At 64.6% G+C, this 56,689-nt stretch carries 53 protein-coding genes; 32 read left to right on the plus strand and 21 right to left on the minus strand.

The window, feature by feature from the left end; genetic code table 11:
• Positions 1 to 86: 86 nt before the first annotated feature.
• From QM588_RS02220 to QM588_RS02230, 3 genes are all read right to left on the minus strand, one after another.
• A complete protein-coding gene (locus QM588_RS02220; protein WP_027495231.1) occupies positions 87 to 1,082 on the minus strand; it encodes an ABC transporter substrate-binding protein in 996 nt (331 codons plus the stop codon).
• Between the two features lie 83 nt (positions 1,083 to 1,165).
• On the minus strand, positions 1,166 to 2,380 hold the full coding sequence (locus tag QM588_RS02225) for a lipase family protein (RefSeq protein ID WP_283311164.1): 1,215 nt from the start codon (positions 2,378 to 2,380) through the stop codon (positions 1,166 to 1,168).
• A gap of 231 nt (positions 2,381 to 2,611) precedes the next feature.
• A complete protein-coding gene (locus tag QM588_RS02230) occupies positions 2,612 to 4,927 on the minus strand; it encodes an ATP-dependent DNA ligase (protein WP_283311166.1) in 2,316 nt (771 codons plus the stop codon).
• Positions 4,928 to 4,986: 59 nt separating this feature from the next.
• Between QM588_RS02230 and QM588_RS02235 the strand changes: the two genes are divergently transcribed.
• Complete coding sequence (locus tag QM588_RS02235) at positions 4,987 to 5,415, plus strand: type II toxin-antitoxin system Rv0910 family toxin (RefSeq protein ID WP_283311168.1); 429 nt, start codon at positions 4,987 to 4,989, stop codon at positions 5,413 to 5,415.
• A gap of 112 nt (positions 5,416 to 5,527) precedes the next feature.
• Here QM588_RS02235 and QM588_RS02240 read toward each other — a convergent pair whose 3' ends face one another.
• Positions 5,528 to 6,895 (minus strand): HNH endonuclease signature motif containing protein, encoded by a 1,368-nt coding sequence (locus QM588_RS02240; protein WP_283311169.1) that lies wholly within the window; start codon positions 6,893 to 6,895, stop codon positions 5,528 to 5,530.
• Positions 6,896 to 7,201: 306 nt separating this feature from the next.
• On the opposite strand from QM588_RS02240, the gene QM588_RS02245 reads away from it, so the two are divergent.
• A complete protein-coding gene (locus QM588_RS02245) occupies positions 7,202 to 7,390 on the plus strand; it encodes a hypothetical protein (RefSeq protein WP_283311170.1) in 189 nt (62 codons plus the stop codon).
• Between the two features lie 18 nt (positions 7,391 to 7,408).
• Here the strand turns inward: QM588_RS02245 and QM588_RS02250 are convergent, their stop codons facing one another.
• Together QM588_RS02250 and QM588_RS02255 are read right to left on the minus strand one after the other, a co-directional pair.
• Positions 7,409 to 7,813: a hypothetical protein gene (locus QM588_RS02250; protein WP_027495236.1), complete on the minus strand. Its 405-nt coding sequence runs from the start codon at positions 7,811 to 7,813 to the stop codon at positions 7,409 to 7,411.
• Positions 7,806 to 8,201: a hypothetical protein gene (locus QM588_RS02255; protein WP_230074147.1), complete on the minus strand. Its 396-nt coding sequence runs from the start codon at positions 8,199 to 8,201 to the stop codon at positions 7,806 to 7,808. The genes QM588_RS02250 and QM588_RS02255 overlap by 8 nt, the downstream gene beginning before the upstream one ends.
• Positions 8,202 to 8,433: 232 nt before the next feature.
• Between QM588_RS02255 and QM588_RS02260 the strand changes: the two genes are divergently transcribed.
• From QM588_RS02260 to QM588_RS02295, 8 genes are read left to right on the plus strand one after another with little or no spacing between them, the layout of a single operon-like run.
• On the plus strand, positions 8,434 to 8,958 hold the full coding sequence (locus tag QM588_RS02260; protein WP_283311172.1) for an MSMEG_0572/Sll0783 family nitrogen starvation response protein: 525 nt from the start codon (positions 8,434 to 8,436) through the stop codon (positions 8,956 to 8,958).
• A gap of 9 nt (positions 8,959 to 8,967) precedes the next feature.
• Entirely contained in the window at positions 8,968 to 10,023 is a 1,056-nt protein-coding gene (locus QM588_RS02265) for an MSMEG_0568 family radical SAM protein (protein ID WP_283311174.1), read from the plus strand.
• Position 10,024: 1 nt separating this feature from the next.
• Positions 10,025 to 11,440, plus strand: coding sequence for an MSMEG_0567/sll0787 family protein (locus QM588_RS02270; protein ID WP_283311176.1), 1,416 nt, complete (start codon positions 10,025 to 10,027; stop codon positions 11,438 to 11,440).
• Positions 11,437 to 12,318 carry a carbon-nitrogen hydrolase family protein gene (locus QM588_RS02275; RefSeq protein WP_283311178.1) on the plus strand — a complete coding sequence of 294 codons (882 nt, stop codon included), beginning with the start codon at positions 11,437 to 11,439 and terminating at the stop codon, positions 12,316 to 12,318. Before QM588_RS02270 ends, QM588_RS02275 begins: the two co-directional genes overlap by 4 nt.
• Positions 12,311 to 12,601, plus strand: coding sequence for an MSMEG_0570 family nitrogen starvation response protein (locus tag QM588_RS02280; protein ID WP_027495242.1), 291 nt, complete (start codon positions 12,311 to 12,313; stop codon positions 12,599 to 12,601). The genes QM588_RS02275 and QM588_RS02280 overlap by 8 nt, the downstream gene beginning before the upstream one ends.
• Positions 12,598 to 13,944 (plus strand): MSMEG_0569 family flavin-dependent oxidoreductase, encoded by a 1,347-nt coding sequence (locus QM588_RS02285; protein WP_283311181.1) that lies wholly within the window; start codon positions 12,598 to 12,600, stop codon positions 13,942 to 13,944. The genes QM588_RS02280 and QM588_RS02285 overlap by 4 nt, the downstream gene beginning before the upstream one ends.
• A gap of 7 nt (positions 13,945 to 13,951) precedes the next feature.
• Positions 13,952 to 14,803: a carbon-nitrogen hydrolase family protein gene (locus QM588_RS02290; protein WP_027495243.1), complete on the plus strand. Its 852-nt coding sequence runs from the start codon at positions 13,952 to 13,954 to the stop codon at positions 14,801 to 14,803.
• Entirely contained in the window at positions 14,800 to 15,861 is a 1,062-nt protein-coding gene (locus tag QM588_RS02295; RefSeq protein ID WP_283311184.1) for an MSMEG_0565 family glycosyltransferase, read from the plus strand. Before QM588_RS02290 ends, QM588_RS02295 begins: the two co-directional genes overlap by 4 nt.
• On the opposite strand, the gene QM588_RS02300 is transcribed toward QM588_RS02295, so the two are convergent.
• Genes QM588_RS02300 through QM588_RS02310 form a run of 3 tightly spaced genes read right to left on the minus strand, consistent with a single transcriptional unit; the run spans position 15,843 to position 20,588 of the window.
• Positions 15,843 to 16,874 (minus strand): adenylate/guanylate cyclase domain-containing protein, encoded by a 1,032-nt coding sequence (locus tag QM588_RS02300; protein ID WP_027495245.1) that lies wholly within the window; start codon positions 16,872 to 16,874, stop codon positions 15,843 to 15,845. The genes QM588_RS02295 and QM588_RS02300 overlap by 19 nt on opposite strands.
• On the minus strand, positions 16,867 to 18,294 hold the full coding sequence (locus QM588_RS02305; protein ID WP_283311185.1) for an HAD-IB family hydrolase: 1,428 nt from the start codon (positions 18,292 to 18,294) through the stop codon (positions 16,867 to 16,869). The genes QM588_RS02300 and QM588_RS02305 overlap by 8 nt, the downstream gene beginning before the upstream one ends.
• Positions 18,291 to 20,588 (minus strand): glycerol-3-phosphate 1-O-acyltransferase, encoded by a 2,298-nt coding sequence (locus QM588_RS02310; protein ID WP_283311187.1) that lies wholly within the window; start codon positions 20,586 to 20,588, stop codon positions 18,291 to 18,293. Before QM588_RS02310 ends, QM588_RS02305 begins: the two co-directional genes overlap by 4 nt.
• Before the next feature lie 326 nt (positions 20,589 to 20,914).
• Here QM588_RS02310 and QM588_RS02315 point away from each other — a divergent pair, with 326 nt between their 5' ends.
• Complete coding sequence (locus tag QM588_RS02315; RefSeq protein ID WP_283311189.1) at positions 20,915 to 21,649, plus strand: DUF6319 family protein; 735 nt, start codon at positions 20,915 to 20,917, stop codon at positions 21,647 to 21,649.
• 66 nt (positions 21,650 to 21,715) lie between these two features.
• Positions 21,716 to 22,372 carry a serine protease gene (locus tag QM588_RS02320; RefSeq protein WP_283311190.1) on the plus strand — a complete coding sequence of 219 codons (657 nt, stop codon included), beginning with the start codon at positions 21,716 to 21,718 and terminating at the stop codon, positions 22,370 to 22,372.
• A 64-nt stretch (positions 22,373 to 22,436) separates the two neighbouring features.
• Here QM588_RS02320 and QM588_RS02325 read toward each other — a convergent pair whose 3' ends face one another.
• A complete protein-coding gene (locus tag QM588_RS02325; RefSeq protein ID WP_283311191.1) occupies positions 22,437 to 23,057 on the minus strand; it encodes a TetR/AcrR family transcriptional regulator in 621 nt (206 codons plus the stop codon).
• A 183-nt stretch (positions 23,058 to 23,240) separates the two neighbouring features.
• Between QM588_RS02325 and QM588_RS02330 the strand changes: the two genes are divergently transcribed.
• A complete protein-coding gene (locus QM588_RS02330) occupies positions 23,241 to 25,214 on the plus strand; it encodes an MFS transporter (protein WP_442972850.1) in 1,974 nt (657 codons plus the stop codon).
• Between the two features lie 176 nt (positions 25,215 to 25,390).
• Here the strand turns inward: QM588_RS02330 and ilvD are convergent, their stop codons facing one another.
• Positions 25,391 to 27,103, minus strand: coding sequence for a dihydroxy-acid dehydratase (ilvD, locus tag QM588_RS02335; RefSeq protein ID WP_283311196.1), 1,713 nt, complete (start codon positions 27,101 to 27,103; stop codon positions 25,391 to 25,393).
• Between the two features lie 220 nt (positions 27,104 to 27,323).
• Between ilvD and QM588_RS02340 the strand changes: the two genes are divergently transcribed.
• The 6 genes from QM588_RS02340 to QM588_RS02365 all read left to right on the plus strand — a co-directional run bounded on the left by QM588_RS02340 (position 27,324) and on the right by QM588_RS02365 (position 31,424).
• Positions 27,324 to 28,325, plus strand: a complete 1,002-nt coding sequence (locus QM588_RS02340) for an Acg family FMN-binding oxidoreductase (RefSeq protein WP_283311197.1) — start codon at positions 27,324 to 27,326, stop codon at positions 28,323 to 28,325.
• Positions 28,322 to 29,203 carry a universal stress protein gene (locus tag QM588_RS02345; protein WP_283311198.1) on the plus strand — a complete coding sequence of 294 codons (882 nt, stop codon included), beginning with the start codon at positions 28,322 to 28,324 and terminating at the stop codon, positions 29,201 to 29,203. Before QM588_RS02340 ends, QM588_RS02345 begins: the two co-directional genes overlap by 4 nt.
• Complete coding sequence (locus QM588_RS02350) at positions 29,200 to 29,667, plus strand: pyridoxamine 5'-phosphate oxidase family protein (RefSeq protein ID WP_283311199.1); 468 nt, start codon at positions 29,200 to 29,202, stop codon at positions 29,665 to 29,667. The genes QM588_RS02345 and QM588_RS02350 overlap by 4 nt, the downstream gene beginning before the upstream one ends.
• Positions 29,668 to 29,772: 105 nt before the next feature.
• Positions 29,773 to 30,045: a hypothetical protein gene (locus QM588_RS02355; protein ID WP_283311200.1), complete on the plus strand. Its 273-nt coding sequence runs from the start codon at positions 29,773 to 29,775 to the stop codon at positions 30,043 to 30,045.
• A 38-nt stretch (positions 30,046 to 30,083) separates the two neighbouring features.
• Entirely contained in the window at positions 30,084 to 30,449 is a 366-nt protein-coding gene (locus QM588_RS02360; protein WP_283311202.1) for a hypothetical protein, read from the plus strand.
• A gap of 96 nt (positions 30,450 to 30,545) precedes the next feature.
• Entirely contained in the window at positions 30,546 to 31,424 is an 879-nt protein-coding gene (locus tag QM588_RS02365; RefSeq protein WP_283311204.1) for a universal stress protein, read from the plus strand.
• Positions 31,425 to 31,428: 4 nt separating this feature from the next.
• On the opposite strand, the gene QM588_RS02370 is transcribed toward QM588_RS02365, so the two are convergent.
• Both QM588_RS02370 and lppU read right to left on the minus strand, forming a co-directional pair.
• Positions 31,429 to 32,883, minus strand: coding sequence for an MFS transporter (locus QM588_RS02370; RefSeq protein WP_283311205.1), 1,455 nt, complete (start codon positions 32,881 to 32,883; stop codon positions 31,429 to 31,431).
• Positions 32,880 to 33,482 (minus strand): LppU family putative lipoprotein, encoded by a 603-nt coding sequence (gene lppU / locus QM588_RS02375; RefSeq protein ID WP_283311206.1) that lies wholly within the window; start codon positions 33,480 to 33,482, stop codon positions 32,880 to 32,882. Before lppU ends, QM588_RS02370 begins: the two co-directional genes overlap by 4 nt.
• Positions 33,483 to 33,586: 104 nt before the next feature.
• Between lppU and QM588_RS02380 the strand changes: the two genes are divergently transcribed.
• Both QM588_RS02380 and QM588_RS02385 read left to right on the plus strand, forming a co-directional pair.
• Positions 33,587 to 34,636: an ATP-dependent DNA ligase gene (locus QM588_RS02380; protein ID WP_283311207.1), complete on the plus strand. Its 1,050-nt coding sequence runs from the start codon at positions 33,587 to 33,589 to the stop codon at positions 34,634 to 34,636.
• A 2-nt stretch (positions 34,637 to 34,638) separates the two neighbouring features.
• Positions 34,639 to 35,724, plus strand: coding sequence for a DNA polymerase domain-containing protein (locus QM588_RS02385; RefSeq protein WP_283311209.1), 1,086 nt, complete (start codon positions 34,639 to 34,641; stop codon positions 35,722 to 35,724).
• Positions 35,725 to 35,809: 85 nt separating this feature from the next.
• On the opposite strand, the gene nhaA is transcribed toward QM588_RS02385, so the two are convergent.
• Entirely contained in the window at positions 35,810 to 37,666 is a 1,857-nt protein-coding gene (gene nhaA / locus QM588_RS02390; RefSeq protein WP_283311210.1) for a Na+/H+ antiporter NhaA, read from the minus strand.
• A gap of 212 nt (positions 37,667 to 37,878) precedes the next feature.
• Between nhaA and QM588_RS02395 the strand changes: the two genes are divergently transcribed.
• On the plus strand, positions 37,879 to 38,901 hold the full coding sequence (locus tag QM588_RS02395; protein WP_283311212.1) for a zinc-binding metallopeptidase family protein: 1,023 nt from the start codon (positions 37,879 to 37,881) through the stop codon (positions 38,899 to 38,901).
• 132 nt (positions 38,902 to 39,033) lie between these two features.
• Positions 39,034 to 39,774 (plus strand): GAF and ANTAR domain-containing protein, encoded by a 741-nt coding sequence (locus tag QM588_RS02400; protein WP_135047844.1) that lies wholly within the window; start codon positions 39,034 to 39,036, stop codon positions 39,772 to 39,774.
• Positions 39,775 to 39,793: 19 nt separating this feature from the next.
• Here the strand turns inward: QM588_RS02400 and QM588_RS02405 are convergent, their stop codons facing one another.
• Genes QM588_RS02405 through QM588_RS02420 form a run of 4 tightly spaced genes read right to left on the minus strand, consistent with a single transcriptional unit; the run spans position 39,794 to position 42,888 of the window.
• Positions 39,794 to 40,423 (minus strand): class I SAM-dependent DNA methyltransferase, encoded by a 630-nt coding sequence (locus QM588_RS02405; RefSeq protein ID WP_283311213.1) that lies wholly within the window; start codon positions 40,421 to 40,423, stop codon positions 39,794 to 39,796.
• A gap of 13 nt (positions 40,424 to 40,436) precedes the next feature.
• On the minus strand, positions 40,437 to 41,186 hold the full coding sequence (locus tag QM588_RS02410; protein ID WP_283311214.1) for a PIG-L deacetylase family protein: 750 nt from the start codon (positions 41,184 to 41,186) through the stop codon (positions 40,437 to 40,439).
• On the minus strand, positions 41,180 to 42,178 hold the full coding sequence (locus QM588_RS02415) for an acyl-CoA dehydrogenase family protein (protein WP_283311215.1): 999 nt from the start codon (positions 42,176 to 42,178) through the stop codon (positions 41,180 to 41,182). Before QM588_RS02415 ends, QM588_RS02410 begins: the two co-directional genes overlap by 7 nt.
• Positions 42,175 to 42,888, minus strand: a complete 714-nt coding sequence (locus QM588_RS02420) for a glycosyltransferase (protein ID WP_283311791.1) — start codon at positions 42,886 to 42,888, stop codon at positions 42,175 to 42,177. Before QM588_RS02420 ends, QM588_RS02415 begins: the two co-directional genes overlap by 4 nt.
• 286 nt (positions 42,889 to 43,174) lie before the next feature.
• Between QM588_RS02420 and QM588_RS02425 the strand changes: the two genes are divergently transcribed.
• The 5 genes from QM588_RS02425 (at position 43,175) to QM588_RS02445 (ending at position 48,478) form a co-directional block, all read left to right on the plus strand.
• Complete coding sequence (locus QM588_RS02425; RefSeq protein WP_283311217.1) at positions 43,175 to 44,089, plus strand: L,D-transpeptidase; 915 nt, start codon at positions 43,175 to 43,177, stop codon at positions 44,087 to 44,089.
• Between the two features lie 133 nt (positions 44,090 to 44,222).
• Positions 44,223 to 45,155 carry a carbohydrate ABC transporter permease gene (locus QM588_RS02430; protein WP_176458489.1) on the plus strand — a complete coding sequence of 311 codons (933 nt, stop codon included), beginning with the start codon at positions 44,223 to 44,225 and terminating at the stop codon, positions 45,153 to 45,155.
• Positions 45,152 to 46,042 (plus strand): carbohydrate ABC transporter permease, encoded by an 891-nt coding sequence (locus QM588_RS02435; RefSeq protein ID WP_283311220.1) that lies wholly within the window; start codon positions 45,152 to 45,154, stop codon positions 46,040 to 46,042. The genes QM588_RS02430 and QM588_RS02435 overlap by 4 nt, the downstream gene beginning before the upstream one ends.
• 28 nt (positions 46,043 to 46,070) lie before the next feature.
• Complete coding sequence (locus tag QM588_RS02440; RefSeq protein ID WP_283311221.1) at positions 46,071 to 47,396, plus strand: ABC transporter substrate-binding protein; 1,326 nt, start codon at positions 46,071 to 46,073, stop codon at positions 47,394 to 47,396.
• The gene (locus tag QM588_RS02445; RefSeq protein WP_283311222.1) at positions 47,396 to 48,478 is read left to right on the plus strand and encodes an ABC transporter ATP-binding protein; all 1,083 of its coding nucleotides are present in this window, start codon (positions 47,396 to 47,398) and stop codon (positions 48,476 to 48,478) included. Before QM588_RS02440 ends, QM588_RS02445 begins: the two co-directional genes overlap by 1 nt.
• Here QM588_RS02445 and QM588_RS02450 read toward each other — a convergent pair.
• On the minus strand, positions 48,456 to 49,766 hold the full coding sequence (locus tag QM588_RS02450) for a cytochrome P450 (RefSeq protein WP_283311223.1): 1,311 nt from the start codon (positions 49,764 to 49,766) through the stop codon (positions 48,456 to 48,458). The genes QM588_RS02445 and QM588_RS02450 overlap by 23 nt on opposite strands.
• 73 nt (positions 49,767 to 49,839) lie before the next feature.
• The gene (locus tag QM588_RS02455) at positions 49,840 to 51,798 is read right to left on the minus strand and encodes a M13 family metallopeptidase (protein ID WP_283311224.1); all 1,959 of its coding nucleotides are present in this window, start codon (positions 51,796 to 51,798) and stop codon (positions 49,840 to 49,842) included.
• A gap of 54 nt (positions 51,799 to 51,852) precedes the next feature.
• On the opposite strand from QM588_RS02455, the gene QM588_RS02460 reads away from it, so the two are divergent.
• The 4 genes from QM588_RS02460 to QM588_RS02475 all read left to right on the plus strand — a co-directional run bounded on the left by QM588_RS02460 (position 51,853) and on the right by QM588_RS02475 (position 56,127).
• Positions 51,853 to 52,467: a TetR/AcrR family transcriptional regulator gene (locus QM588_RS02460; RefSeq protein WP_283311226.1), complete on the plus strand. Its 615-nt coding sequence runs from the start codon at positions 51,853 to 51,855 to the stop codon at positions 52,465 to 52,467.
• Complete coding sequence (locus QM588_RS02465) at positions 52,464 to 53,342, plus strand: ABC transporter ATP-binding protein (RefSeq protein ID WP_283311228.1); 879 nt, start codon at positions 52,464 to 52,466, stop codon at positions 53,340 to 53,342. The genes QM588_RS02460 and QM588_RS02465 overlap by 4 nt, the downstream gene beginning before the upstream one ends.
• Positions 53,339 to 54,922, plus strand: a complete 1,584-nt coding sequence (locus QM588_RS02470) for an ABC transporter permease (RefSeq protein ID WP_283311230.1) — start codon at positions 53,339 to 53,341, stop codon at positions 54,920 to 54,922. The genes QM588_RS02465 and QM588_RS02470 overlap by 4 nt, the downstream gene beginning before the upstream one ends.
• 101 nt (positions 54,923 to 55,023) lie before the next feature.
• Positions 55,024 to 56,127 (plus strand): GGDEF domain-containing protein, encoded by a 1,104-nt coding sequence (locus QM588_RS02475; protein ID WP_283311231.1) that lies wholly within the window; start codon positions 55,024 to 55,026, stop codon positions 56,125 to 56,127.
• Positions 56,128 to 56,158: 31 nt separating this feature from the next.
• Here QM588_RS02475 and QM588_RS02480 read toward each other — a convergent pair whose 3' ends face one another.
• Positions 56,159 to 56,632: a DUF4190 domain-containing protein gene (locus QM588_RS02480; RefSeq protein ID WP_283311232.1), complete on the minus strand. Its 474-nt coding sequence runs from the start codon at positions 56,630 to 56,632 to the stop codon at positions 56,159 to 56,161.
• Positions 56,633 to 56,689: the final 57 nt, after the last annotated feature.

Here is a 56,689-nt window from a genome sequence, read left to right on the forward strand (position 1 = left end):
CGCAGCCTGCGGAGTGACCTAGGAAAGCCGGGAGCGCAGCCTGCGGAGTGACCTAGGAAAGCCGGGAGCGCAGCCTGCGGAGTGACCTATGAAACTGGATCTGGGACCACGGTGGCCGGGTCGTTGTCGGTTGCGGCGGCCAGCATCGGGGTGAATCCGTCGATTGCGTAGTCCAGTGACAGTGGGCTCGAGTAGCCGAGAGCCGACGGTAGGTCGGTGCTGAACGAGCCGATGTAGACGGTGCGGTCCTGCTTCACGACGTCGAGTGCGGCGATCAGCGGGTTTGCCTGCAGTTGTTCACGGCTCTGCCCGGCGATGACGAGGACGTCGGTGTCGAGTCGACTGAGGTTTTCGGGACTGACCGTTTCGCTGGCGTCGGGGATCTCGAAGCCGAGGTCGGTGAAGAACAGTGCTCGGATGTCGTCCTTGCCGAGGACGAAGTAGCTGCCGTCGTCCATGACGAACGCGAGTGTCAGTGCCTTGCCGGCGAACTGAGGGTTGTCGGTCTGGGTGGTCTCGAACTTCTTCTCGAGCTCGGCGGTTCGCTCGTCGGATTCCTGCTTCTTGCCCAGTGCCTCGCCGACCACAGCGAATTCCTGCTGCCACGTGGCCGCGGGGACGTCGTCGTATCCACCGATGTCTGCGATCGTCGGGGCCATCGCCGAAAGTTGGTCGTATTGGCCTTGATCGATGAACGAGTACGGTCCCAGGATCAGATCGGGTGACTGCGCAGCAATCTGCTCGAGGTTCAGGTCGGTGCTGCCGACCTCGGGGATCTCGGTGCCGCCCAATGCTTCCTGGGCCCATGGACGCTGGCGGTAGTCGTAGCTGAGATTTCCGCGAGTGGCGACTGGCTTGACTCCGAGCGCCAGCGCAAAGTCCTGCTCGTTGAATCCGATGGTCACGACCCGGGAGGGAGCGGCGTCGATGACCGTCTCGCCGAAGTGGTGCTCGATGGTGACGGGAAAGTTGGCACTGTTCTCGGAGTTACCGGAGGCAGTGGATTCGTCGCTGGACGAACAGCCGACCGCCAGTGCCATGACTGCGGCACCGGCGGCGACTACGTGGACGGTCTTCTTCATGGGGACTCCTCGCGCGTGTATTTGCGAGGTTAGCCTAACCGACCCATATGGTTATCCAGCGCGCACCGGGTCGGACAATACGGTCAGCAGTTGGAAACGGCAGGCACTCCGGCGAACCGCTGATCGATCCACTCCAGAGCCTGCGGCAGGCCGAGTACGGCAGCGGTCAGGTGATCGTTGCTGGGTACCTGGACCTCGGTGACGTTGACTCCGGCACGGCAGTAGCGGGCGATCGTGTTGTCGATCGAGCTGACCGGGATGAGCGCATCGGTGGGACTGTGCCACTCGAAGTACGGTGCCTTCGGCACACCGGGGTACATCTCGACGCTGTTCTCGTTGACGGCCGCGATCATCTCCGGGCTGTTCATCAAGTCCAACGTGCCTGCGACCTCCATCGCGCTCTTACCGGCACCGGCGGCGATGATGTCGTTGGTGCACCCGTTCTGAATTTCACTCTCGATCTGCTTGCCCAACGGGTTCAACTGGGAACTGATCGGAATGCGAGTGGGGTACTCACGCTCGAGGCCGAGCGCAGCGGCGAAGGCGAGACCGAACACCGGGTGGGGTGCGAAACCGAGATCGCGAGCCATGCGCTCGAGGTTCATCGGAGCACCGCCCGCGGCGCTGCCGACGATGTTCAGCTCGGGCGCGTAGTCGTTCTGCAACGCTGCTGCCCAGGCGGTCGCCATGCCGCCACCGGAGTAACCGGCCAGCGCGACCGGACTCTGTTGCAGCTGAAGCGGACCGAAACGCTGGGTGGCGCGGATGCTGTCGAGCACGATCTGTCCGCCGAGCTTGGCAGCACCGTAGGCACTGTTGGGGCCGAGGTGATCGGCGATGACAACCGTCCAGCCACGCTGCAGAACGGCGTTCAGTGCGGGTGCCTCGCGGATCGCCAGATTGGGATCGTTGGACCAGAGCGCTTGTGACGGTGCACATTCGAGACCGAGTGCATTGATGATGTGTTGGTAAGACAGCACCGGTCCGTTGGGGGCTTTGTTGCGGGGAACGAGCACCGTGTTGATCGCAGCAATGGGATTGCCCGCCGAATTCGTGGAGCGGAACTTCAGCTGCCACACGTCGACGTCGAAGAAGCCGGGAGGTGGCGGCATCGGACGGCTGGCGATCACGTCCCCCGGTGCCAAGGCGGCGAGGTCGGCCGGCGGAGCGTAGAAGCCGTCCGATATGGGCGTCGGAAACAAGGGCGCCGCAGCGGCCTGACCTGGGCCGACAAGCGTCGAACAGAGAACGGCGACCGCCGTTATGCTGACAGCGCCTGCCAATTTGAGAACCCGCATCTGGTAAACCCCTCCATGCCTGAATCGAAACGGCGCGCGTCTCGACGATTCGGCAAGCCCCCGTAGAGCTGGCCCGCAACTCGATATAGCTATTGATCTGTGACTCGTTACGCCCCCCGGGCGACGATGAGCGCAACGGTACGCACCCGGCGATTCTATGGCAACCGAGGAACGGTCTTTCTGCCGGTTTCGGTGACTCGGCCAAATCCGCTGCTGGGCAGTTGGCGTCGTCTACTCGGGAACGACGTCCGTCGGCGTCTTGTCCGGGCGCAGTCCGCGCCAGCTCGGGTGACGCAGATGGCCGGATTCGGTCGCCTCGTAGAACCGCACTTCTCCGACGAGCACCGGATCCACCCACACGGAACCGCGTCTGTCGGCAGTGGGAAGCGTCGAGGAGAAAGGACTGTCCGACGTTTCCAACGGAGCCAGCAGGCCGGCCAGTGAATCGAGCGTGCGATCGTCGAAACCGGTACCGACGCGACCGACGTAGCGAAGGCCGTCGCCGTCGGGGATCCCCATCAACAGTGATCCGAATCCGCCGGAACGACGCCCCTGGCCGCGTCGCCAACCGCCGATCACGACTTCTTGCGTGCGCCAGTTCTTGTACTTGATCCATGTGTGGGCGCGCTTGCCCGGCTGGTAGATCGAATCGGTGCGCTTGGCGACGACTCCCTCCCATCCCCGTTCTCGGCTCTCGGCGACGGCGTCGGCAGCCGAACCCGTCAGCAACGGCGGCACCAGAACCGAGTCGAGGCCGGTGGTGAGCAATTCCAACAATCGTCTCCGGTCGGAGTACTTCTTGCGCACGAGGGACGTGCCGTCGAGATGGAGCAGGTCGAAGGCGATGAACCGGATGTCGTCGCGGGCGGCGTTCTGCAGCTTCTCGAAACTGCTGATTCCGTTGCCGTCGAAGACGACCACTTCACCATCGATGACGGCGTCGTGATCTGCCAGGTCCTCGGCGAGAGAACCGATGGCTCCGAACTTCTCGGTGTAGTCGTTTCCGCTGCGGGTGCGCAGGGTCATCGAACCGTGAGTCAGTTCGGCGACGATACGAAAGCCGTCCCATTTACCCTCGAACGACCACTCGTCCTCGGGTAGCTCGAGTATGTCGCCCGCGGTCGCCAGCATCGGTGAGATGTTCTTCGGCACCGGCTTTTCCGTCGACGGGCTCTCCTGACTTTCGGTAGGTGCGCTGTCTCCTCCGGGTTGGTCCTTCATCAAGTGCATGAGCCACTGGTTGCCCTTGGTACGGATGAGGGCGAACCTTCCGCGTGCTTTGGCTCCGTGCAGAACGACGATGACTTCGTCGTCTCTCCACTTCTCGAGTTCGTAGGTTCCGCTGTCCCAGATCGAGACGTCACCGCCGCCGTACTCGCCCTTGGGGATTCGTCCGGCGAACGTCGCATATTCCAGTGGGTGGTCCTCGGTGTGGACTGCGAGACGGTTCTGGCCGGTCTCGATCGGGATGTTCTTGGGGACGGCCCACGACACCAGGACACCGTCGTGTTCGAGCCTGAAGTCGTAGTGCAGGCGTCGCGCATGGTGTTCCTGAATCACGAACGTGTCGTCGTCACCCTGGGGCTCGGCGGTTTTCGGGATGGGCTCCGGAGTTCGGTCCGCGCTACGCATGCTGCGGTACTTGCCGAGCTTGTCCGTGTCGGAGGTGTCGTGTTCTTCCGCTGCCGGTTTCGGGTCGAGATCGGCGAGTAGGTCGCCGGTGTCGTGGAATCGTTCCAGAACCTCCTCGAATCGAAGTTGTTGCAGTCGTGGCGATTCGAGCTCCTCCCAGGTTCGGGGGGCCGCGACGGTGGGTAGGGAACGGCCCCGAAGTGAGTACGGCGCAACGGTTGTCTTCTTGCCGTTGTTCTGACTCCAGTCGACGAACACTCGACCCGTGCGTTTCGCTTTCGCCATCGTGGCGGTCACCCGATCCGGTGACCGTTCTTCCAGCAGCGTGGCCACGCGTTTGGCGACGGTGGACGCGCCGGACGTCGACAGCGGTTTGTCCAGCGGTACGTACAGGTGAATTCCCTTGCTGCCGCTGGTGACCGGGTATGCGGTCATGCCGATGTCTGCGATGAGGTCACGTATCTCGCAGGCCACCTCAGCGCATCGGGCGAGGTCGACGTCGTCGCCGGGATCGAGGTCGAAGACCATGCGTGTGGCGGGCCCGGGTTCGGTGCCGTCGAAACGCCATTGCGGCACGTGCGCTTCGATGGCCGCCTGCTGCCCGAGCCACACCAGATCCGCTGCGGTGGAGAACAACGGGTAGGTGACGACTCGGTCGGAGTGCTGCATGGATCGGCGGTCGAGCCAGTCGGGTGCGGATGCGGCCAGATTCTTCTCGAAGAACGAGGATTGTTCGACGCCGTTCGGCCACCGCTTGCGGGTCACGGCGCGTCCTGCGACGTGCGGCAGCATCGCCGGGGCGATGGCGGCGTAGTACTCGATGATGTCGCTTTTGGTGGTGCTGGTTTCGGGGAACAGCACCTTGTCGAGGTTGGTGACGGAGACCTTTCGGCCTTCGATCTCGAGCGTGGCCATCGTCTCAGGTTAGTGCTCGCCGTCTGAACCTGCGAGCAAGTTGTGACAGGCTCGAATGCATGGCAACGATCAGTGTCTCGGTACAGATGCCCGAGAACCCTCAGGGCGCGTGGGACAAGGCATCCGCGCTCGACCGGTTCGACGAGTGGATGACCATCCACGGTGGTTGGTGCAGTCCGCCGCCGAAGAAGGTCGGCAAGGGCACGAAGGTCGAGTCGCTGGTGAAGGTGAAGGGTTTCAAGAACACGATCAACTGGGAGTTCACCGAGTACGAGGAGCCGAAGCTGATCGAGATGTCGGGCCGCGGCAAGGGTGGAGTGAGGATCTCGCTGACCGTTCACGTCCGTGAGGCCGAGGGCGGTTCGGAGTTGACACTCGACGCGAAATTCGGTGGGGGCGTGTTGTTCGGCCCGGTGGGTTCGGTGGTCGCCCGTGCACTCGATACCGATGTGAAGCAGTCGGTGGCGAACCTGGCTGCATTGAAGTGACGGCATCTCGAGATTCCTGAAGCAGCTGTCGGACAATCTCTTCCAGCCCCGCACCGTGTTCTCGGTGCGGGGCTGGTGTGTTTGTGTGGGGCTGGTGTGCGTTTGCGCGGGCCTATGCGATGTGGGGGCCTGCTCGGGCGTGGGATTGTCGGGGTTGTCGGTAGGGGTCGACGGATGCCGGCGGGACGAACCACGGGTGGTTGTCGGTGTCGATGAACACTTCCCAGTCACTGTGGTGGATCAGTCGGTGGTGGAACCCGCACAGGAGGACGAGGTTGTCCATGTCGGTGGGTCCGCCGTCGGCCCAGTGCCAGATGTGGTGGCCTTCGGTCCAGGCGGCGGGTTTGCCGCAGCCGGGGAACGCGCAGCCGTGATCGCGGGCGGTCAATGCTCGTTTTTGTTTGGCGGTGACGGTGCGTGCGGTGCGGGCGAGGTTGAGTGGGTTGCCGTTCTCGTCCATGACGATGGCGGTGAGGAGGCAATCGCAGGCGAGTTGGCGAGAGGTGTTGCGGGAGAGCGGGCCCATCCACGGCAGCCAGCCGACGGTGGTGCCGTCGCCGAACAGGTCCCGATATGCGCTACGATCCGCAGTCACTGAACCGGCCTCGTTGTTGGTTTCTGCTGTGGTGTCGATGTCGACCGGGTCGACCAGGTCTGAGTCGAATTCTGTTGCAGCGCGCGTGGTTTCGTCATCGGTGATGTCGTCACTGCTCTGGCCGGCCAGGCTCTGGAGGTCCTGCAACCGGATGTGCAGGTTGACGTGCGGTTTCTCACCGCCCTCGGTGGGGCGGTCACTGGAGGCGAGGTAGCGGTCGAGGATGTGTCCGAAGGCGTCGGCGCGTCGCCGTGCGGGACTGCGTTCGTCTTGGGTGCCGTCGGCGGCAGGGCGGGGTTCGGTCAACGGCGAAAGCGCGGTGAGCAGCTTTTCTCCGGTGATCGCATCGAAATCCATCTTCGCCACGAGACGTCCGTTGAGGGTTTTCGAGGCGAAGAGTTCGTTGCGGTCGGTGTCTTCCGGTGGTGGCTTGTTGCCGCCGTAGGTGTCCTCGAGTTTGGTGATCGCTTCGCGGATGTTGTCGGTGCGTGCCCCGGGCCCGGTGGCGGCGGTGATCATCGCGGAGCGGGCGATATCGCGACCCTCTTGGGGGAGGTTCTTCGGTGGTGCTTCGGCGAAGGTGAGAATCAGGGCGGCGTGGTCGACGGACATGACGCCGGTGTTGACGGCGTCGGCGATGTCGGGGAAGTTTTTGAGTCCGCGGGCGAGGGCGACGATCTTGTTGGCCTTGGACGGTGAGAGAAGGGTGGTGGAGGTGAGCCAGCCTGCGGGTCCGGGGAAGCCGAGCTTCTCCCGGCTCACGCGGGCGTCGATGTCGGCGACCAGAGCAATCCGCCGGGCCTCCAACAACTGGATCCGGTGGGAGACATCAGCAGCGTCGGCGAGATGTTCACTCTCGCTCAGCTGCCAGATCTCGGTGGTCATGGAAGCAAGTGTATCGAACGGGTGTTCGATGCGCAATGATGGTGCAATCGAAAACTATTGCTGTGCATAAAGATTCGCGAACAGGAACCTGTCGGTGGCCCGTGCTAGGGGGCTACGTCACCCGTTTCCAGATGGCAATCGCCGCAGCGATTCCGATCGCCAGTAGCGCGGCCACTATCCCGATTTTCCACAAGACGAGCAGGTGGTGCATCAACTCCTCCCCGGTGGACATCGGCCTCATCACGAACGGTCGCCGTCGTGGTTGATCAGCCGCGCGGCCGCCTTTGCGGTACGGGCGGTCCGTGATTGGCGACCAACGCGTCGCGCGTACAGGTCCGCCGCGCGCACGGCTACCGGCCCTATGCGGCCTTCTGTCTCACTCCACTCGCCGCGTCGTTTCTGTCGCACCGCAATGGCAAAAAGTATGACGGCGGCGATGGTCACGACAGCGGCGACGACCGCGAATGGAATGAGGATGAAAGTCTGACGCGATGATTCATGAACTCGCGACCTCTACTGCTGTCGTGTCTTTCGCAACCACCACAGTCCTGCGATGGGTAGCACCACCGGGATGAAGACGTAACCGGATCCGAAGTGCGACCACACCGTCGGCTCCGGGAAGTCCTGGGGCTGGATGTAGCTGAGGGTGCCGATGCCGAGGACTCCGACGAGTTCGATGATGCAGGAGACCGTCACCACTCGTCGTGATGCCTCGGTTGCTCGTGCCAGGCCGACCGTCGCGATGATGTAGACCACCGCTGCGAATGCCGAGAGAAGGTAGGCGACCGGGGCGTTGTCGAATCGGGTCGTGAGTTGCACGATCGATCGCGATGTCGCGGCGACGGCGAACACGGCGTAGACGGCGATGAGGAAGCGCCCGAATCCGGTGCGCGTGGCTTGCTGGAGTTTGTCAGGCATATCCGGCCCAAATCTGGCTCAGTCGCAACACCATGGCTGCGAGGGTGAGGACGGCTACGAGGAGTACCGCGGTACCGCCGCGGGAACGGTCGCCCAGAGACCACCACGTTCCGAGTGGGAGCAGGAACAGCAGTCCGACGAGGTACGACCCGAACGTGAGCCGGTGAATGTCGCGATCGGAGGCGAACATCATCACGAACCCGATCACGGCCTGCAGTGCAACGACGCCCTCGGTAGCCGCGATCGTCCAGAACAACGCGCGGTCGGCCTTGTTCTTCAGCAGAACGGGCCTGTTGGTGGCGAGCTTCACGAGCACCCAGATCCCCACTACCAGGGACAACACGTACAACAAGCCGGTGACGGCGCCGATCATCGAGTTCCTCGTCATGCTGCGGTGGGTGGATGGACTTTCCTTCACAGTAACCGCGTAACACCACGTCAACACTGTGAGGCCCTCGAAACACGACGTTGTTCCGAGCGTGACCAATCGGAAATCGACGAGGCCTGTACTTGTTCCATGGCCGCAGAGGATCTGCCCTCTCGCCGGACATGACGGTTTTCTCGGGTGGACATCGGTGTCCACCGCATCCAGCCCGCTCTGCGAACCTCAGGAGACGCACGTGTCAGATCACGACCAGTCCATCGCCGAGAACATCAAGAAGTCCCTCGAGGAGATTCCGCATCCCTCACTTCCCAAGGGCAGCAACATCTACGGGTCAACCAAGATCTTCCCCGACTACAAGGCGGAGAACGGCGAAAGCTACTTCACGCTGGTGCACGGCATCGCCCACGAGTCGTCGGTATCGTTCGTCGCGGTGCTGCAGGCCACCCGCGCTCTGCGGAAGGGCTTCGAGTCGGCGATGTACTTCTATGGGCCAGGCGCTATCAATTGCCTTGCCACGCGCGGCTTCCCGACCACGGGAGACTCGGGGTTCCCGGGTGAGCAGAACATCAACGACTCCCTCGCGACGTTCATCGCCGAGGGTGGCACCGTGTTCTGCTGCCGCTTCGGGCTGGCCCTGCACGGGGGTCGCGAAGAAGACCTCATCGAGGGTGTCATCCCGGCCCACCCCTTGGACGTGCAGGACGCATTGATCCACTACGCGCGCAAGGGTGCCATCATCAATTCGACCTACATGGTCTAGGGGACGACTATGTCCATCTCTACACGTGTGGATCTGGCGTTGCTCGGGATTCGAGGAGCAACGCCGGTGTCCAGAACTGCCGGCGCCGGCCCGAGTGACGATGGACATGTCCGCATCGATGGTCTCGGCGCAGCAATCCCGCGCAACCCGCTCAGTCCGTACGTACTCGAAGAAGGGCGAGTTCTGTTCGACGGCAACGATATCGGCCTCGATGTTGAGGCCGTCGCCCGCCCGAAGTTCTACGACCTCTCCACGGCCGACGGTATCGCCTACGAGAAAATCGCCAAGCTGCACGGCACCAGTGTTCTGGCCACGACCGTGGTCCAGACGTGCATTCGCTACGACGCCGATCAGCGGTGCCGCTTCTGTTCCATCGAAGCGTCTCTGGACGCGGGCGACACCATAGCCGTCAAGACGCCCGCGCAACTTGCCGAGGTGGCGGAGGCGGCGGTTCGGCTGGACGGGGTGACCCAGATGGTCATGACGACGGGCACCTCGGCCGCAAAGGATCGCGGTGCCCGTCACCTGGCCCGGTGTGTGCGCGCCATCAAGGCGGTGGTTCCGCAGTTGCCGATCCAGGTGCAGTGCGAACCTCCCGGCGACCTGCAGACCATTCAGGATCTGTACGACGCCGGGGCCGAATCCATCGGCATCCACGTCGAATCTCTCGACGACGACGTTCGACGCAGGTGGATGCCGGGCAAGGCCGCGGTCTCGATGGACGAGTACCGCGCGGCATGGAGAGAAGCGGTCCGGGTCTTCGGGCGCAACCAGGTTTCGACGTACATACTGGTCGGTCTCGGCGAGGACCCAGACGAATTGGTCTCGGGTGCAGCGGAACTGATCGAGATGGGTGTGTATCCCTTCGTCGTTCCGTTCAGGCCGCTCGCCGGCACGTTGGCGGTGGATGTCGACCGGGCGACGGCTCCTGCTGCCGACGTCCTCGAAAGCGTCACCCGACGCGTCGCCAAGGAACTTCAGGCAGCGGCGATGCTCGGGTCCGATCAGAAGGCAGGCTGCGCGGCGTGCGGTGCGTGCAGCGTTCTGCAGAACGCGGGAGGGTGACATGGACGGCGTCGTGGAGGGTAACGATCTCGCCGGATTGTCCGGTGCTGCAATCACTGTCGTGCAACCCGAGTTCATCGTCCAGCCGTGCGGCGGCACAGTACAATTGAATGCGTACCGAGCACTGCGCAGAGAGACGTTCGTCGCCGAGCAGGGTTTGTTCGCCGGTACCGATCACGACGACGTCGACGACGATCCCCGCTCCGTCGTTCTCGTGGCCACCGACCGAGACGGCACCGTGCTCGGCGGGGTGCGACTGGCACCCTGCACGGCAACGGATCTGGGGTGGTGGGCCGGCAGTCGCCTGGTGGTTGCCGCCACTGCGCGGACATCCGGTGTGGGCCCAGCGCTGGTTCGTGCGGCCTGTGCTCATGCCGAGAGTCGCGGCGTGCTGCGCTTCGATGCGACGGTGCAGAAGCGCAACGAGACACTGTTCACCCGTCTCGGCTGGATCAGGCGCGGAGACGTCGAGGTGGCAAATACTCCACACGTGGCGATGTATTGGCCGATCGACAGGATCGAACGGCTGGTGTCGTCGACCAAGGCGATGCTCGCCGGCGTCCTCGCGCCGCTGAAGGCGCAGCCACTCGGGCTCGGTGCCAAAGGATTTCGAGGTGACGACGGTGTCCCGGTTCCCGGGAGCGACATGATCGCCGCCTGCGATGCGATCATTCCCTCGATGGTCGACCGCGACCCGGAGTGGGCCGGCTGGTGCGCGGCCCTGGTCAACCTCAACGACCTCTCGGCGATGGGTGCCTACGCAGTCGGCATGCTCGACTCCGTCGGTGCACCCACGCAATCTCGACTGACCCGCATCATCCGCGGCCTCGCCAATGCGTCTGCGGCCTGGCAGGTTCCGGTACTCGGTGGCCACACCCAGGCCGGGGTGCCGTCGTCGCTGTCGGTCACTGCGCTGGGGCGCACAGCGAACCCGGTACGGGCCGGCGGCGGAAGCGTCGGCGATCGATTGACGCTGACGGCGGACGTCGAGGGTGGCTGGCGTCGTGGATATCAGGGCCAGCAATGGGATTCGACGTCACGGCGCAACTCCGCCGAACTGACGACCATGGCATCGTTCGTCGCCCGCACCGCGCCCAAGGCCGCCAAGGACGTCTCGATGGCCGGCCTGGCGGGCACTACCGGGATGCTGGCCGAGGCAAGCGGAACCGGTGCCGTATTGGACATCTCCTCGATTCCGAAGCCCGACTCGGCGTCGATGGGCGAATGGATCACGTGTTTTCCCGGGTTCGCGATGATCACCGCGGACCGTCCCGGTGCACCGACTGCACCGTCCGGACCTGCACTGTCCGCAGAATGCGGAGAGCTCACCGACATTCCGGGCGTCGCCTTGCGATGGCCCGACGGAATCACCACGCGCGCGGTCACTTCGACGGTGACCGGATTGGGAGAAGCATGAACGACATCACGATCTCCGTGGCCGCAGCCGAATTCGGCCGCGACATGGAACAGGGTTACGCCACCATCGCCGCCCTGCTCGAGGAATCGCGTAATCGCGGTAGCCAACTGCTGGTGCTACCGGAAGCGTGCCTGGGTGGGTACCTGCCCAGCCTCGGTGGCGGTGACGAGACCGAAGAATCGAGACAGCGTCGACTGAAGGCACTTCCACCCGCTCTGGAACTCGACGGCCCCGAGATCGAGCGGGTCATCGACATGGCAGGCGATACCGTCGTCACGTTCGGATTCTGTGAGAAGGACGGCGATACCCGCTACAACGCCGCGGTGACGGTCGACGGCAGCGGCATCCTCGGTTCGTATCGCAAGGTGCACCAGCCACTCGGCGAAAACCTATGCTACGCAGCTGGAGAGAGCTACTCCGCCTTCGACACTCCGGTCGGCCGGATGGGCATGCAGATCTGCTACGACAAGGGGTTCCCCGAGGCGGCCCGCGAACTCGCGCTCGACGGAGCCGAGATCGTCGCGTCCATCTCCGCGTGGCCCACGGCACGTACCGCGACGACCCCGAACATGGAAGAAGATCGGTGGAAGCAACGCTTCGACATCTACGATCGCGCTCGTGCACTGGAGAATCAGATCATCTGGGTCGCAGCGAATCAGGCCGGCACGTTCGGGTCTCTGAGGTTCGTCTGCAGCGCCAAGATCGTCGGGCCCGGCGGTGAGATCCTCGCGGGCACAGGCGTCGAGCCGGGTTTGGCCACAGCTACCGTCGATGTCGACGCGCTCATCGGTGCGGCACGTGGCGGCGGTATGTACAACCTCCGCGATCGGCGGCCCGCGGTCTATCGCACCATCACCAAGGAGACCGTTCATGCCTGAGATGTCGTTCGTGGTGCGGTGGCCCGACGGACGTGAACAGTCCTGCTACTCGCCCTCTTTGGTGATGCACGACTATCTGAGCCCCGGACAGGAGTACCCGGTGGCCGAGTTCGTTCAGCGAACATCCGAGGCGTTGACCGTGGCGAGCGATCGAGTTCTCGCCAAGTTCGGGATGCGGTGCACGTCGGCCGCGCAGCAGATGGAAGAGATTCACGGTGTCAGCGCGTCGTATCAGGCCGGTGCCGTTCGCGTACTGAGTATGTCGGGAGCTGAATTGCTATGACAGAGAACCACAGTGCGATAGAAAACTACAGCGTGATCGTGATCGGCGGCGGGCAGGCCGGACTGTCCATCAGCTGGCATCTGACGCAGCGAGGCATCGACCACGTCGTCCTCGAACGCGACACCATCGCGCACGAATGGAAGGACTCACGCTGGGACAACTTCACCCTCGTCACCCCCAACTGGCAGTGCGCGCTTCCCGGATACTCCTACGACGGTGACGATCCCGACGGGTTCATGCAGCGCGACGAGGTCTACGCCTTCGTTCGACGCTACGCCGAGAGCTTCGATGCGCCGGTCCGAGAGCACGTTTCGGTGGAACGCGCGCTTCAGGGCTCGAACGGCGGCTTCGATCTACAGACCTCCGCCGGCCCCATGCACGCCGATCAGATCGTCGTTGCCGTCGGCGGTTACCACATCCCCACCATTCCGCGATTTGCCGAGAAGCTGCCACGCAACATCGTCCAGATCCATTCCTCCGAATACCGCGGCTCGCATCAGTTCCCGGACGGCGACGTACTGGTCGTCGGCACCGGCCAGTCCGGCGCGCAGATCGCCGAAGATCTGCACCTCGACGGCCGCCGGGTTCATCTGGTCGCCGGCACCGCACCTCGCGTCGCACGCTTCTATCGGGGGCGTGACTGTGTCGCCTGGCTGCACGACATGGGCGTCTACGATGTCTCCATCGAAGATCAACCCGGTGGCGTCGGCAAACGCGAGAACACGAACCACTACGTCACCGGCCGTGACGGTGGTCGAGACATCGACCTGCGCGCGTTCGCGACCGAGGGCATGCAGCTGTACGGCCGACTACTGGGCGTGGAGGACGGGGTCCTGCAGTTCGCCCCGAGCCTGGAAGCGTCCCTCGACGCTGCCGATCGGGTGGCCGAGAGCATCAAGGACAACATCGACGCGTACATCGAGCGCGAGGGCATCAGTGCGCCCGCCGAGGACCGTTATGTGCCGGTGTGGCGTCCGGAGTCCGAGACGACCGAACTCGATCTCGCTACCACCGACATCACCGCGGTCGTGTGGTCGGTCGGCTTCCGTACCGACTACCGGTGGCTGAAGGTCGGGGCATTCGACGGCGAGGGCCACCCGACGCACAACCGCGGCGTCACCTCGGTTCCTGGCCTGTATTTCCTGGGGCTCCCCTGGCAGCACACCTGGGGTTCGGGACGCTTCGCCTCGGTGGCTCGCGACGCCGCATTCCTGGCCGATCAAATCGGCCTCGAGATCAGTGCTGCGCAGTCCCGAAACTCAGCGCAGTCTCCTAACTCAGCGCAGTCCCAAAACTCAGCGCAGTCTCTTCACTCAGCGCAGCCGCAGAGCCAGATGGTCTGATCTCGACGTGGCTCCCATCAAGATCGGTGCTTTGGCAGCACATTTCGGCAGAGACGTCGATCGGGCCGTACTGAAGATCACGACCATCATCTCCAGTGCGGCCCGCGAGGGCATCGACCTCTTGGTGCTGCCCGACGCATCCCTCGGGGGTTACATCAACAGCCTGAGCAACCCGGACCCGTCCGAGTTGCCACCCACTCTCGATCCGGACGGTCCTGAGCTGGCTGCGATCATCGCTGCGGCGGGTGCGATGACGGTGTGTATCGGGTACACCGAACTGTCGAAGGGGCTGCGGTACAACGCTGCTGCGTGCCTGACGGGAGACGGGATTCTCGGTAGTCACCGCAAGGTGCATCAGCCGCTCGGGGAATCCTTGGCCTACGCAGCCGGCGATCGGTTCGAGGCCTTCGATACACCGGTCGGACGGATGGGCATGCTGATCGACTACGACAAGACGTTCCCGGAGTCGGCCCGCACGCTCGCATTGGACGGCGCGAGAATCATTGCGGCACTGTCGGCCTGGCCCGCCAGCGTCACCGATCGAGCCTCGTCGCTACCCAACGATCGGCAGTCCCGTCTGTTCGATCTGTACGACGCGGCACGCGCCGCCGAGAACCAGGTGGTGCTCGTCTCGTCCAACCAGACCGGGGTCATGGGATCGCTGCGCTTCCTCGGGCAGGCGAAGATCGTCGGGCCCGGTGGAGACGTGCTGGCCAAGACGTGGTCCAAGGGCGGTTTGGCCGTGCACGAGATCGACGTCGATGCCGAGGTGGATCGGGCCCGGAGAGGTCTGCATCACCTGGCCGAGCGACGCGTCGACGCCTACCCGAACTTGTTGCAGGAGAAGCCGGATCGATGAAGATTGCCCTGTTGACCTATTCGTCCAAACCGCGCGGCGGCGTGGTGCACACGTTGGCGCTGGCCGAAGCGCTGGCACGCGCCGGCCAGGATGTGTCGGTGTGGTCGTTGGGTCGCGGGGGCGACAGTGAGTTCTTCCGCAAGGTCGACCCAGCTGTCACCGTGCGGATGGTGCCGTTTTCTCACAGTGAGAACGAGAGCGTCGGCGAGCGGATTCTGCGATCGATAAGCGTTCTGCGGCAGGCCTTCACGCCCGGCGAGTACGACGTCGTCCATGCGCAGGACTGTATCTCGGCCAACGCCGTCGGCCGGTGCATCAGGACCATCCATCATTTGGACGAGTTCACCACACCCGAGCTCGCGGCATGTCACGAACGAGCGATCACCGCGCCGTACGCGCGAATCTGTGTATCGGCAGCGGTGGCGAGCGATGTGAACCGCGGTTGGGGACTCGAACCCACGGTCATCCCCAATGGGGTCGATGCCGAAAGGTTCTCGGCAGCTGCAGCATCGGGCAGAACGCACTGGCGGGACAAGCTCGGTAGGTACGTGCTCGCTGTCGGCGGTATCGAGCCACGCAAGGGCAGCCTCGATCTACTCGACGCCTTCGCCGGGCTGTCCGATCGCCACGTGCAACTGGTGTTCGCCGGCGGCGAGACCCTGTTCGACTACCGTGGCTATCGAGCCGAATTCGATCGTCGAGCAGTAGAACTGGGCATCGATCCGGTGATACTCGGAACCGTCGACGACGACGAACTGCCGCATCTCGTTGCACAGGCTGCGGTGTTGTCGTTCTTCTCCACCAAGGAAGGCTTCGGCCTGGCTGCGATGGAGGCGCTCGCCGCGTCGACTCCGGTGGTGGCGCGTGATCTGCCGGTACTGCGAGAAGTGTTCGGAGACAGCGTCACCTACGCATCGTCGGTGGAGACCATGACCAGCGAATTGGACCGTGCGTTGCACGAGCCGCACGATCCGTCACCGGGGCTGGCGCTGGCGCACAGCCTCACCTGGGACGAGGCTGCGCGTCGACACCTGGAGTTCTACTCCTCGCTACGCTGACCGGTTCGCTTGTTGCGTTTGAGCCGGTGAGGCTTGAGCTTGTGGAACCCTTTGACCCGTAGTGAGCGAACCGATTTGAGGTAGAACTCGGAGTCGTGGCGCAGTTCATCCGTCATGACGGTATCGACCAGGATCGTTCCGGGATTGGCCGAACTGGTCAGGCGCGCAGCGATATTGACCACCGACCCGTACAGGTCGCCGTACCGGGCCAGTACCGGGCCCCATGCCAGCCCGACCCGCAGGTCCGGCATGTCCTCCTGCTCGTCGAAGGCGTCCTGGAGGTCGAGGGCGATGTGGGCGGCATCCTCGGGGGTCTGCGCGCTGAACATCACCTCGTCGCCGACGTTCTTGATCACCGAACCGCGGCCTCGCGCAATGATATTGGTGGCCAGTGACTCGAACTCCTCGAGCAGCGTCGTCAACTCGCCGATGTCGAGTCGACGCGTCAGGCTCGTGTAGCCGACCATGTCGGCGAACCCGACGGCCATCGTGGGACTGTCGGCGGCGTCGTCGGGAGCGGCGATGGATCGACCGGCCGCTGCTGCCAGGTGGCGTCGCCACGTGTATCCCTGGAGCGCTTCGAGGGTGGGGACGGTTTCTGCGGCGATGGCACGGGCGTTCCGTCGAATCGCGTCGATGTCGTTCGTGTCTTCTTGGCTGTCGATGATGCGTTCGAGTATGTGAGAGTTCACAACGCCCACTTGCCATTCCGCGAGCCGGGACATCGACTGCCCGAGGGTGCGTGCGATCGCAACCTCCATCTCGGGCTTGATCACCTTCTGCGCGGTCAGTGCGGTGATCAGCTTCAGAGCTTCGAGATCGGCGTCGGTGTAGACGAGTGCGTCGGTATCGGTGTGGACGGGGAAGCCCATGCCGATCCACAGGGCAATGACCCGCTCGAGCGGAATCCCGGACTTCTCGACGATGTCGGCGCGGTTGTACTTGGGCTCGCCGCCCAATAGATTCCGCTCGATCTCCGTCTGTACTACCGAGTTGATCTGATTCTCAGGCATATCCCAACGTTCTGTCGAAGTAGGAACGGACGGCGTCCACGTACTCGTCGATCTTGTCGGGATCCCAGTCCGTGGTGGGAATGGGCTCGCCGACGGTGACCTTGACCGTACCGGAGTGAACGGTGAAGTCCTTCTTCCACATCACGTCGCCGGCGTTGTGAATGACTATCGGAACGATCGGCACGCCGGCCTGCATCGCCAGGTGAAAGCCGCCCTTCTTGAATGGGCCGAGACGGGACGTCGGCATGCGAGTGCCCTCGGGGGCGATGGCGACGGAGATGCCACTGTGCAGTTTTTCGATCGCGGGTCGCATGGCCTCTCGCGCTTGCGCAGGATCGCCGCGATCGACATAGGCGACGTCGAAGATCCTGCCCAGCAATGCGAAGCGCGGGTCGCGTTCGAGTTCGCGCTTGGCGACGGCGGTGATGTCGCGTCGCAGGATGGAAGTCACGATGATCGAGTCGGCGGTGCTCTGATGGTTGAACATGAAGACGGCCGGTCGGGCCGACCAGGCATTTTCCGTTCCGGTGACGTCGAGCTTGACCCCGGCGAGGGTCAGCGCGATGTCCGGGGCGATGGTGCTGGTGATGTTGGCACCGGTGCGGCGACTGCGGGTGAGCAATCCAAGTCCGAGCCCGATCGACGCACTCGCGAGGACCGATCCGAGTGCCGCCGTGCTGCGTACCGCCGACGTCAGATCCGTGCCGCGCTTCGGGCTTTCCAGCGTCAGCGCGGGCCAGTTCTTCTTTGCGGCATAGCGCGCGAGATCAGGATCGGGATTGAGGGCGACGGGTCGGCCGACGGACTCGAGCAGCGGCACGTCCTCGCCACCGTTCGAGTATGCGAAACAGCCTGCCAGAGCGATGCCTTCACGTTCGGCGTAGTCGATCGCCGCCTGCGCTTTGCGGGGTCCCCAGAGCGAATCTCCGACGAGCTCACCGGTGAGAATTCCGTCGGTGACCACCGGAGTCGTGCACAGCAACTCCTCGAACATCATGTCCTGTTGCACCGGCAGTGCCTGGTACGGCGTGGCCGAGGTGGCCATCACCAGGCGATGCCCAGCGTGCCGGTGAGCCTCGACGAGAGCACGGGCCTGCGGGTAGATCATCGGCGCGATCTCGTTGCGGAACAGGGTGTACGCCTGTTCCATCAGGTCGTCCTCGCGACGGCCTTCGAGGCCGCGGACGGCCTTGCCCATCAGATTGTCGACGGGGGAGTTGCGCATCCGCATCTCCACGACGGCACTGGAGATCTCCCACAGTTCCTTGACCGTGACGTCGAGGGTCTTGAGGCGTTCGAGAAACACTGCGCGAGCGGAGAATCCGTTGATCAGGGTGCCGTCGAGATCGAAGAAGGCGATGGTGTCTCGGCCGGGTGGGGCGGCGGCGATCGCTATGAGTCGATCGTCGAAGTCGGTCATGGATTGTTCTCCTCGGGGGCAGAGATCGGTTCCACCTCACGGAGCATTCGGTGCGCCATGTCCCGGATGGTACGTACCTTGCGGGCCCATTCGTCGATCTCCAGCGCGAAGTCCCTGCGGCGGCGGGCGATGCCGTCCGAACTGGAATCGATGAGGTCACGGTTTTCGGCCAGTTGCAGTGCAGTGTCGAACAATTCGCCCGAGATGGACTCACTGTGATCGAGCTGCTGGCGTAGCCGCCTGGCCTGGGCAGCGCCGAGGCATTCCGTGATGAACGTCGGTTTGTCGAATTCTCCGCTCTGCGGCAGCAGCATCAGCTGGTCGGCCACTACCTGGTAGGCCTCGAAGATCGGTTGCAGTACGCGGTGTGCCAGGTGCAGATCCTGCGATTGAAGCTGTCGCGCAGCATAATCGGGGTCACTGATGCTGGTGCGCCAGTCCGGGTCGATGAGATCGACCTCGGATTCGAGACGCTCCCCGAAGTCCTTCTTGTCGCCGAAGAAGAACTCGAACTTGAGCAGATCTCGCAGTTGCAGCGCCGACGTCCACAGCGATTCCTGAGTCAGCGGCGTCGAGTCACCCTCGGTCGGTAGCACCACCAGCTCTCCGATGGCGCGCATCACGAAGAAGTGAATGGCGTTGTTGCGGAAGAACGCTGCCACGAGATGCTTGTCCTGCGCCAGGTAGAACAGCGGCTCGGGGCCGTCGTCGAAACGTTTGACGACGTTGGCGTTGACCTGTGCGATGACGGCCGAGCGGACGACGTCGACGTCGGCGATGTCCACCCCGCCCGCAGTGGGTAGGTTTCGGCGCTTGATGTAGCGGGCCAACGGGGCGATGATGGCCCACATCTCGTTGACGTTGAGGGCGCGATCCTCGATGCCCAACAGCGCCATCGTGACCAGTGCTGCCGGGGTCACCGGCGTCGCATCGTTGATCGCATGGGAGACACCGAGGGCAATCTTCTGCACCGCGACACGCTTGTCGGTGTTCTCGGCGACGATCGACGCCACCGACATCGGCTCGCCGAAGTTCAGATAGACGTTGCCGCGCAACGTGCCCTGCGCGCGGATGTACCCGATGGCCATGCGAATGCCCTCGGCTTGCTTCTTCGCCCCGTGCGATTCTTCGGCCATCGCGCCGACTTCGTGCAGTCGGTCGTAGGTGATGGACGTCGGAATCAGATAGACGTCCTCCGCGTCGCTCGATTCGAGGGCGTCGACGAGGTAGGTCAGCAGACCGAACCGCGGCGGGCGGAGCTTTCCGGTGCGGCTGCGTCCTCCCTCGATGTACCACTCGAGGTTGAACCGCTTGCTGAGCAGAAAACTCATGTATTGACGCAGCGTCCATTTGTAGATCGCGTCCGAGAACTTGCGCTGAATGAGCACCACGCCACTGCGTTTGGCTATCGGGCCCAACGGCCAGAAGCCGACGTTGATGCCGCCCATGACGTGATTGAGCGGCAGTCCCTCGGCGAGAAGCGCGGGACGCAGCACGAGTGGGTCGAGGTAGGAGCGGTGATTGGGTAGGAACACCAACGGATAGTTCTTGTTGAGTTCGCGAACCTTCTGCAGCTGATCGCGATCGACGTCGACCTTGTACGCCCGCGAGAAGTACGCTCCGAGGGTGCCCCACATCTCGACGGCGCGCCTGGTCTCGGTCGCCACCATCTCGCCGAGGATGTCCTGAACCCTCTTGTCGACGGTGTCGCGATCCTGGCCGACCTGGTCCGCGAGCTCGGTGATGCCGTCCCGAAACTTCTTCTGCTCCGTCATGTCCTCGACGACGAACCGCGGAATCTTGTACTCCGAGCCGATGACGCCGCGTTCGGCCTTGTCCAGTGCGAGACTCGCCTGCCGCAGGATGAACGACGACAACGACGTGCCCCCGCCGCGCTCGAACCGCTCCTGCAGATCGCTCAGGGTGGCGGGTTCGCCGACGAGTACTGCGGAGTGATCGGGGTCGTCGTTGGCCACCCACCGCTGCCACACCCGTGTCGGCTTCGAGCGGCCTCTCGGGGCGAAGATGCGATGCAGAATGCCGGTGCTGCGATCGGTCAACGTGACCCGCAGCGGAATGAGCAGCGGATCGTCGGCGTACCCGCGGACGGTGTCCGACAGTGATGTCCTGGCCTCACCGGACAGAACGACGGACGGGGGCCGACGTTCTCCGTCCGGGGTGGTGGCGTCGATCCACTGATTCAGGGCCTGAACCTCGAGAGTGCTTCTGGCATCGAGCAAGTACACGTGCGGACCGTCGCTGAGCGATTGCTGGTCCGCGTCGAGGTGGTACATCGAAGCTCCTGTTCCGTACCTGCGCGAGAAGGTACGCCGTCAGGCTACGCGGGAGAAACCCGGCGCGAGGGCGGTTCGGCGAGGTGGTCGACGGCACTCGACGGGCGCTCGAACGGCCGGTCGGTTAGAGTCGTGTCATCGGCCTTCTCTGGCCAAGCCTCCTTGGTGTTAATCACAGTAACTGTTACTTAGGGTTACAGTTACTCAGGGTTACGCATACTTCGGATCGACGTCATCCTCGCGACCGATACTCGATGCGGTGCCGCCTGTGTGCGTGAATCTGTGCGACAGTATTCGCAAACACTTTCGAGAAAGGCCGGTAGTCGATGCCACCCCGTGGGCGCGCCGTGAACGATTCGCTGACTCCCGAGAACCTGACGACGCTGGCAGCTGCGCTCGCCGAGGGGCGTCGCGCCACCGTGTATCTTCGTGAGCCGAATCCGAGCCTCGGTCTGCCCGACGGTACGTCGGCAAAGGTGGTGTCCATCGACGGCAACACCGTCACCATCAGCCCGAAGGGCGTCAACGACGAACTGCCCTACGAGGCCGAGGAGCTGCGCATCACCCGCAACCCGGCCACCCCACCCGCACCGGCCAAGCGCATCCCCGCCAAGAAGACGGCATCGGCCGCGCCGGCGACGAAGCCGGTCGCTGCTCCCGAGCCGGTCTCTGCTTCGACCACGGCTCCGACATCGAACGCCGCTCCGAAGTCGGTACCCGCGACCGCCGTTGCTGCCAAGCCGGGGACTGCGTCGACCGGCTCGGTCCCACGTCGTCCTAAGAAAGCGCCGGGCGGAGTGAGCGTGACCATTCATGCCGGTGCCGACAACGATTGGTCGGTCACCGTCACGCAGGGCGCGAAGAGGCCCACCAAGGCGCAGCCGGTGAGCCCGGAAGCGGTCGGTCGGGCCGTTCGTGAACTGGGCGATGTCACTGCACGCGATGCGGTCGAGGCTGTTATCTCCCATGCACGTGAGGAAGCGGCACGCCGAGTCGCAGAACTGAGTCGTCAGCTCGAGGAAGCTCGGACGACTCTTGCGGCCCTCGAGCAGGACGTATGAGCGACTAGCTCGTGTTACGACACGTTCTGTTGCTAGGGTTCTGCCGACACCGCTGAGAGGGAGTACATGTTCAAGAAATTCATGCTCGTCGTCGTGGGGGCGGCTGCAATCGTAGCCAGCGTCGGCGTGGGGACCGCATCTGCGGCCGCTCCCGCAGCTCTCGGCGGTGGGTCCGGAATCATCGTCGGAGGCCAGGCGGAGTGCACGCTGACGACGATCGGCAACGACCGCAACGGAAATCTCGTCGGCTTCACCGCCGGCCACTGCGGCCGCGCGGGTGACTCCATCGTTCCCGAATACGACACCTCGCTCGGTGAGGTCGGCACGATCGCGTTCTCCAATCCGGAGTACGACTACGCCCTCATCCAGTTCCAGCGCGACCGGGTTGCCCCGATCAGCCGTGTCGGCAACGTGACCATCTCGCAGGTGGGCCCGCCCACCGCATTCCCGAACATCGTCTGCAAGGAAGGCCGCACCACCGGCAACACCTGCGGCCTGGCGTACGGCGACATTCTGCAGTCGCAGGAAACCTGGGCGCAGCTGTGCGTCGTCGAAGGCGACTCGGGTAGTCCGGTCGTCGTCGGCAACACGCTCGTCGGCATGGTGAACGCGTACCTCGGTGTGGCCTGCTTCGGCCCCGAGGTCGGCACCAACTTCGATGCGATTCTTCGCAACGTCGATCAGGGCAACGGACTCGGCGCAGGGTTCGTACCCGCCCCCTGACCCGCACTGGTAGACCGATGTCCCGTCGGCGCAATAACATTGCGCAGGCGGGACATTCGTCGTTTCAGGGGTGGGATCCGGCTGGTGCGTCCGCGGCACGGACGCCGCTCACGATGCGTTCGGCTTCGTCCGGTGCGATTCCGAGCAGTACCAGACTCGACGTGGTGGCCACACCCGTAGGGTCGGTGAGCAGCCCGGCATTGGTGGCCTCGAGGATCGACAGCGCGATAGCCTCGATGTTGAGAATCAGCACCTCGGCCGGCAGATAGGTGGAGAACACACCCTCGCGCTGTCCGCGTCGAATGACAGCCGCAGCCGACTCCCGCATCGGTCCCAACAGGTCGTGAAGACCGTTGTGCCCCAGGTCGGTACGCGCAACCGCAAGTAGTAGTCGGTACTGTTCTCCGACGCGTGCCAGCGCCAACGTCTGTCGCACGAACACGGTGACGGCGGATTCGTCGACGGCCGGATCGCGGTCGAGCGCGGCCGAGATGCGTTCTGCGGCTTCGAGTGCGATGCCGTCGATCAGGGCTTCGCGAGAGGCGAAGTGCGAGTACACCGTTCGCCGGACCACCCCGGCCGCGGCCGCGACGTCGTTGATGGTCGCGTCCGGGTTGTTCGCCAACACCCCCTGCGCGACATCGAGAATTCGCGCTCTGTTGGAGCGGGCGTCACTTCGCTGCACGGGCGATCGGGCTGTCCGTGCGCTCGGTCTCGACTCCGTCGTCTTCGGCACACGTCCACTTCTAGCACGATCGCGCCGACGCAGTGTGGTTGCCGCCACAAAAGATTGCCGATCCTAGCGCGGTTTTCTTAAGCTGCACAGCACTGTGCAAGGTGTGTCGCACTTTGCCAACGGGGGGAACACATGACACTGCTTGCGATGACACCTGTCCAAGAAATGCACAAACCCTATGCCCGACGCTGGGCGGCCTTGGTGGTGTTGTGCCTGAGCCTGCTGATCGTGGTCATGGCGAACACGTCCCTGCTCGTCGCCGCGCCGTCGATGACGATGGATCTGGGCTTGACCAGCAGTGATCTTCAATGGGTGATCGACGGATACACCGTCCCGTACGCGTCGTTGATGCTGTTGTGCGGAGTGATCGGCGACCGGTACAGCCGACGCGGCGCGCTGATCATCGGACTGATCATCTTCGTGGCGGGGTCGGTGGCGGGGGCGCTGACCGATGCCACGCTCGGCGTGATCCTGGCTCGAATCGTCATGGGCGTGGCTGCCGCGATCGTCATGCCTGCGACGTTGTCTCTGCTGGTGGCCACATTCCCCAAGCGTGAGCGGGCCACAGCCGTCACTGTGTGGGCGGCCACGTCCGGCCTCGCCATCGCCGCCGGGCCGTTGCTGGCCGGGTGGCTTCTCGAGAGCTTCACGTGGAGTTCGACATTTCTGATCAACGTCCCGATTGCGCTGGCCGCCATAGCCGGAGCCGTCGTACTCGTCCCGCCGTCGCGAGCCGTGGATGCCGGTGCGATCGATTGGATCGGCGGGTTGCTGTCTGTTCTGGCCGTCTCGACCATCGTCTACTCCATCATCGAGGGCATGCACTTCGGCTGGACCGTCGGGCCGCTGTACTTCGGCCTCGTCGGACTGCTGTCGGTGTTGGGTTTCGTGGGCTGGGAACTACGGCACCCCAATCCATTGCTGGACGTGCGGATGTTCTCCTCGCGTGTCCTCGGGGGTGCCACCCTTGCGGTACTGGTGTTCTTCCTGGTGACGTTCGGGGCGATCTACTTCGTGGCGCAGTACCTCCAGTTCGCTCTCGGGTACGGCCCGGTCTCCACCGGAGTGCATCTGCTGCCGCTGGCCGGCGCAGTGTTCGTCGGGTCCGGAATCACGATGTGGCTGACCCCCAAGATGGGGCCGCGTGTCACCGTCATCGCAGGGATGATCGTGGGCACGCTGTCGGTCGTCTCCCTCGTCGGAATCGATTCGACGGCAACGTATGTCGACTTCTTACCCGTACTGACGCTGCTCGGACTCGCCATCGGACTGTCCGTCTCGCCCTGCACCGATGCGATCATGGGTGAGTTCCCGGACGACAAGCTCGGTGTCGGCGGCGGCCTGAACGACACTGCACTCGAACTGGGCGGGTCTCTCGGCATCGCTGTGTTGGGTTCGGTTCTGGCGGCGTCGTATCGACAGGGAATCGAGGGGTTTCTGCAGACCTTCCCCGGTAAGCAACCCAACGGCCAGTACACCGGTCAGGCCGCAGAAGGGCTTGCGGCATCGCAGGATTCGCTGGCCGGTGCGGTGATCGTCTCCGACATCATTCGCGAGCAGAATGCATTTCTGAGCGGTTTCGCCGACAATCTCGAAGCGAATGCCATCTCTGCCTTCGGCAGTGCAGTCGTGCACACCAGTGTCGTTGCGGCCGTGGTATTCGGGACCGGAACCGTGATCGTGGCATTCCTCATCCCGGCCAAGAACAAGGCACTCGCGTCGTCGTCGGAGATGATCGCGTTCGAGCCGATCGTGCCCTTCGTTGCGCCGCCGGCCACGAGCGCAGCGGCTGTCCGTGAGGTCGCCGAGCTCGAGCAGCTACTCGAACGCCCGTCGGCAGCCAAGCCCGAACCGAGTACGCCGCGTGTACCGCGAACACCGAAGCCACACAACGCTGCCGCGCCGGCACTGGTCGACGCCGAACTCGAACGCCCCAGCATCTACCAGTTGGCGCTCGAACTCGGCGAACTGCCCGTCGTACCCACACCGCCGGACGTGGAGCCGACCGAACCGTTGCAGACCTTCTACCAACGAGCCAGCCGACAACACGCGACGTGCACCGAGATGAACGAACGCTCGAGCCCTATCTGGGCCATGCCGTTGTAGACCTCCCGAACGCGTGAATGGACCACTGCACTGTCCAGACGTATGCAATGGTCCATTCACGCGCGAACGGTATCGGTGTCAATGGACCACTGCACTGTCCAGACGTATGCAATGGTCCATTCACGCGGACACCGGGGCTGGGGCCGGGGGCTGGGGCCGGGGGCTAGGGCGGGTGGCTAGATCAGCACCGCACCGTTCGATGCCGAACCGACCAGCTTCGAGTATTTGGCCAGCACTCCGCGGGTGTAGCGCGGAGGTAGCGGTGCCCAACCCTCCTGGCGTGCTTGCATTTCGGCTGCATCGACGAGAACGTCGAGGGTGCCCTTGCCGACGTCGAGTCGGATCTGGTCGCCGTCGCGGACGAAGGCAATGGGGCCGCCGTCGACCGCTTCGGGTGCCACGTGTCCGACGCAGAGGCCGGTGGTTCCGCCGGAGAATCGTCCGTCGGTGAGCAGCAGGACGTCCTTGCCCAGGCCCGCGCCCTTGATGGCTCCGGTGATCGCGAGCATTTCGCGCATTCCGGGTCCGCCCTTGGGTCCCTCGTAGCGGATGACGACGACGTCGCCTGCCGCGATGGTGCCGTCTTCGAGAGCATCCATGGCCGCGCGTTCACGCTCGAAAACTCGTGCGGTACCGACGAATACGTCGGAATCGAAACCGGCGGACTTGACGACGGCTCCGCCCGGGGCGAGTGATCCTTCGAGAATGGTGATGCCGCCGGTCGGGTGGATCGGCTTGTCCAGTGCGCGCAGCACTTTGCCGTCTGGGTCCGGGGGAGCGATGTGAGCGAGGTTCTCCGCCACGGTCTTTCCGGTGACGGTCATGCAGTCGCCGTGCATGAGGCCGGCGTCGAGCAGCGCCTTCATGACTACGGGGACACCGCCGATGGCGTCGACGTCGGTCATGACGTGCTTGCCGAAGGGCTTGACGTCGGCAAGGTGCGGAACTTTCGCTCCGACGCGGGTGAAGTCGGCCAGAGTCAGTTCGACCTGGGCTTCGTGCGCGATGGCCAGCAGGTGCAGCACGGCGTTGGTGGATCCACCGAAAGCCATGACGACGGCGATCGCGTTCTCGAAGGCTTCCTTGGTGAGGATGTCGCTGGTGCGGATGCCGCGTCGCAGCAATTCGACGACGGCCTCGCCGCTGGCGTGTGCGAAGCCGTCCCGGCGACGATCCGGTGCCGGCGGAGAAGCGCTGCCGGGCAACGACATCCCCATGGCCTCGGCGGCGCTGGCCATGGTGTTCGCGGTGTACATGCCGCCGCAGGCACCTTCGCCGGGGCAGATGGCGCGTTCGATGGTGTCGACGTCGGCGCGCGACATCAGTCCGCGCGAGCAGGCACCGACGGCTTCGAAGGCGTCGATGATCGTCACCTGGTGTTCGCTGCCGTCGGACAGGGTGGCGAAACCGGGCAGGGTGGATCCGGCGTAGAGGAAGACGCTGGCGAGGTCGAGACGCGCGGCAGCCATCAACATTCCGGGCAGCGACTTGTCGCAACCGGCGAGCAGCACGGAGCCGTCGAGACGTTCGGCGCTGATGACGGTTTCGACGCTGTCGGCGATGACCTCACGCGAGACCAACGAGAAGTGCATGCCCTCGTGGCCCATCGAGATGCCGTCGGACACCGAAATGGTGCCGAATTCCAACGGATACCCGCCGGCCGCGTGGACGCCTTTCTTGACTTCCTTCGCCAGTCGTTCGAGCGAGAGGTTGCAGGGAGTGATCTCGTTCCACGACGACGCGACGCCGATCTGGGACTTGACCCAGTCTTCGTCGCCCATCCCGACGGCGCGGAGCATGCCGCGGGCGGCAGTCTTCTCCAGCCCGTCGGTGACGTCCCGGCTGCGTGGCTTGACGTCGACTTCGGGTGGATTGTGCGGGGTCGTCATGACACTCCTGAACGGTCGGCGATGGTGGCTCCTCGGTCGCGTCCTCAGGTTCCGCCCCGAGTCGCATTCACCGTCAACACTAAACCTGTGGCGCCGCGCCCTTTCGGCATGCACCGGAATGCCCTCCATCGAGTGACGAACGGCCCTGTCGAGCACCGCGACCTCGGGGCGACAGTGGGGACGGATCCACCGCATCGCGGTGGGAGGTCGAGGAGAGACGATGAACGATCAGCCGGATACGGCCGTGGTGGAAATGCTGGTGGAGCTCGCGTGTCGCGCGCCGTCGGTGCACAACAGCCAGCCGTGGAGGTGGACGTACTCCGAACACGGACTCGATCTGTACACCGACACCTCCCGCGTGCTGGGGGTGATCGACCCGACCGAACGGCAGATGGTGATGAGCTGCGGGGCTGCGTTGGACCATCTCGAGAAGGCTGCCGCGGCGTTTCGGTGGAAGACCGAGGTCGACCTGTTGCCCGCCCCGGGCACGCCGGATCATCTTGCTCGTATCCGCCTCGTGCACGACGCGCATCCTCGGTCGCGTGAGTTCGACATGTTGAGTGCGATCAATCGTCGGCACTCGGATCGTCGGGCGTTCGGACCGGTGCCGACCGATCGTGTTCTGACGCGGTATCTCGGTCGGCAGCAGTACGGCACCGAGATGACCGTCTTGTCGGCAGAGTCGAAACAGACGTTGGCGAGGGCCTCGACGCTGAGCGCGGGCATCCGGAAGTACGACGCGACGTACCAGGCCGAGATCAGATGGTGGGCCGGGCATTCGTTCCGCTCCGGAGGAATTCCGCCCGAGGCGCTGACGACCCGCGCGGACTCGTCGAGGGTCCAGGTGGGGCGAGCATTCCCCGAACCGCACCGCGTCGGCACGGTGGTTCCGCGGGAGACGGTCGAAGACGAATCCTCGGTGGTGCTGCTCGGCACACCGTCGGACGAACGACTGGATTGGCTGAACTGTGGCCGGGCCATGTCGTCGTTTCTCTTGGCAGCGACCGCGGACGGCTTGGCGACGTGCCCGTTGACTCACATGACCGAGCAGGCCGGGAGCAGGCGTCTCGTCCAGTCGCTGGCACCGCACATCGGCATGGCACAGGTGCTCATTCGAGTCGGTACACCGATGATCGGCAGCCCGGCACCTCGAACCCCACGACATGCGGTGGCGTCGGTGCTGTCTGCTCCCGCACGCGCAACGAACAGGAGACGATCGTGATTCTCGCAGCACATCAGAAAATCGTGGTGGGGGTGGATGGTTCGGCCGGCAGTATCGGCGCTGCGCTCTGGGCGGCGACACTGGCAGAAAGGGTGGACTCTCCCCTGCTCATCGCCACTGCAGTACAGCAGCCTGTGATCTACATGGGCGAGCCCGCAGCGGTCGTGCCGAAGGAGGTGTGGGACGAGCAGCGCCGAGCGTCCGAACACATGGTGACCGACGTCGCTGCCGCAGTGCTGGCCCGTCATCCGGACCTTGCCGTCTCCACCTCGGTGGAGGAGGCGACGGCGTGCACGATGATGGTCGAACTCTCCTCCACCGCGCGGATGCTCGTCGTCGGCAATTCGGGTTCCGGTCCGATCGTGTCCGCATTGTTCGGCAGTACGGCGCAGGAGACCTCGAACGCGGCCCTGTGCCCGGTGATCGTGTGGCGGGAGGGCGACGCCGGCTTCGACGCGCCGGTCCTCGTCGGTATCGACGGAAGTGCAACGAGTGAGGCGGCCGTCGAGCAGGCCTTCGATCTGGCCTCGTTGTTCGGTGTATCGATGATCGCCGCGCTCGCCTGGAACTCGTGGTCCCACGGTGCGGTGCTCTCCCCGCCGGGGCCGCATGACAGCATCGAGATCGAGCGTGAGCAGCAGATGCTGCTCTCCGAATGTCTGGCCGGATGGGCCGAGAAATATCCGGATGTCAGTGTCGAACATGTGGTGCGACAGGGTAACCCGGCGCATCTCCTTGTCGATCTGTCCAAGCGAGCCGGCCTCGTGATGGTCGGCAGTCACGGGCGAGGAGTGGTTGCCCGAGCACTGTTCGGATCGACCAGTAGCAACCTCACCCGCCACGCCCACTGCCCGGTGATGATCTGCAGAGACCGATGACCAACCGCACCGTACCGAATCGTGTGCGCGGAAGTGATGATCGTCGACGAGTTCTGGACTCCAACAACGCTCATCGGCTTGCGCAACGGGCGACCGTCGCCCGGCTGATCGGCCATGACCACTTCGGGCCCACCATCGACCCGGTCTCCATCGTGTGGAGCGGTAGTCGGGTGTATTTCTACGCCGAGGGGCGGTCGCGGTTGGGGTGGAGTGCGCTCGATTCCTCGGTCGTCCTGGAAGTGGACGCCGAGGACGACGCTCACCTGACCGTATCGACTGTCGTAATTCACGGAATCGCCCGCGCGGTCGTGGATGCTCGACGCGAAGTCCTCGAACAGCTACTGCCCCGGCCGCATTCGGACGGCCCACCCATGCACCGACTCGTCGAAGTCATCCCGACCTCGGTGTCGGGCGTCGAGCTGATGCGCGGACCGACGGTGGGCGAGATGGATTCACGAGGGTGAAGGCCGGGCCTCATGGCGGCAGCATCGGGACTTTCGACCCTGCCGTCGACATCGAGAATTCGGCAATGTCGGTTCTACCGATTCGTCGACTTCGAGGAGTTCGAGATGAAGCAGCAAGTACACGACGGACACGACGGGCAGGCCGTGTTGGCCGAGGCCGAAAATGTTCTCGCCGAAGTGCTACTGGTGTGTGGCGTCGCCGCGGTAGGCCTGTTCTTGACGTTGCTCGCGTCCGGTGTGACCGGCTGGGCTGCGGTCAGCGGAGGTGCGGCAGCAGCGATGTTCGTGATGGCCGCAGTGAGCCTTCGTGCAGGGCAGCACGCCGCGCACAGGTCCCATGCGCCTTCGGGTTCCGATTCTGTCGCGGGGTCGATGTGACGCCCGGCCGTGAGCCCGCGAGAGCAGCAACAACGAGGATGACCGACAGCGAAAGACCGCAGGTGCCGGGCTCGATGCGGGTCGATTCCGACTCCGTGGTCGTCGAGATTCCGACCCGATCGGCACCGATGGTGTTTCCGGTGACCACTGCATCGATCGACGGTGTCGTCCATTCGGTGGTGATCGCGGAGTACGGGCCTCTCAGCGGAGTCTCGCCCGACGGACACATCCTCAGAACAGCCGTGCTCGATCGGTGGCCGGACGCACGAGTGTTCGAGCGGCGCAGCACGGGTGAGCGAGGTGCAGACCCGCGCGGCTACGAGAGTTTCTACGTCGAATTGGAGCCGAGCGGTTGCCGAACCGACATCGATCTCGACGAGGTGTCCGCGCTCTTCGGCCGCTGACCGGAGGCGAACGCGGACTGCCGATTCGACCGCACTGCAACCCATCACGTCATGGCGACTGTGCCGTGACCGTCGACATCGAGACAGGAAGATCACATGAGTAATTCCATCGCCCGCACACTTCCCATCGTCGTGGGTATCGACGGCTCGGCCGAGGCCGAGGCTGCAGCCCGATGGGCCGGCACCTACGCGGACAAGGTCCACGCGACCGTACGTCTCGTTCATGCAGTTCCCGTGGGGGATTGGTATGGGTCGGCGGCATTCGTCGACGGTGGCGCGCTGGAGAGGGATCTTCGCGCCATGGGCCGCAAACACCTCGTCCGAGCAGAGGCAGAAGTACGCGTCGCCGCACACGGGGTGTCCGTGGACACCGTCAGTGTGGACGGCACCATAGCGTCGTACGTGGCCGACGTAGGAGCAGACATGGTCGTGCTGGGATCCAGGAAGTCGAGCGCGATCCGCGACCTGACCCTCGGTAGCAACACGCTGCGCGTCATGACGCACGCCCAGTGTCCGGTGTTGTTGCTCCGCAACGAAAACGACAAGGCCGACGTGGTCCGTCCGATAGTGGTCGGGATCGACGGCAGCGAACAGTCCGATCGAGCGCTGGGTGCCGCGCTCGAGATGGCCGACAACCTGGGCGCACCCGTGATCGCAGTCAACTACTGGGGGTTCGCGGCTCAGGCCGGCATCGGGATGAGCGCCGGCTACATCGACTGGCAAGCGGTGCAGGAAGACGAGAAGCGTTGGCTGGACACGCATGTGGAGAAGATGCACGAGAAGTATCCGGCTGTGCAGCTCACGACCGTGAGTGCCCAATCGAGCCCGACGCGAGGCTTGCGAGCGCTGTCTGCGTCGGCATCGATGCTCGTGGTCGGGTGCCGAGGTAGAGGTGCCCTCCGCGGTGCGATCCTGGGGTCGGTCAGTCAGAACCTCGTGCACCATGCCGAATGCTCGGTGTTGATCGTGCGGTGAGCAGTCAGTCGACGCTGCGTCTGTCGACCGGTGGGGCACCCAGATCGCAGTGCGGTGGGCAGTCGGAGGTGTCGCCAGTGCTCCTTATCAGCGCAGCCGCGATGACTGCGCCGAGTACCAAGAGCCCGGCGCACATCAGCATCGCCGAGTGGAACCCGGACGAGAACACCTGCGGCGCAGAGTAATCGGACCCGGCAATGCCGGCCAACGCGGGCAGCGCAGCAACGGCGAGCAGTTGACTGGTTCTGGCGACAGCATTGTTGACGCCCGATGCGATTCCGGCGCGGTCGTCCGGTGCTGCGCTCAGGACGGCTCCGGTCAACGGGGCCACCAGAGCGGACAGGCCGAGGCCGAACACGACGACGGCGGGGAGAACATCGGCGACATAGGTGGATCCGGGCTCGATGCGCAGCATCAGCAGCAGTCCTGCCGCCGACAGCAGCGGCCCGACCGTCATCGGGATGCGCGGGCCGATGCGCCCCGCGAGCCGGCCCGCACGGGCCGACAGTACGAGCATCAGCACGGTGATCGGAATGGTGGCCAATCCGGCTGCGACAGGGGAGAACCCGACCGCGAACTGCAGCTGCAACACCAGCAGGAAGAACACCCCGCCGAGCGCCGCATACACGGCGAAGGTCACGAGATTGGCCGCCAGGAACACGCGCGACACGAACAGCGACGGCGGTACCAGCGGATCGTGGGTGCGGCGCTCGATCACCACGAACATTCCGGCCGCGACGATCCCCAACGCGAGCGCAAGAACGTGGGACTCGATCAGACCGTACGTGAGCAGGCCGAGGGCGGCGGCGACCGTCACCGCGCCCGGTACGTCGAGGCGACCGGCAGCGTGCGGATCACGGCTCTCCGGAACATGTTTCATCGCCACCCACACGACCACCACGGCCAGCGGGACATTGATCAGGAACACTGCGCGCCAGCCGACGGCGTCGACGAGCCAGCCGCCGAGCAGTGGACCGATCGCCGACGCCACTCCGCCCAACCCCGACCACAGCCCGATCGCGGCTCCGCGATCGTCGGATCTGATGGACGCCGAGATCAGCGCGAGCGAACCCGGGGTCAGCAGTGCCGCGCCGATGCCTTGGAGCAGCCTCGCGGCGATCAACACCTCGATGCTGGGGGCAAGACCGCACAGGACCGAGGCCGCCGTGAACCAGACGGTGCCCCAGACGAACACCCGCCTGCGTCCGAGCCGGTCACCGAGCGAGCCGCCGAGCAGGATCAGCGACGCCAGCGCCAACGTGTAACCGCTGAGCGTCCACTGCAGTCCGGTGACACCCGATCCCAGATCCCGACCGATCGCCGGGAGCGCGATGTTGACCACGGTGGCGTCGAGCATCGCCAGAGAAGACCCGAGCACGGTGGCTGCGACGATCCATCGGCCCCGCGCACTGGACAGAGAAATGGCTACATCGGGCCGCTCTGCAGGCTGCTCGGTCACAACTTCTCGACGCAGACGACGAAGTTGCGGGAGTCCTTCTCGAATCCGTACAACGCGGGGTCGGGGCAGTCGTCGACCGACGTGGTGCCCTGCAGGATGGTCACCACCCGGCGGGTGTCGGCACCCGGGGTGGCGCAGTCGACGCGTTGCGCGAACTCGCCCACCAGGTCCATGCAGCCGCCGACGATCCAGTCGATGTCGAGGCACAAGGCCCCTTGCTCGATGTCGAAGTACGTCTCGTAGTAGTACTGATCGGCGTCGGGCGGGCATTCGGCCGAGGTCGGAGTCTTGGCGAACACGACGTAGTTGGACTGCGGGGATCCGCAGGTCGCATTGGCCACGGTTGCGTTCTCGACCGTCCCACCGAGTTCGACGCACTGGCCGATCTCGACGTCGATGTCGACGCTGCCGCCCTCGTCGATGTCAGGGGTCGGGGAACTGGTGGTGGTGCGAGGCGGTGTCGTAGTGGTGGGAATGCTGGCACCGGAGATGGCGACGGCGGTCCCGGATACCTCCGCGGCGCATCCGGTCAGTAGCACCGCCGCGCAGGCGGACAGAGCGACGACGAAAGCGCGGACCGAACGAGTGGGTGACGCCATGGTGAGTCCTGCTCTCGACGAAAGAAGCGTGCTGGGTGCATCGACCGTATGTGTGTAGAAAATATCGGACTCGGTTGTCGGCCGCATGAGGCAGGATGAACTGCGTGGATCTTCCTCTCGCCGTTCCGGTTGCGCCGATGCTCGCCAAAGCCGCGAAAGTGGTGCCTCCTCAGCCCGAGGACGGGCCGTCGGTGTGGTCGTACGAGCCCAAATGGGACGGGTTTCGCGCCATCGTGTTCCGCGACGGTGACGAGGTGGTGCTGGGATCGCGCGGCGGCAAGGACCTCGCTCGCTATTTTCCCGAGCTCGTCGAGGCCGTCAAGGCCGAACTACCAGAGAAGATCGTGATCGACGGAGAGATCGTGGTGCCGCGCGAGAAGAACGGTTCCACGCGCCTGGACTGGGAGTCGTTGTCCGAGCGCATCCATCCCGCGGCGAGCCGAGTGACGATGTTGGCGGAGAAGACGCCGGCGCAGTTCATCGGCTTCGATCTGTTGGCCGTCGGCGACGAGGATCTGACGGGTGAGCCGTTCTCGACGCGGCGGGCACGGTTGCTCGACGCGGTGGGCACGGGCGGGCCGAGTTGCTTCGTCACCTCGGCCACCGACGACGCGGCCGTGGCCGAGGACTGGTTCGAACGGTTCGAGGGAGCAGGCCTCGACGGCGTCGTAGCGAAGAAGCTCGACGGGCCGTATCTGCCCAACAAGCGCGAGATGATCAAGATCAAGCATGCTCGTACTGCCGACTGCGTGTTGATCGGCTATCGAATTCACAAGTCCGGCAACGGTATCGGATCGCTACTGCTCGGCCTCTACGATGGTGACGATCTCAGGATGATCGGCGGCGCATCGGCGTTCACCGACAAGCGCAGGCTCGAACTGCTGGAAGAACTCGAGCCGCTCCGACTCGGCGAGGACGTCACGTACGACGGCGAGGCGACGCGTTGGAATTCGTCCAACGATCGCAATTGGATTCCGGTGCGCATCGAGCGGGTCATCGAAGTGGCCTACGACCAGATGGAAGGTGCGCGGCTGCGACACGTGGCCAGGTTCCTGCGCTGGCGACCGGATCGAGACCCTCGCTCGTGTGCCTACGATCAACTCGAGGTGCCGGTGCGCTACGACGTCGCCGATGTGATTGCGGGGGGACGATAACCATGGCCGCCAAAACACCACCGGCGTTCGTGCAGGCGGGCGAGCGCGAAGTGCGAGTGTCGAGTCCCGACCGCGTTATCTACGAAGCGACCGAACGCACCCCGGACATCACCAAACTCCAGGTGTGCGAGTACTTCGCCGCCGTCGGCGAGCCGTTGATGCGGGCCATCGGCGACCGCCCGACCGCGATGGAGAGGTGGCCCGACGGCTACCGCGAGGGCATGCGATTGGCGCTCGGCCCACAGGACAAGGAGGGCGACGGTTTCTATCAGAAGCGGTTGCCCAAGGGTGCGCCCGAGTGGATCGAGACGGTGAAGATCGCGTTCCCCAGCAAGCGCACTGCCGAGGAACTGTGCCCCTCCGAAACTGCATCTCTGGTGTGGGCAGCGCAGATGGGCACCCTGACCTTTCACCCGTGGCCGGTGCGGCGACCGGCCGTGGACCATCCCGACGAGCTGCGTCTCGATCTCGATCCCCAGCCCGGGACGACATTCGCCGACGCACTTCGCGTCGCCGACGTGACGCGAGAGCTGTTGGAAGAGTTGGGCTTACACGGCTATCCGAAGACCAGCGGCAATCGCGGCATTCACATCTACGTGCGCATCGAGCCCGAGTACACGTTCGAGCAGGTGCGCCATGCGGCCATCGGTCTGGGCCGCGAACTCGAACGCCGCGACGACGGGGTGACCACCAACTGGTGGAAAGAGGAACGCGGAGAACGCATCTTCATCGATTACAACCAGAACAATCGCGACCGGACGATCGCCAGCGCATGGAGCCTGCGAGCTCGGCCGGGCGCACCCGTCAGTACGCCGATGACGTGGTCGCAGTTGGCGGACGTCACCGATCCGCGTGAGTACAACCTCGTCACAGTGCCGCAACTGGTGCAGGACGGCGACCCGTGGGCCGGCATGGACAAGAAGGCCTACTCACTGGAACCGCTTCTCCACCTGTGGGAAACACTGCCGGGCGGTGAGCTGAACTTCCCGCCCGACTACCCCAAGATGCCGGGCGAACCACCCCGAGTGCAGCCGTCGAAGAAAGTCGCCGAGCATTGGGATGCGGAGGGAAACCGCACCGAGAGTTGACAGAGCCGGGCAAGGTTGCACACTTAGAAGCCGTATCGACGGAATCCGGTCGATCTAGCCGTGTTCTGTGCAACCCTGCCCGCGCTCACATGGATTCGAGTTCCCGGATCAGCGTCGCCGCGTCGTACGGGCCCACGTGGCGGGTGAGGTTCTTGTCGCCGCGACCCAGGTAGAACGTCGGAGTGCCGCCCACGTCGGAGGACGTGGCGTCGAGTTCGTCGTCCTCGACGCGCACCACGTAGTCGCCGGTGCGGATGTCGTCCTCGAATCTGTCCATGTCGAGGCCGAGTTCGCGTGCGTACCCGTCGATGTCGTCGGGTTCGAGGGCGTCGCTGTTGCGGAACAACACGTCGGCCATCTCCCAGAACTTGCCCTGCGCTGCGGCGGCCTCGCTGGCGTACGCGGCGTAGCGGGCATGGGGGTGGTAGTCGTCGAGCGGTAGGTGCCGGTAGACGTACCGGAGGTCGTCACCGAAATGCTTGCGTACCTCGGCGACGCTGCCGGTTGCCTTGCTGCAGAACGGGCATTCGAAATCTGCGTATTCGACGATCGTCAGCGGAGCGTCGACGGGCCCGCGGATGTGATCGCGCTTGGCGCTGACCGGCCGCAGAATGCGTAGCGATGCTTCGGCTTTCGGCGGGTGGATCTTCGCGTCGATGCGGAACAGAATCCAGCCGAGCAGGGCAGCGATGACCGACGCCGCCAGCACACCGACGCGGGCCTCGTCGGCCAGCAGCGGATCGTCGAGCGCGAGATCGATGATGAACAGCGAGATCGTGAACCCGATTCCGGACATCGCGGCACCACCCGCGATGTGCGACATGGTCAGGCCCGGAGCCAGAGCCGAGGGCCGCAACTTCGCGAAAATGGCCGAGGCTCCGGTGATTCCGACGAGCTTGCCGAGGACGAGACCGGCGATGATGCCCCAGGTGAGCGTCGACGTCGATGCAGCTTTCAGGGTCTCGGAGCTCAGCACCACTCCCGCGTTGGCGAGCGCGAAGATCGGCACGATGATGAACGCGGTGTACGGCTGATACAGGCGCATCAGTCTCTCGTTGACCGAGACGGCTTGATCCAGGCCGAGTCTCGCGGCTCGGGCGTATTCGGGATTCGGCGATTGACGGAAGGCGCGGGTGAGGTCCGATGCTCGTTCCACCTCGGAGCGACGCGGCGGGTACACCGGAAGAATCAGAGCGATCATCACGCCGGCCAGCGTGGGGTGAACGCCCGATTCGTACATCGCGACCCACGTGAACAACGCGACGACGAAGTACCCGACACCGCGCCACACCTCGAGCCGACGCAGTAGGAAGATCAGTCCGAGCCCGATGAACGCCAACACCAGCGGCACCACGTCGAGATCGTCGGTGTAGAAGAACGCGATGATCGCCAGCGCGCCCACGTCGTCGGCCACGGCCAGCGTCAACAAGAAGATCCGCAGCCGCGCGGCCTTCTTCGGGCCGAGCACCGCGAGGGCACCGAGCAGGAACGCGGTATCGGTGGAAATGACCACGCCCCAGGCCTGGGCGGCGGGGCCGGAGGGGTTGAAGGCGAGGAACAGCAGCGCGGGTGCGGCCAGGCCGGCGAGTGCAGCCACGATGGGGATCGCCGCGCGAGATCTGTCGGTGAGCTCACCCATCGCGAACTCGCGTTTGACCTCGAGACCGACGACGAAGAAGAACAGCGCCATCAGCCCGTCGTTGACCCAGTGGGCAAGGTCGAGGGAGATGCCGTGCTCACCCACGGTGATCGACAGCTCGGTGTGCCAGAACGACTGATAGGTGTCACCGAGTGGTGAGTTCGCCCAGATCAGGGCGATCGACGTGGCCGCCAGCAGGAAGCCCGCGGCCAAGGTTTCACTGTTCTTCTCGCCGCGAGCCCGCGAGATCCGTTCGACGAATCGTGCCATCGGCCGGTCCGTCGGCGTGATCTGATCTGCCATCTGCAGCCCGGGTCCTTCCTCGGAGGTGTTGTGAAGCAGTCTGTACCAACACGGCGGTCGACGCTTTACTTCCACGCAGGTCAGTAACGTGGATGGTTCTCTTGCCGGGAAGCGTTGGCGAAGAGATGTGCACGACATATTCGGCGAACGGCATTAGTCCGCCGAGAATCGGGAATACGAGCCCGACTCACCCCTGCCACTAAGGAACATCCATGCGTGATTTCATCTGCCGCAAGTGCGGACAGAAGCTGTCGTTCGAGAACTCACTGTGTCTGAGCTGCTCGAGCGCACTCGGCTTCCATCTGCCGAGCAGAGCCCTCCTGGTGCTCCCGGACAAGGAAGACGGCATCGCCGAGGCCGAGGTGGACGGTGCCATCTGGAAGACGTGCGCCAATCTCAACACCGCACGCTGCAACTGGCTGGTCGACGCATCCGATTCCGACGACCTCTGCCTGTCCTGCCGGCTGACGCGGACTCGCCCGGCCGACGACGACCTGGACGCGATGGCCGCCTACGCGGACGCGGAGACCAACAAGCGTCGCGTCATCCTCGAGCTCACCGAGCTGGGCCTCCCGATCGTCGGCCGGGACGAGGACGCGTCCACGGGTCTGATGTTCGATCTGCTCTCCAGTGCCAACCAACAGGTGATGACCGGGCACAACAACGGTCTGATCACCCTGGACCTCGCCGAGGGCGACGACGTACACCGCGAGCAGCTCCGCGTGGAGATGTCGGAGCCCTACCGCACGCTGGTCGGGCACTTCCGTCACGAGATCGGCCATTACTACCAGATGGTGCTGGTCGGAGACGGTGAACACCGCGCGGCGTTCGAGGAACTGTTCGGCGATCCGGATTCGAGCTACCAGGATGCGCTCGACCGCCACTACAGCGAAGGTGCACCGGAGGGCTGGGAGGACACCTACGTCTCGTCCTACGCCACCATGCACCCCGCCGAGGATTGGGCGGAGACCTTCGCCCACTACCTGCACATCCGCGACACCCTCGACACGGCTGCGGCCTTCGGAATGGCTCCGGCCGGATCCACCCTCGAAAGCCCGTTGCCGGGCGAGGTCGGCTTCGATCAGATCATCGACTGGTGGCTGCCGTTGTCATGGGCGCTCAACCAGATCAACCGATCGATGGGTCACCAGGACCTGTACCCGTTCGTGCTGCCGGCGACCGTCGTGAAGAAGATCGGCTTCGTGCACTCTCTGGTGGCACCGAGCGCACTGTGAGCCTCGCTCACGGTCGTTGAGCTCAGCGCCCAGGGGCGTATCCTGTGTTGTCGGCATCCGCCGATACCGGGTACGCCCCTGTGCAGTAGCGGGCAGAGTGTAGTAGCGGGCAGAGTGCAGCAGTAGGACGAGGTGACCACCATCAGCGAGCAGACACTGAACGCGTCGGGCGCCATCCCGCGGGTTACCGACTTCCAGCTGAGTCGACGGTTGGCCGAGGTGGCCGAGAAGCTGCGCCGTCAGCATTCCGATCCTGATCGCGTACTGGCCATGATCACCGAGGCTGCGGTCGCTCAGGTTCCCAATGCCGAGTACGCATCCATCACGACGGTCATGCAGGGCAAGTTCGTGCACAGCGCCGCTCTGTCAGGAGAAGTTGCCGGGCACTGCGACAAGATCCAGGAGCAGCTGGGCGAGGGGCCCTGCCTCGAGTCGGCGATCGAACAGACGACCATCCGCATCGACGACATGGACAGCGAGACCCGCTGGCCACAGTTCACCGATGCAGCGTCTGCGCTCGGGGTCAAGAGCATGATCTGCTTTCAGCTCTACGTCGAAGGGTTCAACTTCGGCGCACTCAACCTGCATTCGACGCGAACCCGCGCATTCTCGGCCGAGGCCGAATCCATCGGCTCGTTGTTCGCTGCGCACGCGGCCATCGCGTTCTCCAGCGCCCGGGAAGAACAACAGATCAGGGCCGCGCTGACGAGCCGGGACCTGATCGGGCAGGCCAAGGGCATGCTGATGGAACGCTACAACCTCAATTCGCAAGCGGCATTCGCGTTGCTGGCCAAGCTTTCTCAGGACACCAACGTCAAGCTGGCCGATCTCGCCGTGCAGTTGGTCGACGACGCGGCGAAGTCCACCGAATAGCGCCCCCGGGCCTCGGGCTTCATCGCACGTCGAGCCCGTCGGTGCTGGCAACCGATACGGCGGGAACATCGGTGGCGATGAACACCTCGATCCGAACGTCCTCGTCCAGATAGCGGCTCAGTGCGGCCAGTCCCGTTGTGGCAGCGATGATCTCGTGAACCTGGTCGCCCGAGATGGGATAGTCCTCCACGTCGTGACGCCAATGCGCGGCCACCAGTGTGCCTCCGGCCTCCAACCGGCCGACGATGCGGCTCATGGCGGCCGCCAGGTCCTCGGCGTCGAGGTAATAGCCCACCTCGCTGACGACGATCAGATCGAACTTCTCCTGGGGGTTCGGCAGCGCCGATACGTCGTCGGAGAGGGACCACAGTGCGAAATCGACTGCAGCACTCTCGCCTACGCGCGCTCGAGCCGTATCCAGTGCGCTCTGCACCACGTCTGTCGACACCAGATGCTCGCAGCGGGCAGCGAGCTGTTCGGTGAGCACGCCGATGGAGCAACCGGGTTCGAGGCCGCGTCGATAGTGCGGTTTCGGCAACGATGCCAGGGTGAGGGCATACTTGCGACGCTCGTACCACTTGCTGTCGAGCATGAACGGATCCTCGTGCGCGGCATACACATCGCGGAAGTATTCCGGACTCAAGCTCATGCGGACAGCCTACTCATGCGAAGACGACTTCGAACGGGCGTCGGAACCGCGTCAGGATGTGCGGTGGCAACACTGCGCGATCCGCCGGGTGATCGGACAGCGGTCGAATCTGAGATTCGAAGCGCTCGATCGACGCCCGTTTCGCCTCGACGGCATGCGCGGGCAGGTCGATGCGGCGACTGCGTGACCACGGCACCGCCCGGTGTTCGGGAGTTGCCCAGTGCCACATCCAGATCGGATATTCCACCACCGGTATCCCCACGACGGCGGCCGCGGTGAGGCAGGCACGCGCCGTAGCTTCGTGATCGGGGTGGCCGTCCCCGCGCCACGGCGTCAGGCACCAGGTACCCGGAGTGGCGTCGAGCAGCGGTACCAGGGCGCGGGCCAGAGCGTCCTCGTGCTTTTCGACCTCGCCGTCGGTGAACTGCAGCCGCGTCGGCGGCTGCACGATGCCCAGTTCGGCGAGGGCGCGCTCGGACTCGACGGGCCGCAGGGCGCGGAGGTCCTCGGCCGTCACCGTCGGAGATCCCGGATGCGAACCGTCGCCGTCGGTGACCGCGACGACCCGTACGTCGACGCCCGCGGCTGCGGCCATCGACAGCAACCCACCGACGCCCAGTACTTCGTCGTCGGGATGGGGTGCCACGACGACCATGGTGACGATGTCGCTCCAGTGCAGACCGGGAATCGACCAATCTGCGGACAGCCAGTCCGATTCGGCGGTACCGAGGTCGACTTCGGCGTCGAACGCGTTCTCTACCAAGGGTTGTCTTCCTGTGCGATGTCGTGTCCGAGGGCTTCGAGGTCGCGTTCGGCGTGGCTCTGTCGCAGATAGACGGTGAGGTCGGCGACGCGTCGAGCATGCTCCGCATCTGCGCACAGCGGGCCGGCACCGAGCGCACGCCCGACGCGGTCGATGCACTGCGTGGCGGCATCCTCGACGACGGCGCGCACGATGCGAGCACGGATCCGAGCGCGGCCGGAGCGGTCGAACGGATCCGCGTCGACCTCGGCCGCCGCGGTGGTCAGGGCACTCGACGCGGCTCCGAGAGCCGATGCGATGGCACCGAGGTGAGCAGCGCGATGTGGGTCGGGACGCGAGCGCACGGCCGCATGCAGGGTATCGGCCACCGCGCAGGCGCTACCGAACCAGACGGCCGACACCCCGATCGCGCCATGCCAGAAGCCCGGCCTGGTCAGGTACTCCGTCGGACCACCGACCACGACCGCGGGAACGCGATCGAATGCGACCGAGCCCGAGTCGCTCTCCCGCATTCCCACGGCATGCCACGTGTTCGGCACCGGGGCAGCACCCGGATGAGTCAGATCCACTGCGAACAATCGCGGCTCGCCGTCGACGCGAGCGGTCACGAGAGCGTGGGTGCATACGGACGCCCCCGAACACCACGGCTTGGTCCCGGACAGGAGCCACCCCGAATCGCCGCGCACCGCTTCGAGGATCGGAGCCGGGGGTTCCGCAGCCCACACGCCCCAGATCTGGCCACGCTCGGGCGTCGGGCCGTCGAGCTCGTGCAGAATCGCGATCGCATCGGTATGTGCCTCGGCCCAGCGGCCCAGAACGGTGTCGTGTCGGCCCAGCGCAGCCAGCGACTGCCACCGGTGATCTGTGTTCCCCGAGCCGGGGAGAGCCAGATCCAACCGCCCATCCGCCTCGAACGCGAGAAACTGCGCGCGCAACGCCGACTCGAGATCGGTGGTGCGATCGGGGGTGTCGACGAATCCGGTGTCGGTCATGCAGAAGGCTCCAGAGAACGAAGGAAGCCGGCCATACCGTCGGGTGCTCTGCCGCGCAGGCGGCCCGATGTATCGACCGGAATGTCACACACTCGGCGGCACACGGTGCCGCCGAGCTCCAGACGACGGACCAGGTCGTGATCCTCGCCGGTGGCGAGCGGTGCGAACCCGCCGACCGCCCAATAGTCCGCAGCCCGAACACCCAGGTTGGCACCGTGCACGTGGGGATGGCCCGCCTCGTCGACGTACTGAGCGTCATAGGAGGAGCGGAGCGCTTCGTCGTCGACGATGTGGTCCTCGAACCGCACCGACACCGTCCCGACCACAGCCCGGGCACCCTCGGCGGCGTGCCGCAGATGCCCGACCAACCACTGCTCGCCCACCGTCGAGTCGGCGTCGGTGGTGGCGTACCACGTGTCGCCGCGGTCGAGACCGCCGTTCAGATCCTGTGCGAATCCGGCGGCCCGCGCGGCTCCCACGTTTCGATGGGCCACCGTCACGACCGACACCGACGGGTGACGCGCCGCGACAAGCGCCGAACCGTCGGTGCATGCGTCGAGAACGACCGTCGTGGACACCGTCACCGGGGCGACGTCGGCGACGTGACGTCCGGCCTTCGCCAGGGCGGTCAGGCAGGCGTCGAGCAGATCCTGTTCGTCGTGTGCGGGCACGACGACGACGATGCGACGGACTGGAGTGCTGGTATCCATAGCCACGACCCACCCTTTCGGACACCGGACCTGTGAAGTCCGTTGCGGAACCGCCGGTGTCTGGACGGAGTACGTTGCATGCGACATACCCGTTCGCGGACGATCGACACCTACGGCTCGAACAGGGTCTCCGGTGGCGGGAAGCTACTCGTACTCGTGAATTCCGTCGTCGTTTTCGGCAATATCCGATTAGCAAAAGTCCGGGTGGTATGTGTTAATGGGCGTTGCCCCGCGGCAGCACTGCTACTGGGGCATCACGACGCAGTACGAAGGATGGTCGGGTCACATGGCAACTCAGGTTCGCACTCGTAGGTTCGCCCGTATCGGGGCAATTTTCGCAGGTACGGCGCTCGCCGCCTCCGCAGCATTCGGATCCGCCCAGGCGGCTCCGCTGTGGCCCGGCGGCCCCGACGTGTCGATCCCCGGCATGCCCGGATCCTCGGACCCGGCGGCACCGGCACCCGCCCCGCAGCAGCGAGTGGCACCGCTGGCACCGGCGAACTTCGCCGACCCCAGCATCAGCCCGTCCGGCGGCGAGGTCGTCGGAGTGGCGCAACCCATCGCGATCCGCTTCGACGAGGCCATCGGAGATCGCGACGCCGCACTACGCGCCATCCGCGTCACCACGAACCCGTCCGTCGAAGGCCACTTCTACTGGATCAACGACACTCAGGTGCGGTGGCTGCCCAACGAGTTCTACCCGGCGCACACCCAGGTGACCGTCGAAGCGGGCGGTGCGAAGACGGAGTTCTCCACCGGTGACTCGATCATCACCACGGCCGACGACAACACCAAGCAGATCACCGTGACCCGCAACGGCGAGGTCGTTCGCACGATGCCCACCTCCATGGGCAAAGTCGGCCACGAAACCCCGAACGGCACCTACATCGTCGGCGAGCGCTTCCGCGACATGTACATGGACTCCTCCACCTACGGTGTGCCGGTGGACTCCGAAGAGGGCTACCGCACGTACGTCGAGTACGCCACGCGCATCTCCTACAGCGGCATCTTCGTCCACGCGGCACCGTGGTCGGAATCGCAGCAGGGGTACTCCAACTCCTCGCACGGCTGCCTCAACGTCAGCACCGAAGACGGCAAGTGGTTCTTCGAGAACGCCCAGAAGGGTGATCCCGTCGTCGTCGTCAACACCGACGGCGGCACCCTCAGCGGATCCGACGGCCTCGGAGACTGGAACCGCTAGAGCGGCTTCGCCGCATGTGAGTGGAACTTCGACCCCTGCTACGAAGTTCCACTCACATAGGTTGGTTTGCGTGACGGCACCAGTTGGGGCCGCGTTCACCATTCGTTAGCCGCGACTGAGCACAGTCCTCGCGGTGAGTGCAACAACCGAACGAGTGCTGCCCACGGCAGGCAAGAAGAGCTTCTTCTCGCGGCCGTGGACCGATTACGCACTGTTCCTGATTCTCGTGGGCCCCAACCTGGTTCTGTTGGCGGTGTTCACGTACCGCCCGTTGGTCGAGAACTTCCAGTTCTCGTTCTTCGATTGGAACCTGTCCTCGCCCACGTCCACGTTCGTCGGATTCGAGAACTACCGCGAATGGGCCGCCCGTGACGACACGTGGCAGATCGTCGGCAACACTGTCGTGTTCACCGTGGCCGCGGTCGTCGGCTCGTTGGTGCTCGGCCTGATACTCGCGCTGCTGCTCGATCGTAAACTGAGGGGCCGCAACTTCGTTCGCTCCGCGGTGTTCGCGCCGTACGTGATCTCCGGTGCCGCGATCGGTATCGCATTCCAGTTCGTCTTCGATCCCAACTTCGGGCTCGTGCAGGACCTGATGCGCAGATTCGGCCTCGGTGCGGTCCCGGATTTCTATCAGGATCCGAAATGGGCGATGGTCATGATCACCGTCACCTACCTGTGGAAGAACCTGGGCTACACCTTCGTCATCTATCTCGCGGCGCTGCAGGGTGTGCGTAAGGAATTGATGGAAGCGGCCGAGATCGACCAGGCCGGCCGCTGGACCACGTTCCGCAAAGTGCTTCTACCGCAACTGCGTCCGACGACGTTCTTCCTCTCGATCACGGTGTTGCTCAACTCGCTTCAGGTCTTCGACATCATCAACGTCATGACGCGCGGTGGCCCACTGGCCACCGGCACCACCACGATGGTCTACCAGGTCTACGAGGAAACGTTCCGTAACTTCCGGGCCGGTTACGGGGCGACCGTCGCGACGATCCTGTTCCTCGTGCTGTTGATCGTCACTCTCGTACAGGTACGAATCATGGATCGGGACGATCAGCGATGACCTTGGTGAGCAAGCCCGATGCCGCAGTGCCGGAAAAGCCTTCGCGCAGTCGGGACCCGCAGCGCACGCGTCGCAGCGCGAATGTCCTCGGCTACGCGGCGATGGTTGCCGTCCTGCTGATGATCGGCCTGCCGCTGTTCTGGATTCTGGTCACCTCGTTCAAGGACCGCCCGGACATCTACGTTCAGCCGGTCACGTGGTGGCCCAGCAGTTTTCATCCGCAGAACTACAACGAGGCGACGACGGAGGTGCCGTTCTTCACGTACCTGCGCAACTCGATCGTCATCACCACGGCGGTCGCGTCGATCAAGTTCGTCCTCGGTGTGCTCAGTGCGTACGGCCTGGTCTTCCTGCGCTTCCCGGGCAAGAACATCGTCTTTCTCGTCATCATCGCCGCACTGATGGTTCCCAACCAGATCACCGTCATCTCGAACTACTCGCTCATCTCCGAGTTGGGCTGGCGAAACTCGTTCCAGGGCATCATTATTCCGCTGGCCGGTGTCGCCTTTGGTACCTTCCTGATGCGTAACCACTTTCTGTCGCTGCCGCCGGAGATCATCGAGGCCGCGCGCATGGACGGTGCGGGTCCGGTGCGGTTGATGTTCCGCGTCATCCTGCCGCTGTCGGGTCCGACGATGGTGGCGTTCGCGATCATCACCATCGTCACCGAATGGAACGAATACCTCTGGCCGTTCCTGATGTCCGACGACTCGTCGGTCGCTCCGCTACCGGTCGGCCTGACGCTGCTGCAGAACAGCGAGGGCTACACCAACTGGGGAGCGGTCATGGCCGCCACTGTGCTCACCATTCTGCCGATTCTTCTCGTCTTCCTCGTCCTGCAGCGCCACATGATCAAGGGCCTCACCTCCGGTGCGGTCAAGGGCTGATTCACCTCACTATCAGGAGTCGAACACCATGGCACACATCATCAATCGGCGTGGCTTCCTCACGCTCACCGGTGCGGCTGCAGCCGCCGCAGCCCTCGCGGCGTGCAGCGGTCCCGGATCGGGATCGACGGGCGGCGGCGGTGTCGAAGGCGATGCGAACACCATCAACTTCTGGTCGAACCACCCGGGCAAGTCCCAGGAGTTCGAGAAGGAGCTGATCTCGCGGTTCCAGGCGCAGAACCCCGGACTGACGGTCAATCTCATCGACGGCGGCAAGAACTACGAGGAGGTGTCGCAGAAGTTCAATGCGGCATTGTCCGGCAACGATGTGCCCGACGTCGTCGTACTCTCGGATGTCTGGTGGTTCAACTACGCACTCACCGGTGCCATCGAGCCCCTCGACAAGCACTTCTCCGCGGCCGGCGTCGACCAGTCCGACTACGTGGATTCGCTGCTGGCCGACTACAACTGGAACGGCAGCCACTGGGCTCTGCCGTATGCACGCTCGACTCCGCTGTTCTACTACAACAAAGCCGTCTGGTCGGCAGCAGGCCTGCCCGATCGCGGACCGGCCACGTGGCAGGAATTCGACGAGTGGGGCCCGCGCATCCAGGCCGTCGTCGGAAACGGCAAGCTCGCCCACGGCTGGGGTAATGCCGTCGACTACCTCGGGTGGACGTTCGAGGGCCCGATCTGGACGTTCGGCGGATCGTACTCCGATCAGTTCGAGCTGAAGTTCGACGACCCCAATACCATTGCGGCAGGCAAGTTCCTGCAGGACATGATTCACACCAAGAAGTACGCGGCGGTCTCCAACGACATCGCCAACGACTTCGCCGCAGGCATCCTCGCCTCCACGATCGCCTCCACCGGAGACCTGTCCACCATCACCAAGGGCGCCGCGTTCGAGTTCGGTACGGCTTTCCTGCCGGCTACCGACGGCGCGCCCGGATGCCCCACCGGCGGCGCGGGTCTGGCCATCCCGGCCAAGATCTCCGACGAGCGAAAGGTGAACGCGCTCAAATTCATCGATTTCGTCACCAACGGTGCCAACACGGCCTACTTCTCGCAGAACACCGGGTACATGCCGGTCCGCAAGTCGGCGCAGCAGGACCCGTCGGAAATCGCGTTCCTCGAGGCCAACCCGAACGCGAAGACGGCCGTCGACCAGTTGGCGCGTACCCGCTCCCAGGACGCGGCCCGCGTGTTCGTCCCCGGTGGCGACAAGATCATCGGTAGCGGTCTGGAGCAGATTGCGCTGCAGAATGCCGATGTTGCAACGACGTTCGCGTCCATCTCGGATCAGCTGCAGCAGATCATCGACCGTCAGATCACCCCGAAGCTGCCGAAGTAATGGCGACCGTTCACTATGCGGGTGTCTCGCACAGGTACCCGGGCGCGGACTCTCTCGCTGTCGACACACTCGAACTCGACATAGCGGATGGCGAGTTCATCGTGCTGGTGGGGCCGTCCGGGTGTGGAAAGTCGACGAGTCTACGGATGTTGGCCGGCCTCGAATCCGTCGAGAGCGGCCACATCGACATCGGCGGAGTGGACGTCACCTCGCTCGCCCCACGGGCGAGGGACGTCGCGATGGTGTTCCAGAACTACGCGCTGTACCCCAACATGACCGTCGGCGACAACATGGGCTTCGCATTGCGAAACGCGGGAATGAGCAAGGCCGACACTGCGGCTCGCGTACTGGACGCCGCGAGGATGCTCGAACTCGAGCCACTGCTGGGTCGCAAGCCCGGCAAGCTCTCCGGTGGGCAGCGGCAGCGAGTGGCCATGGGGCGAGCCATCGTTCGGCAACCCAAGGTGTTCTGCATGGATGAGCCGCTGTCCAACCTCGACGCCAAGCTGCGAGTGTCGACGAGGGCGCAGATCGCCGGACTGCAGAAACGATTGGGTACCACCACCGTGTACGTCACCCATGATCAGGTCGAGGCGATGACGATGGGTGACCGAGTTGCAGTGTTGCGGGACGGCAAGTTACAGCAGATCGCCGCTCCGCGGGAGCTCTACGACAACCCCGTCAACACCTTCGTCGCCGGGTTCATCGGGTCTCCCGGCATGAACCTCGTCGACGCTCCGGTACACGAGGGTGCAGCAGTACTCGGCGACCTTCGGATCCCCGTTCCGACGTCGGCGGGTCACCGCGTCGTCGTCGGGGTTCGGCCGGAATCGTGGGAGCTCGTCGGCGAACATGCGGGCGGACTCCGACTCACCGTCGAATTGATCGAGGAGTTGGGTGCGGAGTCGTTCGTCTACGCCTCCGCGCCCAGCACCGACGGTCAGTGGACGACGGCCTCGGGACGAATCTCGGTGAGGGTGGACCGCAAGCTGTCGGTCGCCCTCGCCGAGACCGTCCGGTTGAAGCCGGTGCTCGACGAACTGTTCTTCTTCGACTCCGCTACCGGTCTGCGGTTGTCCTGACAGGTTCGCCCAGATCCACCGGAAGTGTTGCCCACCCGTGCAATACGCGCGTGTCGCGACGGGTTCCCGTACCTGCCGAACGTAGGTGGGGGAACCTGTCGAACAGCGTCTTGAGACCTACCTCGGACTCTGCCTTCGCCAGAGCTGCGCCCAGGCAGTAGTGGCGTCCGCCGGAGAACGACAGGTGCTTACCCGCGTTGTCGCGGGTGACGTCGAACCGGTCGGGGTCCTCGAAGACCAGCGGATCGCGGTTGGCACCGGCGAGCACGAGGACGACCAGTGAGTCCTTCGTGATCGGCACGCCCTCGACGACGACGTCGTGCTTGGCCGCGCGAGCCGTCAGCTGAACCGGAGATTCCATCCGCAACATCTCGTCGATCGCGGTGGGCCAGTGCGATGGATCCTGTTGCAGCACAGCCAGTTGATCCGGATGATCGAGCAGGAGCTGGATGCCGCTGCCGAGGAGATTGACCGTCGTCTCGAATCCGGCGGCCAGCACCAATCCTGCGGTGGCCCTGAGCTCTTCGTCGTTCAGGCCGATGCCCTCGTCCTCGGCGGCGATCAATTGGCTCATCAGGTCCTCGCCGGGGTTGCGGCGAAGCTCGGCGATGTGCTGCGAGAGCCACGCGTCGAAACCGATGAGGCCACGCTCCACCTGCTTGAACTGGCTCCACGAGATACCGATGTCGAGGCTGGGCGCCGCCATCTCGCCGAATTCGAGTACGCGCTGATTGTCCTTCTCCGGAACGCCGAGGATGCGGCCGATCACTGCGACGGGAAGGCGAGCGCAGTACCTGTCGACGATGTCGACGACAGAGCTGCCGTCGGACAGTTCGTCGAGCAGTGCGTCCGCGGTTTCCTGCACCTGATCTCGCATCTGCGCTACGGCCCGGGCAGTGAACACGGAGGACACCAGCTTGCGGTACCGGGTGTGATCGGGCGGCTCGACCGACAGCAGGGACGGCGGGAGGATTGGATGCAGGGCTCCAGACCTGGTGTGTCGTTCCACCCACTTCAGCGGTGCCGGCAACGTGCCGCCCAGTTGGGTGACCCGAAAATCGTCGGACCGCAGCAGGGCGAACGCCACCCGGTGATGCACGGTGATGTTGGAGATTCGAGTCTTCACCAGCGGTGCCGTCGCCCGTAGTTCCTCGTACACCGGCGTCGGATTTGCCCGCGTCGCCGGATCGGCGACCAGCATGGCCTGCCGGTCACCGGCGGCCGCAGCACGCTTGGCCCCGAATCTGATGACCCCGTGCGCTGCGATCCACCGTACGAATTCCCTCATCCGACTGTCCTCCCCGTTGTCCCGCCCTATGTGAGTGGTTTCTCGTAGCCGACTACGAAGTTCCACTCACGTGCTACCAGATCTTGACGCGCTTCCCCGGGTCCAAGTACAGCGCATCGCCGGGCTGCACGTCGAACGCTTCGTGAAAACTGTCCAGATTGCGCACGACTCCGTTGCACCGGTACTCCGGCGGCGAGTGCGGATCGACGGCGAGACGACGGATCGCTTCGGCGTCTCGTGCCTTCGTCCGCCACACCTGCGACCAGCCGAAGAACACCCGCTGCAGCCCGGTCAGGCCGTCGAGCACCGGTGCGTCCTTGCCCTCGAGCGAGATCTCGTACGCGGCGACGGCGATCGACAGGCCACCCAGATCGCCGATGTTCTCACCGATGGTGAATTCGCCGTTGACCTTGTGGCCGGGCAGTGCCTTCGGCTCGAATTCGTTGTACTGCTCGATCAGGGCAGTGGTGCGCTTACCGAATTCGGTGCGGTCGCTGTCGGTCCACCAATCCACCATGTTGCCGTCGCCGTCGTACTTGGCACCCTGGTCGTCGAATCCGTGCCCGATCTCGTGCCCGATGACGGCTCCGATTCCGCCGTAGTTGGCTGCGTCGTCGGCCTCGGCGTCGAAGAACGGCGGTTGCAGAATGGCTGCGGGAAAGACGATTTCGTTCATCCCGGGGTTGTAGTACGCGTTGACGGTCTGCGGCGTCATGAACCATTCGTCGCGATCGACCGGTCCTCCGAGCTTGTCGAGGTCACGCTGATAGTCGGCTTCGTAACCGCGGCGGTAGTTGCCGAGCAGATCGTCGGCGGTGATGTCGACGCTCGAGTAGTCGCGCCAGCGGTCGGGGTAGCCGATCTTGGGAGTGAACTTGTCCAGCTTGTCCAAGGCCTTGCGGCGCGTCTCCGGGCTCATCCATTCGAGCTCGGAGATGTTGCGGCGGTAGGCCTCGGTGAGGTTGTCGACGAGCACCTGCATGCGTGCCTTCGAGTCCGCCGGGAAGTGGCGTTCGACGTAGAGCTTGCCGACGGCCTCGCCGAGGACGTCCTGTACCAGCGAGACGCCGCGCTTCCAGCGCTCGCGGTTCTCCTCGGTTCCGGTCAGCGTCGTTCCGTAGAACGCGAAGTTCTCGTCGACGAGTGCGCTCGTCAGGAACGGAGCCCGGGCATGTACGACGCGCCACGCGAGCCACGCCTTCCAGGTCTCGATGTCCTCCGACGTCCACAGGGACACGAACGTGTCGACGAACGGTGGCTGGCGTACGACGATCTCGGCGAACTGTTCGGTGGTGCCGCCGAGGCCGGAAATCCATGCAGTCCAATTGAATCCGGGCTCGTTCTGCACCAGGGTGTCGAACTGGACGAGGTTGTAGCTCTTCTCGGCGTCGCGCCTGGCGACGACGTCCCAGTGGCCCGCGGCGATCTTGCGCTCGAGGTCGAACACCGTCTGCGCGTCGTAGTCGACGCCGCTGAGCGCGAACATCTTCGCGATGTGCGCGATGTAGCTCGCGCGGATGTCGGCGTACTCGTCCTGGCGGTAGTACGACTCGTCGGGCAGGCCGATTCCGGACTGGCTGAAGTGCACCAGGTAGCGATCGGATCGCTTGGCGTCGGTGTCGACGTAGTGAGCGATACCGCCGCCGACTCCGGTGCGTTGCAGAGAGCCGAGAACGCTTGCGAGCGTTACCAAGTCGGTTGCCTCGGCAACGGCGGCGAGCTCGTCGGCGATCGGGGTGGTGCCGAGCTGTTCGGCCCGATCGGCGTCCATGAAGCTCGAGAACAGGTCGCCGATCTTCTGTGCGTCGCTACCCGCGGGCGGATTCGCGGCCGCCGATTCTTCGATGATGGTCTGTACGTCGACCTCGGCGCGGTCGTACAACGTCCGGAACGCACCGTCGACGGCGCGGTCTGCGGGAATGCTGTAGTCCTCCAGCCATTTGCCGTTGACGTGCACGAAGAGGTCGTCCTGCGCGCGTGTGTTCTCGTCCTGGTAGCTGAGATCGATGCCCGAGTTCACTACTGAAGTCATGTATCCATCTTTACACTCTTGCGCTCGATTGAACGGGTGTTTAATGTGCTGTACATGCGTTCAGCATCGGAGGATCTGACCACCCGCGCGCGGATCCGCGACACCGCGATCGACATCTTCGGCGTGCAGGGTTTCACCGCCGGTGTGCGGTCCATCGCCAGCGCCGCCGGCGTCTCACCAGGGCTGCTCAACCACCACTTCGGGTCCAAGGACGGACTTCGGGCAGCGTGCGACGAGTACGTCCTGCGCACGATCCGCGAATCCAAGGCCGCCTCGGCCGGTCCTACCGGGATGATGGAACAGCTTGCCCGCATCGACGAGTACGCACCGCTCGTCGCCTACATCGTGCGGAGCTTCTCCTCCGGCGGAGCGCTGGCCCGAGAGTTGTTCGAGCACATGGTCGACGACGCCGTCCGTTACCTCGACGACGGAGTGCGCGACGGCCGATTCACACCCAGCCGCGACCCCGCGGCGCGCGCCCGGTTCCTGACGCGCCAGAACGTGGGCGGTCTGCTGTTGTACGTGCAGATGGCCGGCCCGGACGTCGATTTCCGCGCGGCTCTGAGTGCGCTCGGCGACGAGGTGATGCTGCCGGCACTCGAGCTGTACACCGACGGATTGTTCACCGACTCCCAATCCTTGGATACCTATCTGGAGGCCGAGAAATGACCGACGCCATCGCAGTCGACGATCTGGTGAAGACGTTCGGTTCGGTCCGGGCACTCGACGGCCTGAACCTGCACGTCGAGACCGGTGATGTACACGGCTTTCTGGGCCCCAACGGGTCGGGTAAATCCACCACGATCCGCGTACTGCTCGGTCTCGTGCGCGCGACGTCGGGGACTGTCCGGTTGCTCGGTGGTGATCCGTGGGCCGACGGCGTCGCACTGCATCGACGGCTGGCCTACGTTCCCGGAGATGTGACGCTGTGGCCGTCGTTGACCGGCGGGGAGGTCATCGATCTGCTCGCCAGGATGCGCGGCGGTATCGACTCCGGCCGCCGGGCCGAGCTGATCGAACGGTTCTCCCTCGACCCCGGCAAGCGGAGTCGCACCTACTCGAAAGGCAATCGCCAGAAGGTCGCTCTGATCTCGGCCCTGGCATCGAACGTGGAGCTGCTGCTCCTCGACGAGCCCACTTCCGGTCTCGATCCCCTGATGGAGCAGCAGTTCGCCGAATGCGTGAACGATGCTGCGCGACGCGGAGTCACGGTGCTGCTGTCCTCGCACATCCTGTCCGAGGTGGATGCGTTGTGCAGTTCGGTGACGATCGTCCGGGACGGGCGCACGGTGGACACCGGGACCCTGGCGTCTATGCGGCACCTCACCCGCACGACGATGACCGTCACTGTGGATCGAGTACCCGAGGATTTCGACAGGGTCACCGGGGTCAGTGGGGTGACCGTGGACGGATCCACGATTACCTGCACGGTGGAGAACGAGGCGCTCGCTGCGGTGATGCACGTCCTGGCCGGTGCGGGAGTGCAGAGCGTGATCAGCTCCGCGCCCACTCTCGAGGAGCTGTTCCTGAGGTACTACGCATGAACAGCCTGAGCGGCACAGCGGCATTGCTGCGGCTGTGTCTGCGCCGCGACCGACTGGTGTTGCCGGTCTGGGTCGTTCTGCTCGGAGCGCTCCCGCTGCTGTACGCGGTCAGCTTCGAGGGGCTGTATCCGACGGCGGCAGACCGTCGAGCGTTCTATCTCGGCACCGAGGCAGTGCCGGCGCAGGCGGCGCTCGTGGGGCCTATTTTCGGCAGTGACCTGGGTGCCTTGGTGTCGTGGCGCGCCGGACTGATGCTCACCCTCGTTCCGTTGGCGGCGATCCTCACCGTCGTTCGGCATACCCGCGGTGAGGAGGACGCCGGTCGTATCGAGCTGATCGGGTCGACTGCGGTGGGCAGATTCGCAGGGCTGACAGCGGCCGTTCTGGTTGCGGGCGGCGGCGTGACGGCGACGGGACTGCTGTCGTTTCTCTCGCTGTGGGCATTCGGTCTGCCGGTGGCCGGGAGCGTCGCGTTCGGTGCCTCGATCGTCGTCGTCGGTGCGGTGTTCGTCGGCTGCGCGGGGCTGGCGGCACAGGTGGCGTCCGGGGCTCGCGCGGCTCGCGGCTACGCCCTCGGGGTGTTGGCCGCCGCGTTCGTCCTCAGAGCGATCGGCGACATCGGTTCGGGAACCCTGTCGTGGTTCTCGCCGATCGGGTGGTCGGCGCAGGTGCGACCGTTCGCCGACGAACGGTGGTGGCCGCTGTTGCTGTCGCTGGCGGCTGCAGCCGCGTTCTGTGCTGCAGCGTTCGTGGCAGCGAATCGACGCGATCTCGGCAGTGGACTGCGGGCCGAACGCCGCGGCCGGGTGGCTGCCGTTCCGTCACTGGCCGGTCCCGTCGCCCTCGCGTGGCGACTGTCCCGCGGAACCACCGTCGTCTGGACCGTCGGCCTCGCCCTGTTCGGTATCGCGATCGGGTCGTCCACGGACGGCATCGGCGATCAACTCGGCAGCAGCGCCGCCATCAGCGACGCACTGGGCAAGTTCGGCGGCACCACGATCGAACAGTCGTTCATCGCCGTCGTGCTGAGCATGGTCGGCATCATGGTGGCGGCCTATTCCGCGTCGGCCGTGCTACGTCTGCACGGCGAGGAAGAGTCGGGTCTGGCCGAGATCGTGCTGGCCACGAGTGTCTCGCGCCATCGGTGGCCGGCCGGACATCTGCTCTTCGCCGTACTCGGCCCGGCGTGGCTACTGTTGGTCGTCGGCCTCACCATCGGGCTGACATACGGGTCGGCAACCGGCGACATGTCGCGCGAACTGCCGTCCGTCGTGGTCGGCGCACTGGCTCAGCTTCCGGCCGTGTGGGTGGTGACGGCGATCGGCGTGGCATTGTTCGGCGCTGTCCCTCGATTCGCGACCGTTCTGTGGGCCGTACTCGGCGGCTTCGTGGCGCTCGGCCAGATCGGTTCCGTGGTGGGCATGCCGCAACCGTTGCTCGATCTCTCACCCTTCACGCACACTCCGCGATTGCCGGGGGCTGCAGTGTCTCTCGCACCGATCGCTGCGCTCGTTGTCGTCGCGGTAGCTATCGGCCTCGGTGGATTCGCAGCATTCCGCCGAAGAGACCTCCGAGGGTGACCCCCGTCGAATAGCATCACGAATGGCCGATATGTCCGGCCCGGTCCGGCAGAGAATCGTCCGGTCCGGTGATGCTCGGCCGGAACGCGCATGGAGGCTACGTGCACTCGACATTCCTGCGCACGTGGTGGCACCAGCCTCACAGCTACGCGTCGGTCGTCGGCTACCTCGGGCTGCACGGTGCCCTCGGACCGTATCGCCTCGCCGCCGCATTGAGCACTTTCTTCTACGGACTCGGCGCTGCTGCGTTGCTGCTGCTCACCGACGCCCCGCCGACCTCTGCGATCGGTAGGTCCATCTTCGTCGTCGCCATCGTGTCGACGCTGGTGGTCGGTGTCGCCTGGCTGACCGCTCCGTGGCCGTCGAAGCGTGTGTCTCTGATGTTCGCCGCGTACTCGGACATCGGAACCACACTGGTACTGCTCTCCTACGGATCGCCTCAAACCATCTATCTGGCCCTCGCGATGCTCGCTGCCAACAGCGTGTACGTACAGCTCTTTCACAGCCCGAGAGTCATGGCGCTGCATCTGCTGTGGGCAGGAACGGCCGTGGCGCTGTTCTTCGTGTTGATCTCGTTGTCACCCGACGCAGATCACGGTCTGGCCGTCGCGCAGCTCGTAGTGCTGATCCCCATCACGTTCATGGGCCCGACCTTCTTCCAGTACCTGCTCCTCAAACTGCAGGTCCAAGCGCAGGCGGCCAACTTCGACCCACTCACTCAGGTGCGCAACCGCCGAGGGCTCGACGAGGCACTACCGGTGTACTTCCTCGGCGCGACCGATGTGTCGGTCATGGTTGTCGACGTGGACCGATTCAAGTCGATCAACGACCGATTCGGACATCACCAAGGGGACGCGGCCCTGCAACTCGTCGCACGTCGATTGACGAGAAACGAGGTGCTGGTCGCGCGAGTGGGCGGTGAGGAGTTCGCGGTGGTGACCACATCGGCCGAAGCCGAGGCCCGTGCACTGGCCGAGGAGTATCGCGATGCCGCGCACTCAGCGGAGGACATCGCATCCCTGACGGTGAGCATAGGCGTCGCGCACTGCACGTACCCGAGCGCCGAGGACATCGGTCTCGACGCCGTCGAACTCACTACGCGACTGTTGCGAGTAGCAGATGCCGCGATGTACGAAGCCAAGAAGCAGGGCGGTAACCGGGTTGTCGTAGCGGGCCGGTCGCCGCGTGGTGACCGGCCCGCCTGACGTATCGAGACGCGAGTGTCTCGGCACCGACTCAGTTCGGTGTCGAGTCGCCGTACTGGTTCTCGACGTTCTGCTGGAATTCGTCGGCACATTGCTGTTGCGCTGCAGTATCGCTGCCTGCGTTGGTCATGCAGTCGGTGAAGTCTTGTCCGCCGACTGCGTTGAACAGGCCGACACCGACGACGACGAGAACGATCGACAGGGCCGCCGCCACGAAACCGAGAATGATCGCGATGAGAGACACGGTGCCGTTGGTGGCGACGCGTTTCTTGTACCTCGACCGACCGATGAAGCCGAGGACGATCGCGATCAGGCCGAGAACAACTCCGCCGACGATGGTCCAGGAGAACAACACACCGAGAATCGCCAGAACCAGCGCCACTGTGCCGATGGTGTTCTTCGGCGCTACCGGCTGTTGCTCGTATCCACCCTGCTGATATCCGCCCTGCTGGGGGTACTCGCCAGGCGAAGGATAGTTTCCTGGCGGGGGATAGTCATTCGACACGTCTGATACCTCCGAGATCGGCGATCGTGAACGCTCGGAGTGTATGCAGATGGCTGC

Origin of the sequence: Rhodococcus sp. IEGM 1354, assembly GCF_030056855.1 — a bacterium.
Classification (GTDB): Bacteria; Actinomycetota; Actinomycetes; order Mycobacteriales; family Mycobacteriaceae; genus Rhodococcoides.

Bases quoted from the DNA above. Each gene is read 5' to 3' on its own strand.
- QM588_RS02220 (WP_027495231.1), bottom strand. From the start codon at position 1,082: ATGAAGAAGACCGTCCACGTAGTCGCCGCCGGTGCCGCAGTCATGGCA.
- QM588_RS02225 (WP_283311164.1), bottom strand. From the start codon at position 2,380: ATGCGGGTTCTCAAATTGGCAGGCGCTGTCAGCATAACGGCGGTCGCC.
- QM588_RS02230 (WP_283311166.1), bottom strand. From the start codon at position 4,927: ATGGCCACGCTCGAGATCGAAGGCCGAAAGGTCTCCGTCACCAACCTC.
- QM588_RS02235 (WP_283311168.1), top strand. From the start codon at position 4,987: ATGGCAACGATCAGTGTCTCGGTACAGATGCCCGAGAACCCTCAGGGC.
- QM588_RS02240 (WP_283311169.1), bottom strand. From the start codon at position 6,895: ATGACCACCGAGATCTGGCAGCTGAGCGAGAGTGAACATCTCGCCGAC.
- QM588_RS02250 (WP_027495236.1), bottom strand. From the start codon at position 7,813: ATGCCTGACAAACTCCAGCAAGCCACGCGCACCGGATTCGGGCGCTTC.
- QM588_RS02255 (WP_230074147.1), bottom strand. From the start codon at position 8,201: ATGACGAGGAACTCGATGATCGGCGCCGTCACCGGCTTGTTGTACGTG.
- QM588_RS02265 (WP_283311174.1), top strand. From the start codon at position 8,968: ATGTCCATCTCTACACGTGTGGATCTGGCGTTGCTCGGGATTCGAGGA.
- QM588_RS02270 (WP_283311176.1), top strand. From the start codon at position 10,025: ATGGACGGCGTCGTGGAGGGTAACGATCTCGCCGGATTGTCCGGTGCT.
- QM588_RS02275 (WP_283311178.1), top strand. From the start codon at position 11,437: ATGAACGACATCACGATCTCCGTGGCCGCAGCCGAATTCGGCCGCGAC.
- QM588_RS02280 (WP_027495242.1), top strand. From the start codon at position 12,311: ATGCCTGAGATGTCGTTCGTGGTGCGGTGGCCCGACGGACGTGAACAG.
- QM588_RS02285 (WP_283311181.1), top strand. From the start codon at position 12,598: ATGACAGAGAACCACAGTGCGATAGAAAACTACAGCGTGATCGTGATC.
- QM588_RS02295 (WP_283311184.1), top strand. From the start codon at position 14,800: ATGAAGATTGCCCTGTTGACCTATTCGTCCAAACCGCGCGGCGGCGTG.
- QM588_RS02300 (WP_027495245.1), bottom strand. From the start codon at position 16,874: ATGCCTGAGAATCAGATCAACTCGGTAGTACAGACGGAGATCGAGCGG.
- QM588_RS02305 (WP_283311185.1), bottom strand. From the start codon at position 18,294: ATGACCGACTTCGACGATCGACTCATAGCGATCGCCGCCGCCCCACCC.
- QM588_RS02310 (WP_283311187.1), bottom strand. From the start codon at position 20,588: ATGTACCACCTCGACGCGGACCAGCAATCGCTCAGCGACGGTCCGCAC.
- QM588_RS02315 (WP_283311189.1), top strand. From the start codon at position 20,915: ATGCCACCCCGTGGGCGCGCCGTGAACGATTCGCTGACTCCCGAGAAC.
- QM588_RS02320 (WP_283311190.1), top strand. From the start codon at position 21,716: ATGTTCAAGAAATTCATGCTCGTCGTCGTGGGGGCGGCTGCAATCGTA.
- QM588_RS02330 (WP_442972850.1), top strand. From the start codon at position 23,241: ATGACACTGCTTGCGATGACACCTGTCCAAGAAATGCACAAACCCTAT.
- ilvD (WP_283311196.1), bottom strand. From the start codon at position 27,103: ATGACGACCCCGCACAATCCACCCGAAGTCGACGTCAAGCCACGCAGC.
- QM588_RS02340 (WP_283311197.1), top strand. From the start codon at position 27,324: ATGAACGATCAGCCGGATACGGCCGTGGTGGAAATGCTGGTGGAGCTC.
- QM588_RS02350 (WP_283311199.1), top strand. From the start codon at position 29,200: ATGACCAACCGCACCGTACCGAATCGTGTGCGCGGAAGTGATGATCGT.
- QM588_RS02355 (WP_283311200.1), top strand. From the start codon at position 29,773: ATGAAGCAGCAAGTACACGACGGACACGACGGGCAGGCCGTGTTGGCC.
- QM588_RS02360 (WP_283311202.1), top strand. From the start codon at position 30,084: ATGACCGACAGCGAAAGACCGCAGGTGCCGGGCTCGATGCGGGTCGAT.
- QM588_RS02365 (WP_283311204.1), top strand. From the start codon at position 30,546: ATGAGTAATTCCATCGCCCGCACACTTCCCATCGTCGTGGGTATCGAC.
- lppU (WP_283311206.1), bottom strand. From the start codon at position 33,482: ATGGCGTCACCCACTCGTTCGGTCCGCGCTTTCGTCGTCGCTCTGTCC.
- QM588_RS02385 (WP_283311209.1), top strand. From the start codon at position 34,639: ATGGCCGCCAAAACACCACCGGCGTTCGTGCAGGCGGGCGAGCGCGAA.
- nhaA (WP_283311210.1), bottom strand. From the start codon at position 37,666: ATGGCAGATCAGATCACGCCGACGGACCGGCCGATGGCACGATTCGTC.
- QM588_RS02395 (WP_283311212.1), top strand. From the start codon at position 37,879: ATGCGTGATTTCATCTGCCGCAAGTGCGGACAGAAGCTGTCGTTCGAG.
- QM588_RS02405 (WP_283311213.1), bottom strand. From the start codon at position 40,423: ATGAGCTTGAGTCCGGAATACTTCCGCGATGTGTATGCCGCGCACGAG.
- QM588_RS02415 (WP_283311215.1), bottom strand. From the start codon at position 42,178: ATGACCGACACCGGATTCGTCGACACCCCCGATCGCACCACCGATCTC.
- QM588_RS02420 (WP_283311791.1), bottom strand. From the start codon at position 42,888: ATGGATACCAGCACTCCAGTCCGTCGCATCGTCGTCGTCGTGCCCGCA.
- QM588_RS02425 (WP_283311217.1), top strand. From the start codon at position 43,175: ATGGCAACTCAGGTTCGCACTCGTAGGTTCGCCCGTATCGGGGCAATT.
- QM588_RS02435 (WP_283311220.1), top strand. From the start codon at position 45,152: ATGACCTTGGTGAGCAAGCCCGATGCCGCAGTGCCGGAAAAGCCTTCG.
- QM588_RS02440 (WP_283311221.1), top strand. From the start codon at position 46,071: ATGGCACACATCATCAATCGGCGTGGCTTCCTCACGCTCACCGGTGCG.
- QM588_RS02445 (WP_283311222.1), top strand. From the start codon at position 47,396: ATGGCGACCGTTCACTATGCGGGTGTCTCGCACAGGTACCCGGGCGCG.
- QM588_RS02450 (WP_283311223.1), bottom strand. From the start codon at position 49,766: ATGAGGGAATTCGTACGGTGGATCGCAGCGCACGGGGTCATCAGATTC.
- QM588_RS02455 (WP_283311224.1), bottom strand. From the start codon at position 51,798: ATGACTTCAGTAGTGAACTCGGGCATCGATCTCAGCTACCAGGACGAG.
- QM588_RS02460 (WP_283311226.1), top strand. From the start codon at position 51,853: ATGCGTTCAGCATCGGAGGATCTGACCACCCGCGCGCGGATCCGCGAC.
- QM588_RS02465 (WP_283311228.1), top strand. From the start codon at position 52,464: ATGACCGACGCCATCGCAGTCGACGATCTGGTGAAGACGTTCGGTTCG.
- QM588_RS02470 (WP_283311230.1), top strand. From the start codon at position 53,339: ATGAACAGCCTGAGCGGCACAGCGGCATTGCTGCGGCTGTGTCTGCGC.